The organism is Halapricum desulfuricans, assembly GCF_017094525.1.
Lineage (GTDB): Archaea > Halobacteriota > Halobacteria > Halobacteriales > Haloarculaceae > Halapricum > Halapricum desulfuricans.
The window spans coordinates 1,559,508-1,614,363 of sequence record NZ_CP064788.1; the positions used below are offsets into that span (position 1 = coordinate 1,559,508).

At 65.2% G+C, this 54,856-nt stretch carries 62 protein-coding genes and 1 tRNA gene (2 of these 63 only partly in view); 27 read left to right on the plus strand and 36 right to left on the minus strand.

What is annotated here, in order from left to right:
• The 7 genes from HSR122_RS08050 to HSR122_RS08080 form a co-directional block, all read left to right on the plus strand.
• A protein-coding gene (locus HSR122_RS08050) for an aminotransferase class V-fold PLP-dependent enzyme (RefSeq protein ID WP_229109069.1) crosses the window boundary here: on the plus strand, positions 1-68 show its end. 1,039 nt of this gene lie to the left of the window's left edge; the window shows 68 of its 1,107 coding nt (coding positions 1,040-1,107); the start codon falls outside the window, past its left edge; the stop codon is at positions 66-68.
• 80 nt (positions 69-148) lie between these two features.
• Entirely contained in the window at positions 149-340 is a 192-nt protein-coding gene (locus tag HSR122_RS08055; RefSeq protein ID WP_229109070.1) for a DUF7333 family protein, read from the plus strand.
• Between the two features lie 76 nt (positions 341-416).
• Positions 417-1,436, plus strand: coding sequence for a DHH family phosphoesterase (locus HSR122_RS08060; protein WP_229109071.1), 1,020 nt, complete (start codon positions 417-419; stop codon positions 1,434-1,436).
• Between the two features lie 94 nt (positions 1,437-1,530).
• On the plus strand, positions 1,531-3,930 hold the full coding sequence (locus HSR122_RS08065) for an ATP-dependent DNA helicase (RefSeq protein WP_229109072.1): 2,400 nt from the start codon (positions 1,531-1,533) through the stop codon (positions 3,928-3,930).
• 63 nt (positions 3,931-3,993) lie between these two features.
• Positions 3,994-6,321: a carbamoyltransferase HypF gene (gene hypF, locus HSR122_RS08070; protein ID WP_229109073.1), complete on the plus strand. Its 2,328-nt coding sequence runs from the start codon at positions 3,994-3,996 to the stop codon at positions 6,319-6,321.
• 126 nt (positions 6,322-6,447) lie between these two features.
• Entirely contained in the window at positions 6,448-6,915 is a 468-nt protein-coding gene (locus HSR122_RS08075) for a type IV pilin (protein ID WP_229109074.1), read from the plus strand.
• Positions 6,916-7,117: 202 nt separating this feature from the next.
• Entirely contained in the window at positions 7,118-7,591 is a 474-nt protein-coding gene (locus HSR122_RS08080; protein WP_229109075.1) for a type IV pilin, read from the plus strand.
• 51 nt (positions 7,592-7,642) lie between these two features.
• On the opposite strand, the gene purF is transcribed toward HSR122_RS08080, so the two are convergent.
• Genes purF through HSR122_RS08095 form a run of 3 tightly spaced genes read right to left on the minus strand, consistent with a single transcriptional unit; the run spans position 7,643 to position 9,441 of the window.
• Positions 7,643-9,079, minus strand: a complete 1,437-nt coding sequence (gene purF, locus HSR122_RS08085) for an amidophosphoribosyltransferase (RefSeq protein WP_229109076.1) — start codon at positions 9,077-9,079, stop codon at positions 7,643-7,645.
• A gap of 6 nt (positions 9,080-9,085) precedes the next feature.
• On the minus strand, positions 9,086-9,259 hold the full coding sequence (locus tag HSR122_RS08090) for a 50S ribosomal protein L37e (protein WP_229109077.1): 174 nt from the start codon (positions 9,257-9,259) through the stop codon (positions 9,086-9,088).
• Positions 9,256-9,441, minus strand: a complete 186-nt coding sequence (locus HSR122_RS08095) for an LSM domain-containing protein (protein WP_229109078.1) — start codon at positions 9,439-9,441, stop codon at positions 9,256-9,258. The genes HSR122_RS08090 and HSR122_RS08095 overlap by 4 nt, the downstream gene beginning before the upstream one ends.
• 209 nt (positions 9,442-9,650) lie before the next feature.
• On the opposite strand from HSR122_RS08095, the gene HSR122_RS08100 reads away from it, so the two are divergent.
• Positions 9,651-10,259 carry an undecaprenyl diphosphate synthase family protein gene (locus HSR122_RS08100; protein ID WP_229112196.1) on the plus strand — a complete coding sequence of 203 codons (609 nt, stop codon included), beginning with the start codon at positions 9,651-9,653 and terminating at the stop codon, positions 10,257-10,259.
• A 67-nt stretch (positions 10,260-10,326) separates the two neighbouring features.
• Positions 10,327-11,019 (plus strand): acyl-CoA synthetase family protein, encoded by a 693-nt coding sequence (locus HSR122_RS08105; protein WP_229109079.1) that lies wholly within the window; start codon positions 10,327-10,329, stop codon positions 11,017-11,019.
• On the opposite strand, the gene HSR122_RS08110 is transcribed toward HSR122_RS08105, so the two are convergent.
• From HSR122_RS08110 to HSR122_RS08120, 3 genes are all read right to left on the minus strand, one after another.
• The gene (locus HSR122_RS08110; RefSeq protein WP_229109080.1) at positions 11,016-11,759 is read right to left on the minus strand and encodes a hypothetical protein; all 744 of its coding nucleotides are present in this window, start codon (positions 11,757-11,759) and stop codon (positions 11,016-11,018) included. The genes HSR122_RS08105 and HSR122_RS08110 overlap by 4 nt on opposite strands.
• A 105-nt stretch (positions 11,760-11,864) precedes the next feature.
• Entirely contained in the window at positions 11,865-12,695 is an 831-nt protein-coding gene (locus HSR122_RS08115) for an aldo/keto reductase (RefSeq protein WP_394355520.1), read from the minus strand.
• A gap of 85 nt (positions 12,696-12,780) precedes the next feature.
• The gene (locus tag HSR122_RS08120; protein WP_229109081.1) at positions 12,781-14,151 is read right to left on the minus strand and encodes a geranylgeranyl reductase family protein; all 1,371 of its coding nucleotides are present in this window, start codon (positions 14,149-14,151) and stop codon (positions 12,781-12,783) included.
• A gap of 152 nt (positions 14,152-14,303) precedes the next feature.
• Between HSR122_RS08120 and HSR122_RS08125 the strand changes: the two genes are divergently transcribed.
• Positions 14,304-15,059 (plus strand): proteasome assembly chaperone family protein, encoded by a 756-nt coding sequence (locus HSR122_RS08125; RefSeq protein WP_229109082.1) that lies wholly within the window; start codon positions 14,304-14,306, stop codon positions 15,057-15,059.
• A 74-nt stretch (positions 15,060-15,133) separates the two neighbouring features.
• Here HSR122_RS08125 and argF read toward each other — a convergent pair whose 3' ends face one another.
• From argF to HSR122_RS08170, 9 genes are all read right to left on the minus strand, one after another.
• On the minus strand, positions 15,134-16,036 hold the full coding sequence (gene argF / locus HSR122_RS08130) for an ornithine carbamoyltransferase (RefSeq protein WP_229109083.1): 903 nt from the start codon (positions 16,034-16,036) through the stop codon (positions 15,134-15,136).
• Positions 16,033-17,151, minus strand: a complete 1,119-nt coding sequence (locus HSR122_RS08135) for a [LysW]-lysine hydrolase (protein ID WP_229109084.1) — start codon at positions 17,149-17,151, stop codon at positions 16,033-16,035. Before HSR122_RS08135 ends, argF begins: the two co-directional genes overlap by 4 nt.
• Positions 17,148-18,281: an aspartate aminotransferase family protein gene (locus tag HSR122_RS08140; protein WP_229109085.1), complete on the minus strand. Its 1,134-nt coding sequence runs from the start codon at positions 18,279-18,281 to the stop codon at positions 17,148-17,150. Before HSR122_RS08140 ends, HSR122_RS08135 begins: the two co-directional genes overlap by 4 nt.
• The gene (locus HSR122_RS08145) at positions 18,278-19,234 is read right to left on the minus strand and encodes an acetylglutamate/acetylaminoadipate kinase (RefSeq protein WP_229109086.1); all 957 of its coding nucleotides are present in this window, start codon (positions 19,232-19,234) and stop codon (positions 18,278-18,280) included. The genes HSR122_RS08140 and HSR122_RS08145 overlap by 4 nt, the downstream gene beginning before the upstream one ends.
• A gap of 13 nt (positions 19,235-19,247) precedes the next feature.
• Positions 19,248-20,285, minus strand: a complete 1,038-nt coding sequence (argC, locus tag HSR122_RS08150; RefSeq protein ID WP_229109087.1) for an N-acetyl-gamma-glutamyl-phosphate reductase — start codon at positions 20,283-20,285, stop codon at positions 19,248-19,250.
• Positions 20,282-21,187 (minus strand): lysine biosynthesis protein LysX, encoded by a 906-nt coding sequence (gene lysX, locus HSR122_RS08155; protein ID WP_229112198.1) that lies wholly within the window; start codon positions 21,185-21,187, stop codon positions 20,282-20,284. The genes argC and lysX overlap by 4 nt, the downstream gene beginning before the upstream one ends.
• Before the next feature lie 38 nt (positions 21,188-21,225).
• Entirely contained in the window at positions 21,226-21,390 is a 165-nt protein-coding gene (gene lysW, locus HSR122_RS08160) for a lysine biosynthesis protein LysW (protein ID WP_229109088.1), read from the minus strand.
• 177 nt (positions 21,391-21,567) lie between these two features.
• Complete coding sequence (gene argH / locus HSR122_RS08165; RefSeq protein ID WP_229109089.1) at positions 21,568-23,067, minus strand: argininosuccinate lyase; 1,500 nt, start codon at positions 23,065-23,067, stop codon at positions 21,568-21,570.
• Positions 23,068-24,288 (minus strand): argininosuccinate synthase, encoded by a 1,221-nt coding sequence (locus HSR122_RS08170; RefSeq protein ID WP_229109090.1) that lies wholly within the window; start codon positions 24,286-24,288, stop codon positions 23,068-23,070.
• A 394-nt stretch (positions 24,289-24,682) separates the two neighbouring features.
• Between HSR122_RS08170 and HSR122_RS08175 the strand changes: the two genes are divergently transcribed.
• Positions 24,683-25,033 (plus strand): VOC family protein, encoded by a 351-nt coding sequence (locus tag HSR122_RS08175; RefSeq protein ID WP_229109091.1) that lies wholly within the window; start codon positions 24,683-24,685, stop codon positions 25,031-25,033.
• Positions 25,034-25,074: 41 nt separating this feature from the next.
• Here HSR122_RS08175 and HSR122_RS08180 read toward each other — a convergent pair whose 3' ends face one another.
• A complete protein-coding gene (locus HSR122_RS08180; RefSeq protein ID WP_229109092.1) occupies positions 25,075-26,505 on the minus strand; it encodes a DUF4397 domain-containing protein in 1,431 nt (476 codons plus the stop codon).
• Between the two features lie 329 nt (positions 26,506-26,834).
• Here HSR122_RS08180 and HSR122_RS08185 point away from each other — a divergent pair, with 329 nt between their 5' ends.
• From HSR122_RS08185 to HSR122_RS08195, 3 genes are all read left to right on the plus strand, one after another.
• The gene (locus HSR122_RS08185) at positions 26,835-27,113 is read left to right on the plus strand and encodes an ArsR/SmtB family transcription factor (protein ID WP_229109093.1); all 279 of its coding nucleotides are present in this window, start codon (positions 26,835-26,837) and stop codon (positions 27,111-27,113) included.
• 89 nt (positions 27,114-27,202) lie between these two features.
• Positions 27,203-27,508 (plus strand): hypothetical protein, encoded by a 306-nt coding sequence (locus tag HSR122_RS08190; RefSeq protein ID WP_229109094.1) that lies wholly within the window; start codon positions 27,203-27,205, stop codon positions 27,506-27,508.
• 78 nt (positions 27,509-27,586) lie between these two features.
• Positions 27,587-28,312, plus strand: coding sequence for a ribosome assembly factor SBDS (locus HSR122_RS08195; RefSeq protein ID WP_229109095.1), 726 nt, complete (start codon positions 27,587-27,589; stop codon positions 28,310-28,312).
• A 183-nt stretch (positions 28,313-28,495) separates the two neighbouring features.
• On the opposite strand, the gene HSR122_RS08200 is transcribed toward HSR122_RS08195, so the two are convergent.
• From HSR122_RS08200 to HSR122_RS08210, 3 genes are all read right to left on the minus strand, one after another.
• Positions 28,496-28,810: an FUN14 domain-containing protein gene (locus tag HSR122_RS08200; RefSeq protein WP_229109096.1), complete on the minus strand. Its 315-nt coding sequence runs from the start codon at positions 28,808-28,810 to the stop codon at positions 28,496-28,498.
• A gap of 88 nt (positions 28,811-28,898) precedes the next feature.
• The gene (locus HSR122_RS08205) at positions 28,899-29,879 is read right to left on the minus strand and encodes a transcription initiation factor IIB (RefSeq protein ID WP_229112199.1); all 981 of its coding nucleotides are present in this window, start codon (positions 29,877-29,879) and stop codon (positions 28,899-28,901) included.
• Between the two features lie 164 nt (positions 29,880-30,043).
• Entirely contained in the window at positions 30,044-30,325 is a 282-nt protein-coding gene (locus HSR122_RS08210; RefSeq protein ID WP_229109097.1) for a DUF357 domain-containing protein, read from the minus strand.
• 87 nt (positions 30,326-30,412) lie between these two features.
• On the opposite strand from HSR122_RS08210, the gene HSR122_RS08215 reads away from it, so the two are divergent.
• The 3 genes from HSR122_RS08215 (at position 30,413) to HSR122_RS08225 (ending at position 35,116) form a co-directional block, all read left to right on the plus strand.
• Positions 30,413-32,239, plus strand: coding sequence for a DEAD/DEAH box helicase (locus tag HSR122_RS08215; RefSeq protein WP_229109098.1), 1,827 nt, complete (start codon positions 30,413-30,415; stop codon positions 32,237-32,239).
• A gap of 209 nt (positions 32,240-32,448) precedes the next feature.
• Positions 32,449-34,344 carry a molecular chaperone DnaK gene (gene dnaK / locus HSR122_RS08220; RefSeq protein WP_229109099.1) on the plus strand — a complete coding sequence of 632 codons (1,896 nt, stop codon included), beginning with the start codon at positions 32,449-32,451 and terminating at the stop codon, positions 34,342-34,344.
• 88 nt (positions 34,345-34,432) lie between these two features.
• Complete coding sequence (locus tag HSR122_RS08225; protein ID WP_229109100.1) at positions 34,433-35,116, plus strand: LysE family translocator; 684 nt, start codon at positions 34,433-34,435, stop codon at positions 35,114-35,116.
• Between the two features lie 36 nt (positions 35,117-35,152).
• Here the strand turns inward: HSR122_RS08225 and HSR122_RS08230 are convergent, their stop codons facing one another.
• On the minus strand, positions 35,153-35,869 hold the full coding sequence (locus tag HSR122_RS08230; protein WP_229109101.1) for an HD domain-containing protein: 717 nt from the start codon (positions 35,867-35,869) through the stop codon (positions 35,153-35,155).
• 158 nt (positions 35,870-36,027) lie between these two features.
• On the opposite strand from HSR122_RS08230, the gene HSR122_RS08235 reads away from it, so the two are divergent.
• From HSR122_RS08235 to HSR122_RS08245, 3 genes are all read left to right on the plus strand, one after another.
• Positions 36,028-36,780, plus strand: a complete 753-nt coding sequence (locus HSR122_RS08235; RefSeq protein ID WP_229109102.1) for a GNAT family N-acetyltransferase — start codon at positions 36,028-36,030, stop codon at positions 36,778-36,780.
• Positions 36,781-36,894: 114 nt separating this feature from the next.
• Positions 36,895-37,431 carry a cob(I)yrinic acid a,c-diamide adenosyltransferase gene (locus HSR122_RS08240; RefSeq protein WP_229109103.1) on the plus strand — a complete coding sequence of 179 codons (537 nt, stop codon included), beginning with the start codon at positions 36,895-36,897 and terminating at the stop codon, positions 37,429-37,431.
• A 210-nt stretch (positions 37,432-37,641) separates the two neighbouring features.
• Positions 37,642-38,202 carry a hypothetical protein gene (locus HSR122_RS08245; RefSeq protein ID WP_229109104.1) on the plus strand — a complete coding sequence of 187 codons (561 nt, stop codon included), beginning with the start codon at positions 37,642-37,644 and terminating at the stop codon, positions 38,200-38,202.
• A 34-nt stretch (positions 38,203-38,236) separates the two neighbouring features.
• Here HSR122_RS08245 and pyrI read toward each other — a convergent pair whose 3' ends face one another.
• Together pyrI and pyrB are read right to left on the minus strand one after the other, a co-directional pair.
• Positions 38,237-38,701, minus strand: a complete 465-nt coding sequence (gene pyrI / locus HSR122_RS08250; RefSeq protein ID WP_229109105.1) for an aspartate carbamoyltransferase regulatory subunit — start codon at positions 38,699-38,701, stop codon at positions 38,237-38,239.
• Positions 38,701-39,612, minus strand: a complete 912-nt coding sequence (gene pyrB, locus HSR122_RS08255) for an aspartate carbamoyltransferase (RefSeq protein WP_229109106.1) — start codon at positions 39,610-39,612, stop codon at positions 38,701-38,703. Before pyrB ends, pyrI begins: the two co-directional genes overlap by 1 nt.
• Before the next feature lie 178 nt (positions 39,613-39,790).
• Here pyrB and HSR122_RS08260 point away from each other — a divergent pair, with 178 nt between their 5' ends.
• The 3 genes from HSR122_RS08260 to HSR122_RS08270 all read left to right on the plus strand — a co-directional run bounded on the left by HSR122_RS08260 (position 39,791) and on the right by HSR122_RS08270 (position 42,637).
• Positions 39,791-40,933, plus strand: coding sequence for a CBS domain-containing protein (locus tag HSR122_RS08260; RefSeq protein WP_229109107.1), 1,143 nt, complete (start codon positions 39,791-39,793; stop codon positions 40,931-40,933).
• Between the two features lie 74 nt (positions 40,934-41,007).
• A complete protein-coding gene (locus HSR122_RS08265) occupies positions 41,008-41,163 on the plus strand; it encodes a preprotein translocase subunit Sec61beta (RefSeq protein WP_229109108.1) in 156 nt (51 codons plus the stop codon).
• A gap of 88 nt (positions 41,164-41,251) precedes the next feature.
• Positions 41,252-42,637 carry a DUF402 domain-containing protein gene (locus HSR122_RS08270; protein WP_229109109.1) on the plus strand — a complete coding sequence of 462 codons (1,386 nt, stop codon included), beginning with the start codon at positions 41,252-41,254 and terminating at the stop codon, positions 42,635-42,637.
• A 65-nt stretch (positions 42,638-42,702) separates the two neighbouring features.
• Here the strand turns inward: HSR122_RS08270 and HSR122_RS08275 are convergent, their stop codons facing one another.
• From HSR122_RS08275 to HSR122_RS08300, 6 genes are all read right to left on the minus strand, one after another.
• Positions 42,703-42,876, minus strand: coding sequence for a hypothetical protein (locus tag HSR122_RS08275; RefSeq protein ID WP_229109110.1), 174 nt, complete (start codon positions 42,874-42,876; stop codon positions 42,703-42,705).
• Positions 42,877-42,950: 74 nt separating this feature from the next.
• Positions 42,951-43,658, minus strand: a complete 708-nt coding sequence (locus HSR122_RS08280; RefSeq protein WP_229109111.1) for a TIGR00266 family protein — start codon at positions 43,656-43,658, stop codon at positions 42,951-42,953.
• A 38-nt stretch (positions 43,659-43,696) separates the two neighbouring features.
• On the minus strand, positions 43,697-44,539 hold the full coding sequence (locus tag HSR122_RS08285; RefSeq protein ID WP_229109112.1) for a universal stress protein: 843 nt from the start codon (positions 44,537-44,539) through the stop codon (positions 43,697-43,699).
• A 168-nt stretch (positions 44,540-44,707) separates the two neighbouring features.
• Positions 44,708-45,166 carry a YeeE/YedE family protein gene (locus HSR122_RS08290; protein ID WP_229109113.1) on the minus strand — a complete coding sequence of 153 codons (459 nt, stop codon included), beginning with the start codon at positions 45,164-45,166 and terminating at the stop codon, positions 44,708-44,710.
• Positions 45,163-45,657, minus strand: a complete 495-nt coding sequence (locus HSR122_RS08295; protein ID WP_229109114.1) for a YeeE/YedE family protein — start codon at positions 45,655-45,657, stop codon at positions 45,163-45,165. Before HSR122_RS08295 ends, HSR122_RS08290 begins: the two co-directional genes overlap by 4 nt.
• Complete coding sequence (locus HSR122_RS08300) at positions 45,647-45,784, minus strand: hypothetical protein (protein ID WP_229109115.1); 138 nt, start codon at positions 45,782-45,784, stop codon at positions 45,647-45,649. Before HSR122_RS08300 ends, HSR122_RS08295 begins: the two co-directional genes overlap by 11 nt.
• Positions 45,785-46,011: 227 nt before the next feature.
• On the opposite strand from HSR122_RS08300, the gene HSR122_RS08305 reads away from it, so the two are divergent.
• Positions 46,012-46,266, plus strand: a complete 255-nt coding sequence (locus HSR122_RS08305; protein ID WP_229109116.1) for a sulfurtransferase TusA family protein — start codon at positions 46,012-46,014, stop codon at positions 46,264-46,266.
• Between the two features lie 4 nt (positions 46,267-46,270).
• Entirely contained in the window at positions 46,271-46,840 is a 570-nt protein-coding gene (locus HSR122_RS08310; protein ID WP_229109117.1) for a DsrE/DsrF/DrsH-like family protein, read from the plus strand.
• A 74-nt stretch (positions 46,841-46,914) separates the two neighbouring features.
• Here HSR122_RS08310 and HSR122_RS08315 read toward each other — a convergent pair whose 3' ends face one another.
• Both HSR122_RS08315 and HSR122_RS08320 read right to left on the minus strand, forming a co-directional pair.
• Complete coding sequence (locus HSR122_RS08315) at positions 46,915-47,592, minus strand: metal-dependent transcriptional regulator (RefSeq protein WP_229109118.1); 678 nt, start codon at positions 47,590-47,592, stop codon at positions 46,915-46,917.
• A 49-nt stretch (positions 47,593-47,641) separates the two neighbouring features.
• Positions 47,642-47,893, minus strand: coding sequence for an MTH865 family protein (locus HSR122_RS08320; RefSeq protein ID WP_229109120.1), 252 nt, complete (start codon positions 47,891-47,893; stop codon positions 47,642-47,644).
• A gap of 319 nt (positions 47,894-48,212) precedes the next feature.
• Here HSR122_RS08320 and HSR122_RS08325 point away from each other — a divergent pair, with 319 nt between their 5' ends.
• Complete coding sequence (locus HSR122_RS08325) at positions 48,213-48,521, plus strand: ArsR/SmtB family transcription factor (RefSeq protein WP_229109122.1); 309 nt, start codon at positions 48,213-48,215, stop codon at positions 48,519-48,521.
• 189 nt (positions 48,522-48,710) lie between these two features.
• On the opposite strand, the gene HSR122_RS08330 is transcribed toward HSR122_RS08325, so the two are convergent.
• From HSR122_RS08330 to trpB, 3 genes are all read right to left on the minus strand, one after another.
• A tRNA-Arg gene (locus tag HSR122_RS08330) sits at positions 48,711-48,785 on the minus strand.
• A 153-nt stretch (positions 48,786-48,938) separates the two neighbouring features.
• Positions 48,939-50,036 carry a DUF373 family protein gene (locus HSR122_RS08335; protein WP_229109123.1) on the minus strand — a complete coding sequence of 366 codons (1,098 nt, stop codon included), beginning with the start codon at positions 50,034-50,036 and terminating at the stop codon, positions 48,939-48,941.
• Between the two features lie 53 nt (positions 50,037-50,089).
• Complete coding sequence (gene trpB, locus HSR122_RS08340) at positions 50,090-51,250, minus strand: tryptophan synthase subunit beta (protein WP_229109124.1); 1,161 nt, start codon at positions 51,248-51,250, stop codon at positions 50,090-50,092.
• A gap of 83 nt (positions 51,251-51,333) precedes the next feature.
• Here trpB and HSR122_RS08345 point away from each other — a divergent pair, with 83 nt between their 5' ends.
• On the plus strand, positions 51,334-51,882 hold the full coding sequence (locus tag HSR122_RS08345; RefSeq protein ID WP_229109126.1) for a type II toxin-antitoxin system RatA family toxin: 549 nt from the start codon (positions 51,334-51,336) through the stop codon (positions 51,880-51,882).
• On the opposite strand, the gene HSR122_RS08350 is transcribed toward HSR122_RS08345, so the two are convergent.
• The 3 genes from HSR122_RS08350 to hflX form a co-directional block, all read right to left on the minus strand.
• On the minus strand, positions 51,883-52,491 hold the full coding sequence (locus tag HSR122_RS08350) for a halocyanin domain-containing protein (protein ID WP_229109127.1): 609 nt from the start codon (positions 52,489-52,491) through the stop codon (positions 51,883-51,885).
• A 151-nt stretch (positions 52,492-52,642) separates the two neighbouring features.
• Entirely contained in the window at positions 52,643-53,707 is a 1,065-nt protein-coding gene (locus HSR122_RS08355) for a polyprenyl synthetase family protein (protein ID WP_229109128.1), read from the minus strand.
• Positions 53,708-53,773: 66 nt separating this feature from the next.
• Positions 53,774-54,856, minus strand: the 3' portion of a protein-coding gene (hflX, locus tag HSR122_RS08360; protein WP_229109133.1) for a GTPase HflX. The gene runs 234 nt beyond the window's last position; 1,083 of the gene's 1,317 nt are visible here — the last part of the coding sequence; its start codon lies beyond the right edge, outside the window — the gene reads right to left on this strand; its stop codon occupies positions 53,774-53,776.

Consider the following 54,856-nt stretch of genomic DNA (forward strand, 5'->3'; position numbering starts at 1 on the left):
CCGTCCGAGCGTCGGTCCACGCGTTCAACACGGCAGACGACATCGACGCCCTGCTCGAGGGGTTGTAGTCGCGCCCGGGAGCGCGATTCTTCGGAAACCATCACCGCCAACTCGCAGTTGAAGTTTCCCCGGCACACATCATCCGCTGATGGATTTCGATGCGCTCACAACGGCCGTCGCGTTCGTCGCACTGATCGCCGTCGGCGTCGGCGGTGCCTCGATGTCGCCGATGTCCCTCGAAACGACGCTGGTGATGGTACTGCCGTCGGCAGCCGTCTTCGGCGCGATCGTGCTGGTACTGGGTGTCAAGCACGGCGAGTACCGCGCCCGGAACGTATAGCCCGCCTCTCTGACGGAGCGAAGATTGAATCTCACCGATCCACACACCTAACTGGCTGGCACGAGTACACGTACGAATGAGCACGGCCGTCGAACTGCAGGAGTTGCTGACCGACGGCGAAGAGATCAACATCGTCTGTCACGACAATCCCGATCCGGACTGTCTGGCGAGCGCGCTCGCGCTGGGCCGGATCGCGGCCGACGCGGGCATCGACGAACGGCATATCCTTTACAGCGGCACCATCACTCACCAGCAGAACCGGGCCTTCGTGAACCTGCTCGATATCGATATCCAGTCGTTCGACCCGGCCGCTGTCGAGGACCGTCCGGCGGACTCGTTGCTCGCGTTCGTCGACCATTCGATACCCGGCGAGAACAATCAGGTCTCCCCGGGCACACCCGTCGATATCGTGATCGACCATCACCCCGCCGAGGAGGTCGAGGCTCGATTCGTCGATCGCCGCGAGGAACTCGGCGCGGCAGCGACGATCCTTGCGGAGTATGTCCGGGCGCTCGATATCGAAGTGGATTCGACGCTGGCGACGGCGCTCATGATCGCGATTCGGTCGGACACCATCGATTTCCTCCGTGGTGCGACCCGCGCGGAATACGAAGCGGCGGGATTCCTCCAGGAGGACGTCGACGAGGAGATGATCCGGCAGATATCGTCGCCGTCGGTCTCCGGAGCGACGCTCGACGCGATCTCGACAGCGATCGACAACCGCATGACTCGGGGTGCGATTCTCATCTCTCACGTCGGCCGAACGTCCGAGCGCGATTCGCTCCCGCAGGCCGTCGACTACCTCGCACGACTGGAGGGGGTCCAGACGGCGATTGTCTTCGGCATCGTCGAGGACACGATCCACGTCAGTGCTCGATCACCGGATCCACGGGTCCACGTCGGCAACCTGCTTCGAGACGCCTTCGAAGACGTCGGCAGTGGCGGCGGCCATCACGACGTGGCCGGCGGCCAGATCCCGCTCGGCATCTTCGCCGATTACACGACCGACGACGAGCAACTGCTCGACATCGTCGAACGCGTCATCACTGATCGTCTCTCCGTGGAACTGAACATCTCCGAGGACGAGGAGACGTAGCGACCGTCGCGACTTCGAGCGTTCGCTGTGGGGGCCAGCCACTCCACCGGATCCGTACGTTCAAGAGTAGCGACGCCCCAACCTGCACTACCTGATGGGCGACTCCGACTGGGAGCAGTATTTCGGCTTCGAGCAACCCTACGAGAGCCAGGCCGACGCCATCGAGTCGGCGATCGACGTCGGAGAGCGGCAGGGCTATCTCGCGATGGAAGGTCCCTGCGGGACCGGCAAGACGATGGCCGCGCTGACCGCTGCGGCGACGCTTCTCCGGGAGCGAGACCACTACGAGACTGTCGTCGTGGTCACGCCCGTCAAACAGCAACTGGAGCAGTTCGTCGCGGATCTCCGGACGCTCAACGCCGGTCTCGAGCAGCCCCTCGCCGGCATCTCGCTGGTCGGCAAACGGGACCTCTGTCCGTACGGCCGCGAGGACGTCTTCCCCCGGGACACGAGCGTTCACGACCGATGTGAGGACCTCCGCGAGCACACCGCCGAGCTAGTCGAGAGCGACGGCGACGGGGGGTACGAGCCGCCCGCGGCGGAGGGTGCCGTCGGCGGGAACCCCGACGAGATGTGGTGGGACCCCGAGGTGGCCAGCGACCTCGCGAAAGCCGCTCGTGTCGACGCGGCCGGCCAGCGCGCGCTCGACGGCGCGCTTTCGACGGCCGGCGCTACCTCGCCCTACCGGAAGAGTCAGCCGACTGCGCCGGAGTCGATCGGTGGTGACGATCCGCCGATCTACTGTCCGTTCGAGGCCGACTGGTACGCCCGCAACCGCGCCTCCCCGATCGATTTCACGGCGGGTGAGGAGTCGGTCCTGACCGTCGAGGAGTACCTCCCGGCGGCGACCGAACGGGGCACCTGCCCGCACCGCGCGATGAGCGTGCTGGCGAAACACGCCGAGGTCGTCATCGGCAACTACAACCACCTGTTCGATCCCGATTCGCGTGCGTTACTTGCGGAGATTCTCGACGAGCGAACGTTCGTGATCGTCGACGAGGCCCACCGTCTGGAGGAGCGCGTCCGCGACCTGCTCTCGGATCGGGTCGGCTACCAGACACTCGTGCAGGCCAGAAACGACTGCAACCAGTTGCTCCAGCGCGCCCGCCAGACGGCCGACCACCGCGCGCAGGTCGAGGCCAGGCTCACCAGCCACGAGGTCAATCTCGAGGCTGTCGAGCAGGCTCGCGAGTTCTATGACGACCTGCTGGGGTGGTTCGACGATCGGATCGAGCGCGCGCTCGACGAGGAGGCCGGCCGCGAGTGGCGTACCGACCCGGAGCACCTGCCGGAGCGGGACATCGAAGTCCCCCTTCGAGACCCCGAGACCGTCGAGACCGACGAGCTGACCGAGTGGGCCACCGGCGAGGGATATACCGGCTCGCTGTGGCGCAGCCTCCCCACGATCGGTGCGGCTGTCGAGGACACGATGGATCAGCTGGGAATCGCCCGCCAGCCGGTCGCCGCCGCGGTCGGGACGATCATGGCCCGGTGGTGGGAGCGCGACCACGCGACGAAGCTCCGGGAGATCGAACTCGAGCACAGTCCGACCGACGACCGGCGGATCGACGGATGGGAGCGTGCCTACACCGCCGGGCTCGTCCTCTTCGACTGCATGCCGGCTGAGGCACTTCGAGAGATCTTCGACGCGCTCGGCGGCGGGATGCTGATGAGCGCGACCCTCTCGCCGCTGTCGGTGTTCACGACCGTCACCGGACTCGAGGCGCTCTCGGAAGGCGACGCCGACGAGAGCGGTGGCCGGCCGGTCGAGACCAGGTCGTATCCGTTGCGATTCCCCAAAGAGAACCGGGCTAGCTGGATCGTCGACGCGAGTCCGTTCACTGCGCGCAACCGCGGCGAGCCGACACAGGAGCAGGCCGCGTGGACGGACACCCGCGACGAGTACGCGCAGGTCCTCCGGGCGGTCGCACGCAGTCCGGGCAACGTCCTGATCGCGATGCCCAACTACCGGGAGGCCGCCTGGGCCGGCACGTATCTCGATTCCGTCGTCGAGAAGCCCGTCCTCGTCGACGAGAGCACGAGCAACGACGAGACGGAGACGCTCAAGCAACGGTTTTTCGACGGCGACGGGAAAGTAATCGTCACGAGCACGCGCGGGACGCTGACCGAGGGGATCGATTACGACGGGGCGAAGCTCTCGACGGCCGCGGTCGTCGGCGTGCCGCTGGTCAATGTCGGCTCGCCACGCGTGCAGTCCGTCCGGCGGGCCTACGGCGACGCCTTCGGCGAGGACAACGCCTTCGAGTACGCGCTGACGGTTCCGGCGGTCAGACGCGCCCGGCAGGCGATCGGCCGGGTCATCCGCGGGGCCGACGAGGTCGGCGTCCGGATCCTGGCCGACCGCCGCTACGTCGACGGTGCACGACACAGCGTCAACGGCCACCTCTCGCCGGCAGAACGGGACGAGTTCGTCAGGATGACGCCTGACTTCCTCTCGGGGAAGATCGAGCGCTTCTGGTCGGATCGGGAGTGATGACTGCTGTAAAGCAAACAGGGGCGTCAGCGATTTCACGGGTGCGCCCCCAGTGTCGGAGTGATGAGCGATCGAGCGCGTGCGTCGGTGACCGTCACCGGCGTCGTCCAGGGCGTCGGCTTCCGGCCGTTCGTCTACCGGACGGCCGTCGGCAACGACCTCGGCGGCTGGGTGAAAAACACCGGCGACGCCGGCGTCGAGATCCGTCTCGAAGGCGGTCGCGAGGGGGTCGAGTCGTTTCTGGACCGACTGCACACCGACCCGCCGCCGCTGGCTCGCGTCGAGACCGTCGACGTGACGTGGGGCGAGCCGGTCGGCGAACGGGAGTTCGAGATCGTCGCCTCCAGCGACGGCGGCGGTGGCTCGGGGACGATCCCGCCGGACACGGCGATGTGCGACGCCTGTCTGGAAGACATGCGCGATCCGGACTCGCGCTATCACGGCTACTGGGCGACCTCGTGTGTCGACTGCGGGCCGCGCTACACCGTGATCCGATCGCTGCCCTACGATCGACCGACGACCTCGATGGACGCGTTCCCGATGTGCGAGGACTGCCGCGCGGAGTACGAGGAGCCGGCCGACCGACGATACCACGCCCAGACGATTGCCTGTCCGAACTGTGGCCCGTCGCTCGAACTGCTCGATGCGGACGGCAATCGACTGGCCGGCGACGAGAGGGCGATCGAGGCGGCCTGCGACCGACTGACCGAGGGCGACCTCGTCGCGATCAAGGGCATCGGCGGCGCGCATCTGGCCTGCGACGCGACCGATCCGGCCGTAGTCGAGCGACTGCGCGAGCGGACCGGCCGTCCGGAGAAACCCTTCGCCGTGATGGCTCCCGACATCGAGTCCGTCGAAGCGTTCGCGTCAGTCACGACGGCCGAGCGCGACGCCCTGACGGACACGCGCCGACCGATCGTCCTGCTCGAAGCAGACGGCGACCAGCCGTGGCTCGAGGCGGTCTCGCCGGGTCTGCACACCGTCGGCGTGATGTTGCCCTACGCTGGGCTGCACCACCTCCTGTTCGATCACGTCGAGGGGCCGCTAGTGATGACCAGCGCGAACATGCCGGGCGCGCCGATGGCGACGACGACCGAAGGGATCCTCGACGACCTCGGGGGTGTTGTCGAGGCCGCGCTGGTCCACGACCGGGAGATCGTCGCCCGCTGTGACGACAGCGTCGTCCGGTTCGCGGACGGCCAGCGCCGGTTCGTCCGCCGGTCGCGCGGCTGGGTTCCACAGCCGGTTCCGCGGTGGCCCGCCGTCGACTCTGCCGGTACCGATCTACCCGATTCCGGCAGCGCCGACCCGCCGGACGTGCTCGCGCTCGGCGCGGAGTTCGACGCGACGGTCGCGCTCACGCACGGCGAGCACGTGTATCCCTCGCAGTACATCGGGGACGTCGACAGCCCCGAGACGCTGTCGTACCTGACCGAGACGGTCGAGCACCTCCAAGAATTGCTCGGCATCGACCCCGACGTCGTCGCCTGTGACCGCCACCCGGACTTTCTGACGACCGAGCAGGCCGAGCGGTACGCCGATCGGGACGGTCTGGCGGGACCGATCGCGGTCCAGCACCACCACGCCCACGCCGCCTCGCTGCTGGCCGAACACGAACGCCAGCGGGCGATCATCGTCGCCGCCGACGGCACCGGATACGGACCTGACGGGACGATCTGGGGCGGGGAAGTGCTCGACGCGAGGCTCGACGACTACGATCGTGTCGGCGGACTGGCCCCGTTCCGACTCCCCGGCGGTAGCGCCGCAGTCGAGTCGCCGGCCCGGATCCTCGCCGACCTGCTCGACGATCCGGATCGGATCGATGACCTGCTCGTCGAGCGCGGCGTCGTCGATCGGCCCTCGGACGCCGCGACGATCCGCGCACAGGTCGACCGTGAGGTCAACAGCCCGGTGACGACCAGCACGGGGCGGGCGCTGGACGCGGTGAGCGCGCTGCTGGGCGTCTGCTCGGAGCGAACCTACGAGGGCGAACCGGCGATGAAACTGGAATCGGTGGCGGCCGGGGGTGACCCGATCGACATGCCCGTCCCGCGGACGACCGTCGAGGGGCGGCGGGCGGTGGACGTCGCCGCGCTCGTGCGACGACTCGACAAAATTCGGGACGACCACGCCCGGACGGACCTCGCCGCGACGGCACAGGCGGTCCTCGCTCGCGGGCTGGCAGACGTCGCGATCGAGGCGGCGACCGACCGCGGCGTCGACGCGGTGGGGTTCACCGGCGGTGTCGCCTACAACGATGCGATCTCCCGGGCGATCCATGAACGGGTCGCCGACGCGGGGCTGGCGTGGCTCGGCCACGAACGCCTGCCCCCGGGTGACGGCGGCATCGCGGTCGGACAGGTGGCCGTCGCGACGGCCCGACAGCGGTAGATTCTCAGATCTGTTAATTGGGGAGGTTCCTTTATATCCGGTGAAGATAATTTTCCGATAGAACACGCGAATCACGGACACGGTGGCAGGGTCGCGCCGCCGCGTCCGCGCGTGGACGAGCCAACCATGAAACTGAAGCAACTGTTCACGGACGACGACGCGGTGAGCCCGGTGATCGGCGTAATCTTGATGGTCGCGATCACGGTAATCCTCGCGGCCGTCATCGCGACGTTCGTGCTCGGACTCGGCGAATCGGTCAGTAGTACGGCCCCACAGGCGAACTTCCAGGAGGATTACCAGGCCAATGGTTCTCTGAGCGCCGACATTGAACTCAATAGTAGCACTGCCGACGGCGTCTTGACGATCACTCACACCGGCGGTGACGGCATCGCCGCGGAAAACCTCTACATGGCAAACGGATCAGAGCGTAAACGTTGGACTGCTAATGACACGTACGATGTAGAAGACGAGATCAGTGCAGGGAATTCGATCACGGCCCACGTGAACAACGATACTACTATTCGTGTTATCTGGTCGGACGACAGCGAGGGCACGTCCGCGGAACTGAGCAAGTGGACTGGTCCTAACGCATAGGCGCGCTTCGTCTTCGAAGCCGATTCGAGGCGAGCGATTTCGTGGTAGCACACTTCCGCAGTGTTTTCAGATCCGTTAACCGCAGACGGCTCTTTATATGTGCTGAAGCCAATGTACTGGTAGGGCGCGCATATAAGTGACGGCGAAATAGAAAATACGTGCATACTCTCGCCGTCGCATCCGCGCGCAAACACTCAAAACTATGAAACTCAAGCAACTGTTCACAGACGACGACGCGGTGAGCCCAGTGATCGGCGTGATCCTGATGGTCGCGATCACGGTAATCCTCGCGGCCGTCATCGCGACGTTCGTGCTCGGACTCGGAGAGTCGGTCAGTAGTACTGCTCCGCAAGCGAATTTCCAGGAAGACTACAGTGAGACAAACGACACAGATGACTTCAGCGTGGATCCAAATGAAAGTCTCAACACAGGCAATCTCACGGTCACTCACACTGGTGGCGATAAGATATCCGCTGATAATCTCTACATGACTGGTAGCAGTGAGGACACCCAAGACCGGAGGAGTTGGAGCAGCGCGATTAGTAATACACATGTTACTGCTGGAACATCCGTTAACTATGCTGTCAATACAGGCGATACCGTCCGCGTGATCTGGTCGGACGACAGCGAGGGCACGTCCGCAGAACTGAGCAAGTGGACCGGTCCTGACGCGTAGAGCGTCGACACTTCGCGTTCAATTTTCATCGAAAACAGAAAACACCGCCAGTTAGTCGTCCGCGAGCGACGACTGGATGACGGGCCGTTCGACCTCGCGGTCGGTCGCCTCGCCGTCGATGTCGTAGGGATACTCCCCGGTGACACAGCCCAGACAGAGGTCGTCACGCTCCGTCTCGAGCGTCGCCGCGATCGCGTCGATCGAGAGATACGAGAGGCTATCGGCCTTGATTTCCTCGCGGATCTCCTCGACAGACTTGTCGGCGGCGATGAGTTCCTCACGGGTGGCCATGTCGATCCCCATGTAACAGGGCGCGACGATCGGCGGCGCGCCGATCCGGACGTGCACCTCCTCGGCCCCGGCGTCGCGCATCAGTTCCACGAGCTGGGTCGAGGTCGTCCCGCGGACGATCGAATCGTCGATCAGCGTGACGCGCTTGCCCTCGACGGTGGTCTTGATCGGGTTGAGTTTCAGCCGGACCGCCCGCTCGCGCTCGTCCTGGGTGGGCATGATGAACGTTCGACCGACGTAGCGATTTTTCATCAGCCCCTCCGCGAAGTTGACGTCCGCCCCGGCGTCCTGGGCGGCCTCGGCGTACCCCGAGGCGAAGGCCCGACCGGAGTCGGGGACCGGCATGACGACGTCGGTGTCGATGCCCGTCTCCTCGTAGAGCCTGCGTCCGAGTTCGCGCCGCGCGTCGTAGACGAGCGTACCGTCGATGTTCGAGTCCGGACGCGCGAAGTAGACGTGCTCGAAGAAACAGTGAGCCGTCGAGTCGGAATCGACCAGCTGGTAGGTGTCGTAGCCCGTCCCGTCGGGGTGGAGCACGACTAGCTCGCCCGGTTCGACGTCGCGGATCGTCTCGCCGTCGAGCGTGTCGATCGCCGCCGATTCGGAGGCCAGCACGTAGCCGTCCTCGAGTTCGCCGATGACCAGCGGGCGGTTGCCCTTCGGATCGCGAACGCCGAGCACGGTGTCGTCGTGCATGATCGTCAGCGAGTACGAGCCGTGGATCCGCCCCATCGTTCGCCTGACGGCGCGAACGAGGTCTTCTTCGAGCAGGTTGCGCGCCAGATCGTGGGCGATGACCTCGGTGTCCCCGTCCGAGGTGAACGCGTGGCCGAGCGCGGCCAGTTCGTCGCGCACCTCGTCGGCGTTGACGAGGTTGCCGTTGTGACTCAGACCGAGCGATCCGGACTTGAACGACACCGAAAACGGTTGTGCACAGCTCTTGTCGAGCGCGCCGGACGTGGGATACCGGACGTGGCCGATCCCGTTCGCGCCGTTGAGCCGACCGAGATCGCCCTCGTCGAAGACGTCGCCAACCAGTCCCGTCTCGACGTGGCTGTGCTGCTGGAACCCGTCGTGCGTGACGATACCAGCGGCTTCCTGGCCACGGTGCTGGAGCGCGTACAGCGAGTAATACAGCGGCCGGGCGGCGTCACGATCCTGCAAGGAGATGCCGACAACGCCGCACTTCTCGTGCATCGTCCCTTATTCGCCGGCTTTACTCTGCCACTCGTAGTCCCGTCGCTTCGCCGACTTGCCGAAGCCACAGGACGCACAGACGCCTTTCTTGACGTGATAGGATTTGTTTCCACACCGTCGACACTTGACATGTGTGGTCTTGTTCTTTTTACCCTGGCTCGGAGTTCCTTTGCCAGTCATGGACTAATTGTGACGACGTTATCGCCGCGTATAATCGTTGTGTCTTCGCCGTCCTCGATGACGAGGTTCATGTGCTGGTCGTACCCGGCGAGTTCACCGGTGTAGACCTCGCCGTCTTTCAACTGTACCGTTACGGTCTCCTCGAGCGACGCTTCGAGCACGTCGAGCGGTCGTCCACTCATAGTCGTATGCGCAGACCTCGCAATCTTAAACGTGTCGGGTCGCCCGCGCTGACGCGTCGAGACTGATACTGCCGGCTGTAACAAACTGAAGGAATTCGCCACCCCGGGGTGGCGAATATCTTTACGAACTTACAGCCGGCAGTATGACATTCCGTCCGACCGGAGCGGCGATCCAAGCGCTTTATTCTCTCGATACGAAAGCCACGTCCGTGGGCCTGTACGACCGCTATCTCGCCACGCGCATCCGCTGGAGCGACGCGTCGCTCCCCGAATCGATCGCCGTCGTCCTCACTGAGCGGGACCTCCTCGAGAAGGGGGCTTACGAGACGCTTGAGCGGTGCTGGCGCTGGGCGTTCGAGTACGGGGCAGCGCACGTTCTGGTGTATGTCAGTGTGCTCGACGAGGAGGTCGTCCCGACGTTACAGCGCCAGTTCGGCGACGTGGACGCCCCCTGCCCCATCGCTGTCCGCGGCCCCGGCGACGACCGGCAGGCCGACGCGCCGATCCAAGTGAGCATCGGGCTGGGCGGCAAACACGAGTTCGCGACCGCAGTCCAGGGACTGGCCGAGGAGGTCGCGGACGGCGAACTCGATCCCGAAGACGTCGACGAATCGGAGATTGAGAAGCGACTGGTCTTCCCGACTGCCCCGGACCTGGTCGTCAAGACCGGTGCCGAACGGCTCTCGGATTTCATGATCTGGCAGTCGGTGTACTCCGAACTGTACTTCACCGACGTGAACTGGCGCGACTTCCGCAAGCGGGACTATCTGCGAGCGCTGCGGGACTACCAGGCTCGACAGCGTCGGTTCGGTCGGTGATCGACCCTCCACCGCGATAGTCGGGCGCATCCGGACGCTTTTGTCCCGGCCGGCCCCAGCGAGACGCATGGACGTACTCGGCGACCTCGTGAGCCCCGAACGCGGCGACGACCGGCTGTGGATTCACCGCCCGGGGCCGCGAAGCCGTTCCTGGAGCGGCGAGCAGTTCCGCGTCGACGCCTGGAAAGCCAGCAACCTCCTGCGACACTACGGAGTCCGAGAAGGAGCGACGGTCGGACTGCTCAACGGCGACGGGCCCCCGGATCCGCAGGCGCTGATCGCGCTGTTCGGCGCGTGGACGCTCGGGGGGACTGTCCGGCCGAATCCTGTGGACATGGACGGCGTCGACGTGGTCGTCGGGCCGACTGACGCTCTCGACGGCCGGGACCTGCCGCCCGGCTGCAAGGCGATGGGGTTCGGTCGCCCGCCCGACGATCCGACGGTCGCGCACTTCGAGGGCGAGCGCTGGAGCGAGAATCCAGTGCCGTTTCCCGCCGACGTTAAGCCGTCCGATCGAGCGCTGCGGACGGATGACGGCGAATACACACACGCGGAGCTGCTGGCGGACGGCGAGCAGGCAAGCGAGAAGTTCGGTCTCGGAGCGGACGACATCGTGGCGCTTCGCGCGTCCCTTTCGGACGCCGGGGCCGTCGTCGCCGGCGTGCTCGCGCCGCTGCTTTCGGGTGCGACGATCACGCTGGGCGACGAAGCGACGATAACAGTGACAGGGGACGACGGGACAGCCACTGTGTCACGCTAGTCGCGCGGGCGGACGTAGTTCGCCAGCGTCACGAGCGTCCCGAGGATCCAGCCGACGGGAACCGCGATCCCGAACCACATGGCGACGTAGGCGATGCCCTCCAGGTCGTAGTTGTTCCGGAGATACGCGTTGATATCACCGATAGTCAGGAGGTTGTCGAGCAGCCACTCCGCCAGCGACTCGCTCTGCGGGAAGACGACCGCAGCGAGTTGCTGAGAGTACAGCGCGGCCACGACAGGGGGGAGAAAGATCGCGGTGATCGCCAGCGGATAGGAGACGAGGACCGTCGACGCGCGACCGCCGACTCGACTGGTGACAACGGCGAGGGCGGCCGAGGCAGTTGCGACCGCGCCCGCGGCGACGACGGCGATGACGCCGGCCGTGGTCATCTCGAGCTGGAAGCGCGCAAGCGCGGACAGCGCGCCCCAGACCACGACGGAGACGACGACCACGCCGAGCACGCCGATCCGGGTGGCCGCCGAGTCGAGCTTGCTCGCCTGATAGCGCAGTACGTACCCGAAAAGCACCAGCGGATAGAGCAGACCGACGAGGGGTGCGCCGAGTCCGGCCCACAACCAGTAAGCGATCCGGCTCCCCGTCGTCTCGGGACGCCACTTGCCCAGAACCGTCTGTTCGGCGTCGAGCTGGCGCGGATAGATCAGTTCCATCCAGGTCTCGTGGAGGCGCTTGAGGTCGATCCGGATCGCCCCGGCGAGACCCGTCCGATTGGCGGCCGACATACGCACCGGTTCGATCGCCCGCTGGTTAATAGTTATCAGTTTCCGTCCGGCGGGACGTGAGCGCCTGCTTGAGGCGCGAATGTCGCCACCGGAGCACGAACGCCGTCACCAGGGTGCGAACCCGGGGTCGACCTTTCGGCGCGTCCGGTCGATGCTGTCGATCTGCCGGAGATCCGCCTCGTCCAGTTCCAGCGTCAGACTCTCCCAGTTGTCCTGGATGTGTGCCTCGCTGGTCGCTTTCGGGATCGCCGTAACGTCGTTTTCGCGCAGCCACGCCAGACTGACCTGCGCCTCGCTGACGCCGTGTTTCTCGGCGATTTCGGAGAGAACGTCGATTTCGAAGACATCACCGCGAGCAAGCGGCGAGTATGCGACGATCTCGATGTCGTGTTCGCGGCCGTATTCGCGCAACTCGCGCTGCTGGAGCATCGGGTGGGTCTCGACCTGATTGGCGAAGATCGGCGCGTCGAGATGCTCGCGCGCCTCGTCGATGTGACGCGGCTCGAAATTGCTCACGCCGATGTTCCGGATGGTCCCCTCCTCGTAGAGTTCGTCGAACGCCTCTAGCGTCGATCCGGGCTCGTAGGTACGCGACGGCCAGTGGACGTACAGCAGGTCGAGATAGTCGGTGCCGAGCCTGTCGAGGCTCTCCTGTGTCGTCTCGAGGACGTCCTCGTAATCGAGGTTCGAGATCCAGACCTTCGTCGCGAGGAAGATCTCGTCGCGGTCGACATCCGCGGCGGCGATCCCGTCGCCGACGGCGCCCTCGTTGCCGTAGGCCTGTGCGGTGTCGATGTGGCGATACCCCATCTCCAGGGCCGTCCGGACGCTATCGGCACACTGGTTTGGGTCCTCGTTCTCCCAGGTACCGAGACCGAGCATCGGCATTCCATGCGCACGCGGTACGCTCTCGGGTGTCAGTTCAGTAGATGTCATCGTTTCAAACGAGGGGTTCGGCGCTTTAAATCGTTCTGAAGCGTGCGGCGATCTATCATGAGAGGCGGCCGCATGTCGGGCGCGATCAGTACTTCGGCTCGGCCCCGACGCGGTCGTAGAACCGATCCATAAACTCGTCGCGCTCGCGCCGCCAGTGTTCGAACTCGGACGGTGTCGTGGGGAACTGATCGTAGATCGATTTGAGTTCGTCGGCCATCGCGTTGACCCGGTAGGCGTCGTACAGCGTCCCCCAGTGGCCGATCGTCGAGACGGCGAGTTCGAGTTTGCCGAGCAGTCCCATCGATGCCGTGCCCTCCTTGCCGAGGACGTCGATCAACTGCTGGGCCGGAAGCGACGCGATCACGTCGGTCAACTCGTCGATCGAGTGGGCGGTCCCGAAGACGTTGTACAGGTCCATCGCGGCGAAGCGCTTGCCGAAATCCGTCTGGATCCGGTGGTTGTACTTCCAGAGCGTCTCCTCGTCGGTCGTCTCCTCGACGACGGCGTCGGCTGCGACCTCGCCGGCCCAGTGACCGGCCGTTGCCGCGCCGGGGATGCCGCCGCCGGTCGTCGGGTTGACGTGCGCGGCGGCGTCCCCGGCCGCAAGATAGCCCGGCGCGACCGCAGAGTCGTACGGTCGCCGCGTCGGCAGTGCCGCCCCGAGCTTGTCCTCGACGGTCGCGCCCGCGAACTCGGGTCGCGTCCGGAGATCCTGACGGAGTGTCGCCACCAGTTGCATCGGCTCCTCGGTCATCTGAAAGCCCAGGCCGACGTTGATTTCGGTCCCCGTCCGGGGGAAATACCACAGGTATCCCAGCTGTTCGGTCGGCTTGAACACCAGCGCGTCATCGTACTCGACGGGTTCGTCCACCTGAAGGACCTCTCGGTAAGCCGAACAGAAGTGGGTGTGATCGACGTTCGTCTCGAAGGTCGCCTCCGAGAAGTCGGCCCTGTCCTGCAGTATCGACAGTGCCCCGGCCGCATCGACCGTCATCGGCGCCTCGTAACGGCGCTGTGTGTCGTTCCGTGCCGCGACGACCCCCTCGACGACACCGTCGCGCTGAATGACGTCCTGCACGACGGTGTCGTAGTGGATCGTCACGCCGGCACGGTCGGCCTCCTCTAGTAGGACCTCGCCGTAGCGCTTGCGATCAAGGATCGCACCCGACTGGTCGCCGAACGAGTATTCGATTCGCTCGCCGTCGGGTAGTTCGAACAGCGCCCGACGGACCGCGTCGTTGGTGACCGACTCCGCACGGAGGTGTTCCCGGTCGATCACGTCCGGGAACGTGCTCGCACCCTTGATCGCGTCGCCACAGGCGATGTGGCCGCCCTCGTCCTCGGGTTTCCGCTCCAGTAGTGCAACGTCCAGGCCCTCCCGGGCGGCGGTCGTGGCGGCGAACGCGCCGGCGGTACCGCCCCCGACGACTATCACGTCGAACTGTTGGCCACTCATCGCCGTCGCGTTCGACACGACGTACCAAAAGACTGTCGTGAACGTACGATCAGGTTATCGGAGTTTCCGTCTCTCGGCGACACCGCGTTTCGACCAGAGATGACTGTCAACATCCATTGGGTATTTTATATTTGCAGCGAGATAGGTATGGCATGGTCCCAGATCCGACGTTCGAGGTGAAAGCCACGGGAGAGTCCGGGAACGCGCTCGTCGTGGGCCTGTCACATTTCGGGATGGCAGGGCTCTCGGCCGTGGATTATCTCGTCAGACACACCAACGCGGAACAGATCGGGCACATTTTGCCGGACGAGTTCCCGGCGATTGCGCCCTTCCAGAACGGCGAGCCGCGCCACCACACCCGGCTCTATCACCTCGCGGACGCGGACATCACCGTCCTGGTTGGCGAGCTGTTCGTCCCCGTCTGGGCGGCTCACGAGTTCACCGAGACGATCATGGAGTGGGTCGGCGCCGAATCGATCGAGGAGATCGCGGTGCTACACGGCGTCCCCTACCCGCACGGCCCGGACGAACACGACGTGTTCCACGTTTCGACACCCGCCTATCGCACGCGCCGGCTTGCGGAGACCGAAATCCAGCCGCTCGGCGGGGGTCTCCTCGACGGCGTCGCGGGAGAGATCGTCACTCGCAGCCTCGACGACCGCGCACCCCCTGCCGGGGTGTACGTCACGCCGGCGCATCCGCCCGGTCCCGACCTCGACGCCGCGATCCTGTTGCTGGACGCGCTGCAGGATCTCTATGACATCTCGATCGACGAGGCAGAGCTGAAACAGCGCTCTGAAGAACTCAAGCAGTACTACACCGAACTCTCCGAACGGCTCCAGTCGATCAGCGAGGCTGAACAACCGTTCGGAAGCCGGGAGTATCCTGACGACCGCATGTTCATGTAACACCTCGTTTTCTCGTCGGGTCCGCTCGCTCCGCTCGCGAACCGCTCCTCCAAAAAGCTGAACCAAAAACCCGGTCAGGACTGCTCGGACAGCCACACCAGCAATCCTTTCTGGGCATGCAGTCGATTCTCCGCTTGCTCCCAGACGATCGCGTTGTCGCTCTCGATAACCTCGTCGGTCACCTCCTCGCCGCGGTGGGCCGGCAGACAGTGCATCAGCTTCCGGTCGCCGACGAGGTCGCTCGTCACCTGGAAGCCGTCGAAGGCCTGCAATTTCTCCTCGCGTTCGTCCTCCTCGCCCATACTGACGAACACGTCCGTGTAGACGAGGTCCGCGCCCGTGACGGCGACCTTGGGGTCATGGGTCGTCTCCGGGGCCGTTCCGAGTTCCGCGGCCCGGTCAAGCACTTTGTCGTCGATACCATAGCCTTCGGGCGTCGCGACGGTGAGATCGAGGCCGGCCATCGCAGCGCCGAGTACGAACGACTGGGCGACGTTGTTGCCGTCGCCGACCCACGCGACCCGCGCCTCCTCGAACCCGCCGAACCGCTCGCGGATCGTCAGCAGGTCCGCCAGCGTCTGACAGGGGTGGGCCTCGTCGGTCAGTCCGTTGACAAACGGAACGGTCGCGTACTCGGCGAGTTCCTCGGCGTCCTCGTGGTCGAACAGCCGCGCCATGATGACGTCGACGTACCGCGAGAGCGCTCGCGCGGTGTCTTTGACCGGTTCGCCGTGCCCGAGGTGGATGTCGTCCGGGCCGAGGAAGATCGCGTGACCGCCGAGTTGCGTCATCCCCGTCTCGAAGGAGACGCGAGTTCGGGTGCTCGGCTTCTCGAAGATCATCCCCAGCGTCTGGTTGTCGAACGGTTCGGCGTCGGTTCCGGCCTCGTGAGCGGCCTTCAGCTCGGCTGCGCGGTCGAGGACAGTCTCCAGTTCGTCGGGCGTGAGGTCGTCGATGTCGAGCAGGTTGCGTGTCATGGTTCGAGCAGGGTCTCGGTCACGTCCGCGAGGACGTCGATCGAGCGGTCGTACTCCTCGAGTGGGAGGTGTTCGTTCGGCGCGTGGTCCAGGTCCGAATCGCCGGGGCCGTAGGTGACCATCGGGCAGTCCCAGGCGTCGGCGTAGACGTTCATGTCGCTGGTCCCGGTCTTGCGAAGCAGGCGCGGATCGCCGTCTCGCCGGCGGATCGCGGCCCGGAACGCTCGGGCGGGTTCGGTCCGGGGGCTCACCATCACCGGTTCGACCTGGTCGTCCCAGTGGACGGTCCCGTTTTCGAGGTGGCCGTCGGCGATCTCGCGGATCTCCTCGGTCGTGTACTCCGGCGGGACGCGCAACTGCAGGCGCATCGTCGTCTCGACCGATAGTCCGTCCTTCGAGATCCCGCCGTCGATGCTGGTCGGCTTGGGCGTCACGCGCTCGAAGACGGGTACCCACTCGTCGTGGCCGAACTCCTCTTCGACGCGACGCCACCAGTTGACGGCGTCCTGGATCGCGTTGTCGTCCGGCCGCGAGGTGTGTCCGGATTCGCTGGTGGCGACGTAGTTGCCGCCCAGCAAGCCACGGTAGCCCAGCGCGATCCCCTCCCAGCCGGAGGGCTCGCCGTTGATCACCGTCTCGGGCACGCTGTCCCGGTTCTCGACCAGATGCTGGCCGCCCCGGGAGTCGACCTCCTCGCCGACGACGCCGACGAACGACGCGCCGGTCTCGACGGCGACGACGGCCATCGCTGCCAGCGGCCCCTTCGCGTCGACGCTGCCCCGGCCCCAGAGGACCTCGATCTCCTCGTCGGGATCCTCGCCAACGAGATCGCCGCCGTACCGCGCCTCCGAGCGGGGCATCTCCTCGACTCGCACGGGGATGTCGCCCGGCACGGTGTCGACGTGACTGGTCAGGAGAACGCCGTCGTCGGCGGGCGCGCGGACATTGCCGACGTCGTCGATCCAGACCTCCCGGTCGTGGCGTTCGAGGAAGTCGGCGAGCACTCCGGCCGCCGCCTCCTCGTCGGGCGTGACCGACGGCGTCTCGACGAGATCGACGAGCAACTCGCGGGCCTCGGTCGTCGAGAGTGTCGCGGTGGGGGCGGTCGTGCTCATGTGTCTGTCAGCAGGTCAGTGAGGGCCTCGATCACCCGATCGGCCTCCGATTCGGTGATCGTCAGCGGCGGGAGCAGCCGGATCACGGTCCGGCCCGCCGGCAGCGCCAGGATCCGGTGTTCGAGCGCCAGTTGCTTCAGGTAGCGGTTCGCGCCGCGTTTGACCTCGACGCCGATCATCAGCCCCTCGCCGCGCACGTCACGCACGTCCTCGCCGAGCGCGGCCTCGAGTTCCGCCCTGAGATACGCGCCGACCTCACCAGCGTGGGCGGGGACCGCCTCTTCGACCATCGTCGAAACCGTCGCGCCCGCGGCGGCGGAGATGACCGGCCCGCCCGAGAACGTCGAGGCGTGGCTGCCGTAGTTCTCCGCGACCCAGTCGCGCACGAGCGTCGCGCCGACCGGGAAGCCGTTGCCCAGCCCCTTCGCCGAAGTGAGCATGTCGGGCACGACGCCGATCTGTTCGGCGGCCCACAGCGTCCCGGTCCGGCCCATGCCGGTCTGGACCTCGTCGAAGACGAGTGCTGCTCCGGCCTCCCTGGTCATCTCGCGGGCGTCCTGCAGAAACTCCTTTGTCGCGGGGTTGATCCCGCCCTCGCCCTGAACCGGCTCGACGATGAACGCCGCAGTGTCCTCGTCGACGGCCTCTTCGAGCGCCTCGCTGTCGTTGTAGGGAACGAACTCCACGTCACCGATCAGCGGCTCGTAGGGCTTCTTGTACTTGTCCTTCCAGGTCGTCGCCAGCGCGCCCATCGTCCGACCGTGAAAGCCCTGCATCGTGGCGACGATCTTGGAGTTCCCAGTGGCACTCCGGGCGAACTTGAGCGCCGCTTCGTTGGCTTCGGTCCCGGAGTTACACAGCCAGGTGTTGTCGATATCGCCCGGCGCGGTCTCGGCGAGCAGTTCGTACAGCGCCGTGCGCTGGGCGTTCGGGTACGAGGCCTGCACGTAGGTGATCTTCTCGAACTGCTCGGTGACCGCATCGCGTACTGCCGGGTGGCCGTGTCCCAGCGGGACGCAGGCGTACGAGGCCCCCATGTCCAGATACTCGGTTCCCGAATCATCGTAGACGTACGCTCCATCACCACGTTCGATCTGAATCGGCTTTTCGTTGAAGACGAATCCGCTCATGGTTCCTCCTGTTGGTCTGCTGTGGCAAGTGCACTCGCATGCACGTGTGTTCCGGCCCCGTCGAGTGCCGACGTGATCGGCGCTTCGGCGTTGGCGTCGGCGATCACGGCCTCGGGCGTGCCGCCCTCTAAGGCCTCCTTGACGGCCATGACCTTCCGGCCCATGAAGCCCTCGGCCGCGTCTTCCAGTGTCGCCCAGCCGTCGGGCGTCTCGACGCGCCCGATCAGCGTCTCGGGATCGTCCGGGTCCTCGTAGACGCCTTCGACATCGGTCAGCAACACGAGCGTCGCCTCGAGCGCGCCAGCGATGGCCGCGGCCGAGCGGTCGGCGTCGGTGTTGACGGCGATGATCTCACCGTCATCGCTGTCTCGCGGCTCGTCGCCGCTCGACGCTTCGGAGGCGCGTGACGCCTCCCTACCCGCCATGGGTGGTCCGGCCACGGGGGTGTAGCCATCGTCGAGTAGCGATTCCAGCAGCTCGGCGTTGACCTGCTCGATCGTCCCCGAGTGATCGCCGCGCCTGATCTTCTTCTTGCCGTCTTCGAGGACGCGCACGGCGGACTTTCGCGGGCCGTACAGCAACTTTCCGTCGACGCCGTTCAGCCCGACCGCGTCGACGCCCTGACTCTGCAGGCCGGCGACGAGTCGCGTGTTGAGGTGGCCGAAGACCATCTCGAAGACCTCCATCGTCTCCGCGTCGGTGAACCGACCGACGACGCCGGACGGCGTCTCGACGTACTCGGGCTCGATCCCCATGCGTTCGAGCGTCTCATCGACTTTCGTCGACCCGCCGTGGACGACGACGACGTCTTCTCGCGGGCCGTGCCCGCTCGAACGGCCCGAGGCGCTCTGCGCCTCGCTGTCTTCACCCGCTTCGGACAGCGTCGCCACGTCGGCCAGCGCTCCCTCCGGATCGACCGCGCGGGCACCGCCGACCTTGACGACGACGGTCACTGCGACCACCTCGTCATGGTGCCCCCACGGGATGGAGTCCCTGGAACTGCAGGCCCGCAGTCTCATCGATGCCGAGTGCGATATTGGCGGCGTGGACGGCCTGGCCGGCCGAGCCTTTCATCATGTTGTCGATGGCCGAGAAGACCACCAGCCGCTCGTTGCCGGGATCGAGTTCGAAGCCGACCTCGGCCCTGTTGGTCCCCGCGACGGCCTTGGGCTCGGGGTAGCGGTAGACGCCACCGCCGCCGGCGACCAGTTCCACGAAGGGTTCGTCCTCGTAGGAGCCGCGGTAGGCCCCCCAGAGATCGCCCTTCGAGACCGGCTCGTCCGGGAAGACGTGCGCGGTCGCGCTCGCGCCGCGGATCATGTCGACGGAGTGGGCCGTAAAGGAGACGCCCGCGCCGAGGAACTGCTCGATCTCGGCCTCGTGGCGGTGGCCCGTCGGCGCATAGGGACGGACGACGCCGCTGCGCTCGGGATGAGAGGAGGCCGGGCCGCCACCGGCACCGCCCTCAGAAGAGCCGACCTTCACGTCGACGACGATCCGCTCGTCGCCGGCGAGCACGCCGTGCTCGAACAGCGGCAGCAAGCCGAGGATCGTCGCGGTAGCGTTACAGCCCCCGGAAGCGATCAGGTCCGCCCCCTCGAGGTTCTCGCGGTTGAGCTCCGGCAGGGCGTACTCGCTCGTCTCCAGCAGTTCTGGCCGGCTGTGGCCGTCGTACCACTCGTCGTACTGGGCTTCGCTGTCGAGGCGGAAGTCCGCCGAGAGGTCGACCACGGTGTCGGCCGCGTCCCGGAAGTCGTCGATGCGCTCCATCGAGACGCCGTGTGGCGTCGCCGCGAACAGCACGTCGACCGATTCGAGGTCCTCCGGGTCGGAGAATCGCAGATCCAGCCCCCGGAGATTGGGATGGGAGTGGCCGATCGTCTTGTTTTCCTTCGAGCGACTCGTCGCCTGTTCGATCTCGAACTCCGAGTGGCCGGCGAGCAGGCGGAGCAGCTCGCCGCCGGTGAAGCCGGTGCCGCCGACGACGCTTGCCGTGTAAGTCACTGCGAGTTCACCTCGGCTTTCGTCTCCAGCCAGTCGACGACCGCCGCGGGCACGTCCACGTCGACGACGTCGTTCAGCGCCTTGAACTCGACCGTGTGGTTGACCTCGTGGACGGTGTAGCCATCGGCTCGCGGCTCATCGCCGCTCGCGTCCCGGACGTCGCTGCGCGACGCCCCCGTCTCCATCAGATCGATACCCAGCAACCCACCACCGACGGCTTCGCTCGCGCGTTCGACGAGGTCGAGCGCCTCCTCGTCGAGTTCGAACTCGGCCGTCTCGGCACCCTTCGCGGCGTTTGTCAGCCAGTGATCCGACGAACGGACCATCGCCGCCACCGGTTCGCCGTCGGTCGCGAGCACGCGGATGTCCCGACCGGGCTTGTCGACGAACTCCTGGACGTAGAAGATCTTGTGTTCGTAGTGCCCGAGCGTCTCCTTGTGCTCGAGGACCGCTTCGGCGGCGTCGCGGGTGTCGAGTTTCGCCATCAGTCGCCCCCACGAGCCGACGACGGGCTTGAGCACGCACGGATAGCCGAAGTCCTCGATGACCTCCAGGGCGGCGTCCTTGGTGAACGCGACCTCCGTCTCGGGCGTCGGGACGCCCGCCGCCTCCAGCGCGAGGCTGTTCTTCACCTTGTCAGCGCAGACCTCGGCCGTCTCGGGCGCGTTGACGATCGGGACGTCGTAGGCCTGAGCGAACTTGCTCGCATAGAGGCTCCGCGAGGTCGCGAGACAGCGATCGACCAGCAGATCCACGTCCTCGAAATCCTCGGGCGGATCCGACAGCGAGAACCGCTGCTTGCGGACGTCGATCTTCGTGACCTCGTGGTCGCGCTCGCGCAGCTCGTTCAACAGGAGCTTCTCGTCGCGACGGATGCGCGAGTACAGCAGGCCGACGTTCATGCTTTCACCGTCCCGGCCGATTGCCCCGCGGTCACGACTCATTCACCCCAGTCCTCTTGCAGTTCGGGCGCGGTATCGAGTTCGACGGGATCGGCCCCGACGACCTCGAGTTCCGTGCCGCAGGTCGAGCAATCGACGATCTCCCCGACTTCGAGGCTCTCGTGCAGGGTCAACTCGGCCCCGCACTCGACGCAGGTTGTCATAGTACCACTCACTCACGCATCCATCTACTTAAACCCACCGAACTTATCAAAATAGAATACTAATCAAAGTACCGACTAACGGCTATAGAAGCGTTGAAAACGCAAATAATCTGAAACTGTATACGTGATATGATATATTAGCCCCCGCACGGGGGTCGTCGGATTCGCGGTCGTATCTCAGACATAGCGATCGACCTCCGAATCGAGGCGTGCGGTCGCCGCCGCGAGGGCGTCCTGGCGGTCTCGCAGCGCGTGTTCGTCGCTCTCGATGCGATCGGTCGCTCCGTCGAGTTGTTCGGTGAGGGCTTCGGGTGCCGGACCGCCGCGGGAATCGCGCATCTGGACGGACGCGGCCGGGTCGAGCGCGCGTTCGACGGCCTCGCGGTCGACGTACGCCGAGAGCGACTCGCCCAGCACCTCCTCGGCAACGGCGTCGAGCGTCGCGTAGTCAGGCGCGTTTTCGTCGTGTTGCAGGGTTTCCGCGGCGCGCGCGACCACCTCGTGGGCGGTCCGGAACGGGACGCCGCTCATGGCGAGCAGATCCGCGACGCCGGTCGCCGTCGAAAAGCCCTCGCCGGCGGCCTCGGCAAGCGTCTCAGTCGGCCACTCGGCGGTCGTCACTGCGCCTGCGGCGACCTCGACGCTCTCGGTGACGCTATCGATTGCGTCCCACGCGTGCCGTCCCGCCCGCTGGAGGTCGCGGTTGTACGCCCGCGGCTGGCCTTTCAGGTTCGTGAGCAGGCCGTTCAGCCCCGCCGTCGCGTCGCCGGCGCGGCCCCGGACGAGTTCCAGCGTGTCGGGGTTCTTCTTCTGGGGCATGATCGAGGAGGTCGAGGCGTACTCGTCGGCCAGCTCGACGTGGCCCTTGCTGGCCATGACGATCACGTCCTCGGCGAGTCCGGACAGCGTCGTCGCCAGGTTCGACAGCGCTGCGGTGACCTCGACGAGGAAATCTCGAGTCGCCGAGGCGTCCATCGAGTTCTCCGCGACCCCCTCGAACCCGAGCAGTTCGGCCGTCCGCTCGCGGTCCACCGCAAAGGGCGTCCCCGCGAACGCGGCCGAGCCCAAGGGGTTGCGGTTGAGCCGGTCGTAGGCGTCGAGCAGGCGGCCCGTGTCGCGGGCCAGCGCCTGCTCGTAGGAGGCGATCCAGTGGCCGACGGTCGTCGGCTGGGCCGGCTGGAGGTGCGTGTAGCCGGGCATGACCACCCCGCGGTGGTCGGCGGCCATCTCGGCGAACTCTCGGCGCGCCTCGACGACGGTCGCGATCGTCTCCAGCAGGTCCTCGCGCAACCGGTAGCGAACGCAGGCTGCCACCTCGTCGTTGCGCGAGCGGGCGGTGTGCATCTTGCCGCCGTCCTCGCCGACGCGCTCGATGACGGCTGATTCGATCGCCTCGTGGACGTCTTCGCCCGCCGGGAGCGCATCGTGACCCTCGGCCTCGATCTCGTCCAGTGCCGCGAGTATCTCGCCGGCGATCTCGGCTTCGATGATCTCCTGCTCGGCGAGCATCACGACGTGGGCGCGATCGACCGCCAGATCCGCCTCGAAGATGCGTTCGTCCGCCTCAAGCGAGGAGAGGAGCCCGCGGGCGGGGCCGCCGCTGAAGCGGTCCCGGCGGACGACGGTCTCGCCCGCTCCCGCGTGCGTGTCGTCGCTGTCAGGTCCCTCGTCGCTCATCTACGTCTCCCCGTCGCTCTCGAGTTTCGCCGTGACTTTCTTCGCAAGGCGGCTCTGGAAGCCGTGGTACTTGGCGACCCCGGTGGCGTCCTGCTGGGTGATCCCGCCCGAGACGTCCTCCTCGTCGAAGCTGGCCGCCGACTCGGAATAGACGGCGTACTCGCTCTCCCGAGAGACCGCACGGCAGTGCCCGCCTTCGAGTTTGACCGTCACCGTGCCGGTGACCCGCTTCTGGGTCTCGTCGATGAACCCTTCCAGCGCGTCGACCAGTGGCGCGTCGATGAGCCCCTCGTAGGCCTTCTGGGACCACTGCTGGTCGATCTGGGTTTTGAACTGACGCTCTTCTTGTGTGAGCACGAGTCCCTCGAGCGCCTCGTGGGCGCTCAGCAGGACCGTCGCCGCGGGGTGTTCGTAGTTCTCGCGGACTTTGAGCCCGAGCATGCGGTCTTCCATCATGTCCGTGCGGCCGACGCCGTGGGCACCCGCCCGCTCGTTGAGTCGCTCGATCAACTCGACCGAGCCCAGCCGGTCGCCGTCGAGTGCGACCGGGATGCCGTCCTCGAACTCGATCTCGACGAGTTCGGCTGCCTTCCCCGAGGGGTTGTCGGTCCACTTGTAGATGTCGTCCTCGGGGATCGTCGCGGGATCTTCCAGTTCCGAGCCCTCGATCGAGCGGCTCCAGAGGTTGGTGTCGACGGAGTAGCGGCCGCCGTCGCCGCCCTCGACGGGCAGCCCCTTCTCCTTGGCGTACTCGTTCTCCCACTCTCGTGTGAGTCCGAGCTCGCGGACGGGCGCGATGACCGCCAGATCGGTGTCGCGCCAGACCGCCTCGAAGCGCAACTGGTCGTTGCCCTTGCCCGTACAGCCGTGGGCCAGCGCGTTCGCACCCTGCTCGATGGCGACGTCGCGGATCGCCTTGGCGATGACCGGCCGGGCCAGCGCGGTCCCCAGCGGGTAGCCCTGATAGTCCGCGTTGGCCTGGACGGCGCGCAGACACAGATCCGCGAACTCCTCGCGCGCGTCGACGACGTACTGGTCGACACCCAGCGCTTCGGCGGTCTCCTCGGCCTCCTCGAACTCGTAGTCGGGCTGACCGACGTCGACGGTGACGCCGATCACCTCGTCGAAGCCGTACTCCTCTTTCAGTAGCGATACGCCGACCGTGGTGTCGAGCCCGCCCGAGAAGGCGAGCGCGACGGTCCCTGAATGTTCACCTGGCATTGTTGTCGTGTCGGGAGCAGTTTTCCCGCCCGGAACCCGACAGTGGGCGGTATCGAGCGTGTCAATCGTTTCCGTCGTGGGAAGGAATAGTAGCAGGGCCTAACGGCCCCGTCGTCGTCGGATGTCGTCGCCATCCGACCGCCCGCCGGACGGAGTCCGGCCCCGTCGTCGGACCGTCGTGAAAACGGAAGCGGACCCCTTACTGGCGACCTCGCGTACGCCGAGCGTCGCGGTCCGCGTCATGTACCCGTTGGTATTCCCAGAGGCATACTAATACTTTCCGGGACACGACTGCCATGAGTTTCTGTAACGTGGGTAGTCCTGTCATGTTCTTCGGACTCGCGCGACTGCGGCCGTCGGGAGCCTTTTGCCATCGGCGGCCGTCCGCTCGCCCATGTCAGGCATTGTCTTCTTCGGGACGGCCGATCTCGAGGGGATCATTGAGTTCTACGAACAGCGACTCGGATTCGAGCGGTGGCTGGAACAGCCCGAATGCACGATTCTGGAGTACGGGAACCTGCTGGTCGGGTTCTGCGAACGCGAACAGGCTGAGACAGACGGCGTCGTGACGGTTGTCGAGGAGACGCGGGCGGCCGTCGACGACCGCTACGACGAACTGACCGACGTGGCCGACGAACCGCCGAGCGAGAACGAACCGTATCGCATCTACAATTTCTTCGGGACCGATCCCGACGGCAGGGCCTTCGAAGTGCAGACGTTCCTGCACGACGACTATCGGGCGTGAACTGACCGAGACCGCGATCGAGTGAGTGGACGTCCGCGAGATCAGCTGTCCTGTGTGACGAGCAGATCGAAGGGCACGTCGGCCGGGTCGTCGTCGGGGGTCAGATAGCCCGCGGCGAAGGCCGTGTAGACCGCCTCGCCGTCGAGACTGACGTCGAACTCGGCGACCACGTCGCCGTCGTTGGTTTCGGTGTCCCCGCGGATTTCGACGGTGTAGTCGCCGGCCGCGACCTCGACGTATCCCGATTCACCGTACGGGACGCCGTCGAAGAGCACGGTGTCACCGCCGCCGGCGGTGACGTCGACTGCGGGCGCGTCCGGTGACGCGTGGACGACCCGGAGCCGCGACTGGTCACCTTCGACCGCGCTGTTGTCGTCTTCCAGCACCAGCGGCTCGAAGGGCTGATCCGCCTCGTCGCCGAGTTCGCCGATCGCCGCGACCGTGTAATCGGTGTCCGCGGCGACCGTCACGGGGCCGGAGAACACGGACGTGTCCGGGTCGCCGGCGGCCGTGATCTCGATGTCGTGTTCCGCGGCCGGCACAGTCAGGTAATCGCTCACGGCACCGAAGGGAACGTCCTCCAGCACGGCGTCACCGTTCACGTAGACGTCGACGTTCGGAGCGTTAGGCGACATGTGTGCGACTCGAAGACGCCCCTCAGACTCGGGTTCCGATGCGGGGCCGCGGCCGTCGACAGTCGTCACGAGCAGGTCGAACGGGGTGTCTGCGGGCTCGTCGTCTGGCGTCAGATAGCCAGCCGCGAAGGCCGAATAGGTAGTGCCGCCCTCCAGCGTGAGTTCGTAACTCGCGACGACATCGCCGTCGTCGTCCTCGGTGTCCCCGCGGATCTCGACCGTGTACGTGCCCGCGTCGACTTCGACGGTCCCGGACTGGCCGTACTCGACGCCGTCGAACAGGGTGACTGCGCCCTCGTTGGCGGTAATGTCGACGGCCGGTGCGTCCGGCGAGGTATGGACGGCCTGCAGACGGGCCGTTTCGTCGTCGAGGTCGCTGTTGTCGTCTTCCAGCACTAGCGGCTCGAACGCCTGATCGGCGTCGTCGCTGACCTCTCCGATCGCCGCGACCGTGTAGTCGGTTTCGGGATCGAGCGTGACCGTGCCCGAAAAGACAGCAGTGTCGGGCTCACCTGCAGGCGTAATCTCGACGTCGTGGTCGCCGGCCGACACCGAGAGATACTCGCTCACGGCACCGAACGCAACGTCTTCCAGTACCGCGCTGCCGTCGACGTAGACGTCGACGTTCGGGGCGTCGGGCGACATGTGCGCGACTCTGAGCTGAGCCGGCTCCGTCTCTGTCTCCGTCTCGGTGTCCGTCTCAGTGTCCGTGTCGGTGTCGGGCTCGGTCGTCCCGTTTCCGTTCCCGTCCCCATCAGCACAGCCGGCCAGCGCGATGGTCGAACTCGCTCCGATCCCTACCAGCAGTTTGCGCCGCGTCGTTAGCTTGTCTGTCATGGACACCTGTGTCTGACAATGAAAGACGGTTAACAGTTTCCGAAAGTCAGACTCAAATTCGCCGCGAAAGTGCCGAAGTTCGCCCGCAAATCCCTTCACAGTCCAATCCTATTTTGAGAGAGAATTGCGTCTGATCTACCAAAACCCCTATTTCGCTGGTTTGGATAGGTCAAAGCGATGTGTTCGTTCGCGCGGCCACGCCCGCTCATGCCAAGCGCTTCCGACAGCTGCTACCGTCGAGTCTCTCGCGCGGACGGCCGCCGATCGCCCACTAGAGGAAGTTGTCCGACCGATGGGTTATTTTGTGCCGAAAGCGAATCAAAGGGTGTATGGAGGCGGTTCTATGGCAAACGCTAGCGGGAACGCGCGGCGGCCCCAACCGGGCGCGCATTCTGCGTGCGCTCGACGACCGACCGCGCAACGCCAACCGCCTCGCGGAGGAGCTCGATCTCGCGTACAACACCGTCAGACATCACCTCGACGTGCTGGAAGACAACGACATCGTCACGAGCACCGATGCGAGTTACGGCATGGTGTACCTCCCGAGCGGGCAGGCGCGCCAGCACTGGGACACCGTCGAGGAAATTACCTCACAGGTAGAACAATGACGCTGTCGAGGAGATCGCCTCGCAGGTAGAACGATGAACTGCAGAGAGACCACGACCGTCGTCGCATCACACTCGACCGGAGGAAGCAGATGACTGTGCCGCTGGAACTCGTCCCGGACACGCTCACGATCGCGCGTCTGGCAGCAGCGGCCAACGTCGTCCTCCTCGCGGCGCTGATCGTCATCTGGGGGCGTCTGTACCGCGAGATCCGCTCAACGTTCACGCTCGGGTCGATCGTCTTCGCCGTCTTCCTGCTCGCGGAGAACGTCATCGCACTGTGGTACTACTTCAATCCGACGCCCGGCCTGCCGCCGTTCGCCGTCGAGGTCATGATGGTCCTGCAGGTGCTCGAAGCGCTGGCGATCGCGACCCTGCTGTATATCACCTGGCAGTGACGGTTTGCGTCGGAAACCCGTCCGCCGGCAATGCGCGTTCGGAAACACCTTTTACCCGTCCCCAAGTAGCACCGATATATGATATCCCTTGACGAAGCAGTCACGGCTCGCCTCGAGAGTCACGGCGAGCGCTTCGAGGTGCTGGTCGATCCGGACGCCGCGCTGGCGATCAAACGCGGGGAGTTCGACGGCGAACTCGAGGACGTCATCGCCGCGGAGGACGTCTTCGAGAACGCCTCCCGTGGGGACCGTCCGCCCGAAAACGCGCTGGAGGAGGTGTTCGGGACGACCGATCCGCTGGAGATCATCCCGGAGGTGATCGAGCGCGGGGAGATCCAGATCACGGCCGAACAGCGCAAGGAGATGCAAGAACAGAAGCGCAGGCAGTTGATCCAGCGGATCACGCGCAACGCGGTCAACCCGCAGATGGACGACGCCCCCCATCCACCCGAGCGTATCGAATCCGCGCTGGAGGAGACCGACTTCCGGGTCGACCCGATGGAGCCGGTCGAAAACCAGGTCGACGAGGCGCTCGACGCGCTGCGGCCGGTGATCCCGATCCGGTTTGACGAGGTGACCATCGCCGTCCAGTTACCGCCGGACTACGCCGGCAGTGGACAGGCAAAGATCCGAGAGTTCGGCGAACTCCAGCGCGAGGAGTGGCAGAACGACGGCTCCTGGGTCGGCGTCGTCCAGTTCCCGGCCGGCCTGCAGAACGACTTCTACGACCTGGTCAACGAGGTCTCCAGCGGCAACGCCGAAACGCGGATGATCCAGGACGAAGACGAGATCAACCGCCGATAGTCGTCCGTCGCCGACGTACGGCCGTTCCGTCCGGTCGGATCGGCTGGTCGGCAATGACAGGCATCACGAAGAAAGCCCGTGGCTTCATACGGTCGGTTGTAACGATTTACCAGTACGATCGCATAGCGGTGCGATCGATCCGGAACAGACGTACAACCGACCGTATCAGTCGTGTGGAGGACGTCAAGCTTTCTTGAATCCCAGTGCGAACCCGCCGACGAACCCGGCTCCAACGCCCGCCGTCGAGACGAACGTCGTCACCCAGTCCTGAGCCTGTGCCGTGCCGGTCTCCTGGGCCTTCGCCAGCCCGGCCGTCAACTTGTCCCACCTGACGGAAATGATCCCTCTGGATTCGAGGAACTTGAACAACACGAGTTCCGCACCGATGATGACGGCGATCACTTTCGCAATTTTTTTCGCTGCGAATCCGATCAAGAATCCGAGCGCGCCGCTACCACCGATTTCCAGCCCGAGTTGCGTGGGATCGAGCGCGACCATACGGGAACAGTTTCGGCCACCGATAATGATTCTTGTGTCCGGCAATGACGCCTGACAGCGAAACGACAAACAGACGAGATAGGTGCGATCAGGCGGGGACGTTCCGAGCGCCTTCGGCGTCCAGCAACTCCTTGTACCGGTTGCGGATCGTGACCTCGGAGATGTCGGCGACCTCGCTGACGTCGCTCTGGGTGACTCGCTCGTTGCTGAGCAGCGCCGCGGCGTAGATGGCTGCTGCCGCGATCCCGACCGGGCTCTTCCCGCTGAGGACGCCGTCGGCTCGGGCCGCCTCGATCAGTCGCCGGGCGGTCCGCTCGACCTCGTCGGAGAGATCGAGGTCGGAGACGAACCGGGGCACGTAACTTTCGGGCTCGGCGGGCTTGATCTCGAGGTCCAGTTCGCGCACGATGTAGCGGTAGGTCCGGGTTAGTTCCGTCTTGTCGACCCGGGAGACGGTCGTCATCTCGTCGAGCGACCGGGGGACGCTCGCCTGCCGGGCGGCGGCGTACAGTGCGGCCGTCGCGACACCCTCGATCGAGCGACCGGGCAACAGGTCCTCCTGCAGCGCCCGGCGGTAGATGACGCTAGCGGTCTCGCGGACGTTCTCGGGCAGGCCCAGCGCCGAGGCCATGCGATCGATCTCGCCGAGGGCCTGCTTGAGGTTGCGTTCCTTGGAGTCGCGGGTCCGGAACCGCTCGTTCCAGGTGCGAAGCCGTTGCATCTTCTCGCGCTGGCTCGAGGAGAGGGACTTCCCGTAGGCGTCCTTGTTCTGCCAGCCGATGTTCGTCGACAGTCCCTTGTCGTGCATCATCGTCGTCGTCGGCGCGCCGACGCGGGACTTGCGATCCTTCTCGCCGGCGTTGAACGCCCGCCACTCCGGCCCGTGATCGATCTCGTTCTCTTCGACGACCAGCCCGCAGTGTTGACAGACCGTCTCGCCGCGCTCCTCGTCGGTCACCAGCGGACCGCCACACTCCGGACAGACCTCCTGCTCGTCGCTCTGTTCCGTCGCTCGCTCGCCGGTTCGCTCGTACTCGCTGTTGGTGGTTCGTGTCGTTGTCTCGCTCATGATGATTGTCGAAAGGGCGAGTTCGCGTCGTTCGGGGACCATCGCCCTCTTGACTCATAGTTAGTGCGAAAGAGATATAAATGTTTCGCTTTGCCTTATATACTCCCGATCTCTAGTATTTATTCCCAACGGTTTCTTGACGTGGGAACGAGACACGCGGATATTCAAACAGTAAAAAGGTGATCCTCAGTCGGGACCTCGAACAGGCCGAGTCGCGCGCCGGCGTCGAGCCAGGCGTGCCCGTAGGAGAAGGCGGCCAGCGCGTTGACCAGGTCGTCCTGCTCGCGGAAGTGTCGGCCGTCTTCACGGTACGACCGGGCCATCTCCAGATACTCGGCGGCCGCAGTTTCGAGTGGCGTGCCCTCGGGCGGCGCGACGGTCGCCTCCGCGAGTGCTTCGCTGAGCAGTTCCTCGTACCGGTCGGTCTTCTCGACGATGTCCGCCATACTGTTCCAAGTCGTCCCGACTCCCTGAGCGTGACGATCCAGTTGCGTCCCGCAAGCCGTTTGTAGCCGACTCGACTAGGACGGGTAGTGACAGCCGACGACACTTCCGAGCCAAACGAGGCGTTCTACGACGCGCTCGAGGCGATCGGACAGCCGGTCGTGACGGCGACCCGTTACGCCCAGCAGCGCGACCTCGACCACGGCGAGGCGACCGACGACCTCGACGCGCTGGTCGCGGACGGCCTCCTGGTGCGACAGGACGTCTCCGCGGATCCGGTAGTTTACTATCCCGAGGAATGGTCACGGCTGACCGACCGCGAGCGGATCGTCGTCTTCCCCGATCGCCGCCAGGTGGTCGTCGATCAGCCCCGACAGTTCACGCGCGCCCAGCTCTCACAGTTCGCTCGCCTGATCGACACGACCGGCTCGGAGAGCTACCTCTACGAGATCCAGCCGGCCGACGTCTGGCAGGCCCCGTACGACGACATCGAGAGCCTGTTCGGGACCGTGCGTGACGTGCTCCCCGAGCGCGAACCCGACCTCGAGTCGTGGATCGAGAGCCAGTGGGAGCGAGCGCACCAGTTCACGCTCCGGACCCACGAGGACGGCTACGTCGTCCTCGAGGCCGCAAGCGCGGACCTGATGGGCAACGTCGCCAGACAGAAACTCGAAGCGGGTCAGCTGCGGGCCGAGCTGTCCGAGACCGAGAGCTGGGTCGCAGCGGAGGCCGTCGCGGAGGTCAAGCGCACGCTCTACGAGGCCGGCTATCCCGTCGTCGATCGCCGCGACCTCGAGACCGGCGAGCCGCTCCCGGTCGATCTTACTCCCGAGTTGCGGCCCTACCAGCACGAGTGGGTTCAGTCGTTTCTCGAACGTCGATCCGGCGTGCTCGTCGGGCCGCCGGGCAGCGGCAAGACCGTCGCGGCGATGGGTATTCTCTCGCGTATCGAGGGCGAGACGCTGATTCTGGTGCCCGGCCGGGAGCTGGCGACCCAGTGGCGCGAGGAATTGCTCGCTCAGACGACACTCACCGACGATCAGATCGGCGAGTACCACGGCGGCCGGAAGGAGGTCCGGCCGGTGACGATCGCGACCTACCAGACTGCCGGGATGGACCGCCACCGCCACGTCTTCGATGACCGCGAGTGGGGACTGATCGTCTACGACGAGGTCCATCATATTCCGAGCGACGTGTTCAGCCGTAGCACCGACCTCCAGAGTCGTCACCGCCTCGGTCTGTCAGCGACCCCGCTACGGGAAGACGACCGCGAGGAGGAAATCTTTACGCTGATCGGCCCGCCGATCGGGACCGACTGGGACGCGCTGTTCGACGCCGGATTCGTCGCCGAGCCGACCGTCGAGATCCGGTACGTGCCCTGGGCCGACGAGACCGCGCGCAACGAGTACGTCAGCGCCCAGGGTCACGAACGCCGCCAGCTGGCCGCGACGAACCCGGCCAAAATCGAGGAGGCGCGTCAGCTACTCCGCCAGCACGAGGGTCAGCAGGCGCTGGTCTTCGTCGACTACCTCGATCAGGGCCGGGAACTGGCGGCGGCACTCGAGGTCCCCTTCGTCAGCGGCGAGACCCGCCACGCGCGCCGATCGGAACTGTTCGAAGCGTTCCGGTCCGGACAGCGGGACACGCTGGTCGTTTCCCGGATCGGTGACGAGGGGATTGACCTGCCGAACGCGGAAGTCGCGGTCGTCGCCTCGGGGCTCGGCGGATCGCGCCGACAGAGTTCTCAGCGCGCCGGCCGGACGATGCGTCCCGAGGGGCGGGCGAAGATGTACGTGCTCGCGACGCGTGGCTCGCGCGAGGAGGACTTCGCCCGCCAGCGGATCCGCCACCTCGCCGAGAAGGGCGTCACGGTAACCGAAACGTCGGCCCAGGCTATCGGGAGCGACGCGTCGTGACATCGTCAATGTCGATGCGCGGTCGCCACCCCGCCGATTCGCGTCGACGATCCCGACGGACGACAATCACTATGAAAGCGGTTCATTTATTTGCATCGGAAGCGCGCACTCGCTCGTCCTGAGACGGCCGCTCTCGGTCGATCGGGCCGGGTTCGGTCTCGTCTCGTCTAGCAACTTTTAACCGGATCAGACGGGTAGGTATCGTCAACATGGCAAGCAACAAGATCCTCGGAATCGACCTGGGGACGACCAACTCCGCGTTCGCGGTGATGGAAGGGGCCGATCCGGAGATTATCGTCAACAGCGAAGGCGAGCGGACGACGCCGTCGGTCGTCGCGTTCGACGACGGGGAGCAGCTGGTTGGCAAACCCGCGAAGAACCAGGCCGTCAAGAACCCCGAGCAGACCGTCCAGTCGATCAAGCGCCACATGGGCGAGGACGACTACACGGTCGAACTCGACGGCGAGGAGTACACGCCCGAGCAGGTCTCGGCGATGATCCTCCAGAAGATCAAACGTGACGCCGAAGAGTACCTCGGCGACGAGGTCGAGAAGGCCGTCATCACGGTTCCGGCGTACTTCAACGACCGCCAGCGTCAGGCGACCAAAGACGCCGGCGAGATCGCCGGCTTCGAGGTCGAGCGCATCGTCAACGAGCCGACCGCCGCGTCGATGGCCTACGGGCTCGACGACGAGTCCGACCAGACGGTGCTCGTCTACGACCTCGGGGGCGGGACCTTCGACGTCTCGATTCTGGATCTCGGCGGCGGCGTCTACGAGGTCGTCGCGACCAACGGGGACAACGACCTCGGCGGCGACGACTGGGATCAGGCCATCATCGACTGGCTGGCCGAGGAGTTCGAGAACGAGCACGGCATCGATCTGACCGAGGACCGCCAGGCCCTTCAGCGGCTGAAAGACGCCGCCGAGGAAGCCAAGATCGAACTCTCCTCGCGGAAGGAAGCCGATATCAACCTGCCCTTTATCACGGCGACCGACGACGGCCCGGTCCACCTTGAGGAGTCAATCACGCGGGCGAAATTCGAGAGCCTGACCGAAGACCTGATCGAGCGGACGGTCGAGCCGACCGAGCAGGCGCTTGAAGACGCCGGGTACGACAAGAGTGACATCGACGAGGTCCTGCTGGTCGGCGGCTCGACGCGGATGCCACAGGTCCAGGAGCAAGTCGAGGAACTGACCGGCCAGGAGCCCAAGAAGAACGTCAACCCCGACGAGGCCGTCGCGCTGGGCGCGGCCATCCAGGGCGGCGTCCTCAGCGGCGACGTCGACGATATCGTCCTGCTGGACGTGACGCCGCTCTCGCTGGGCGTCGAGGTCAAGGGCGGGCTGTTCGAGCGACTCATCGAGAAGAACACGACGATCCCGACTGAGGAGTCAAAGATCTTCACGACCGCCGCGGCCAACCAGACGCAGGTCCAGATCCGTGTCTTCCAGGGCGAACGCGAGATCGCCGAGGAGAACGAACTGCTCGGCGAGTTCACGCTCGCGGGGATCCCGCCGGCACCCGCCGGGACCCCGCAGATCGAGGTGACGTTCTCCATCGACGAGAACGGGATCGTCAACGTCTCCGCCGAGGACAAGGGTTCGGGCAACAAGGAAGACATCACTATCGAGGGCGGTGCCGGCCTGAGCGACGAGGAGATCGAGCAGATGCAGGAAGAGGCCGAACAGCACGCCGAAGAAGACGAACAGCGCCGCCAGCGCATCGAGGCCCGCAACGAGGCCGAGGCGGCCGTCCGGCGTGCTGAGACCCTGCTCGATGAGAACGAGGAGAACGTCGACGACGACCTCCGGGAGACCATCGAGGCGAAAATCGAGGACGTCGAGGAGACGCTGGAGGACGAGGACGCCGACAAAGACGACTACGAGGACGTCACCGAGGCACTGACCGAGGAACTCCAGGAGATCGGCAAGCAGATGTACCAGGAGCAGGCCCAGCAGGCCGCCGGCGCTGGTCCGGGCGGCGCTGCAGGTGCCGGTCCCGGCGGCGCCGCAGGACCCGGCGCTGGCGCTGGCGGTGCGGCCGGCCAGGACGAGGAGTACGTCGACGCCGACTTCGAGGACGTCGACGAAGACAAAGACTAGGCGGCCTGTCGACGCCCGCGGCTTTTCGACGTCGTCGCAGGCGATCGGTCTCGTCGGATTTTTCAACAGCAGCGTCTAACGACTGGCGATGAGTCTCTTCGAGACTGTCGCGACCGTCGGCGCGGGCGTCGTCTTCGGACTCGCACTGGCCGCGCCGCCGGGGCCGATGAACGCGGTCATCGCCGAGGAGAGCGTCGTTCGGGGCTGGCAAGCGGGGTTCACCGCCGGCCTCGGCGCGATGGTCGCCGACGCGTGTTTTCTCGTGTTGTCGCTGCTCGGGGCCGTGACTGTCGTCCAGCGATCGCCCACGCTGCAGGGCGTCATGGTCGGGATCGGTGGCCTCCTGCTGTGGTATTTCGCCTACGACGCCGTCCGTGACCTCTCGGTGACGTTTCAAGGGGACGGAGCGGCGTCGAACGGGCGCGGCTTTCTGAAAGCGTTCACGCTCGCGATAACCAACCCCTACCAGATCGTCTTCTGGCTCACCGTCGGGGTCGGACTGCTCGATCCGGGCCGGATCGACGTGCTCGCGACAGCGCTGTCACCGGAGTCACCGCTGGCCGGACGTCTGATCGTTCGGACCGGGACGCCGCTTTTGATCGCCGGGCTGTTCGCCGGGATCGTCGCCTGGATCGTCGCGTTCCCGGCGGCGCTGGTCGCCGGCCGCGAGCGCGTCGATCGCTTCGCCCCGGCTGTGGCAGCGCTCAGCGCGATCGCGTTCGCGGTTTTCGGCGTCCTGTTCGTCCTCGACGCGATACAAACGCTGCTGTGATCGCCCGACGGCAGGCCGTCACGACCGGAGGTCGCGTCACCGGTTCGCCGATTCGGGCTCGTCGGTCTCGAACGCACCCACCTCGTCCATGTTCGCGACCTCGTCTTCGAGCCACTCCTTGAGCCACTTCACCCGCTTGAGTCGCCGGTGGGCGACGCTCTCGGCGGCGTCGCTCCGGATGCGATCGCGGGCGTCACGCCCACGTTCGAGCACCCGGCCGACCATTTCGGCGGCGTCCATATGCGTCCGGGATTCGTATCCCATCCGCAACAACAGCAGCGTCGCGCCGTTGGCGCCGACTTTGTCCAGAATGTCGGCCTCGATGAGACACTGCGTCTCCAGGGGCAAATCGGTCAACTCGCCCTGATAGGAGTGATCGCGCACCGCGTCGACGACCTGCTCGACGAACGACTGTGGGTAGTCGCCGTGAGTCGTCAGGTACTCCTTGGCGATTTTCGCGCCGACCTCCGCGTGGCGGTCCTGCTCGGCCTCGAGCTTGGCGACGTCGTGAAACAGCGCTGCCACGCGCGTCACATCGACGTCGGCGCCTTCCCGGCGCGCGATCTCCTCGGCGAGTTCGACGACGTTCATGATGTGGTTGAACCGATACGTCGCCGAGTGCCAGGGGTACCATCGCATGCGCCCTCCTTCCTCTTCGCTCTCGACGCTTGCCGTGAGGTAGTCCCGGACGAACTGCTTCATCGCCTCGAATTCGGCGTCCGTGACCGGCGACTCCTTAATCTCGACACCCACAGAACCACCTCCCGACGGGACGTTCGTTGTTCATGTTACGTACAAAAAGGTCTGTTTGACTCTTTAGCGTTACGACACTCTTATTTGGTTCTACGGCGCGAGCGCAAAAGTCGCGCGAGCGCCCGTCTTTTTAACGATCGAAAGCAAACGTCTTCGGCATGAACGTCCGTCCAGCCACGCCCGCGGACCGGCCGGCGATCCGGGATATCGCTCGGCGGTCGCTGCAGACATCGTACTCGCTGAGCCCGCAGGCGATCACCAGCGCGATCGAGGAGTGGTACACCGAAGACAACCTGTGTGACCGACTGAACGACGAGGACCGGCTCCTGCTCGTTGCCGAGCGCGACGGTCAGGTCGTCAGCTTCTCGGAGAGTACCCTCGAAGACGCGGTCGTCTTCGACGACACCGACTCCCAGCAGAAAGCGATGTTGCTGTGGTTGCACGTCGACCCGTCCTATCGTGGCGAGGGGATCGGCACGGACCTGTTCGAGGCGACCCGCGAGCGCCTTCGCGAACGCGGCGCGAGCACGATCCAGGGCCGGGTCCTCGCGGAGAACAGCGAGGGTAACGGCTTTTTCGAGCGGTTGGGATTCCAGCGAGTCGGTCGCCGCGACGTCGAGATCGCCAGCCGGACGCACGTCGAGAACATCTACGTCGAGGAGCCGTCGGGGCTTACCGCCTGTGAAACGTCGGCCGGGGAGACCGTCTACGTCGACCGCGACGACGCCGAACGGGGATCGCTTGGTCCGTTCTATCCCGTCTACGCCGACCAGACCCGGGGCGAACGCTACGGCTACTACTGCGGGAGTTGCGAACAGCTCGCGAACGCGATGGACGCGATGGGCCGCATCGAGTGTGACGACTGCGGCAACAGTCGCAAGCCCACTCGCTGGGACGCGGCGTACATGTGATCGCCGGGCGTCCGGCGCTGTCGCGGGCCCTTCTCCAGACAGATCCTCGGCCGTCGAGACGGTCGCGCTCGTCACGTCCGAACGGTTATGCTCGTCACGTCCGAACGGCGGGATATGAAGATCTATACCGGCCGTGGTGACGACGGACTGACAGACCTGCGGGACATGTCGCAGGTGTCGAAAGCGAGTCCCCGGATCGAAGCCTACGGGACCGTCGACGAGGTCAACGCGCTCGTCGGGGTCGTGCGACCCCTCGAGTACGAGGACGTCGAGGACTGTCTGCGCGAGGTGCAAAACCAGTTGCACGTCGTGCAGGCCGACTTCGCGACGCCCGAACCCGCCGAGGACGACCCGGTCGTGACCGAATCGCACGTCGAAGCGGTCGAAGAGTGGATCGACGAGTTCGACGCGGAACTTGACCCCCTCGAGCAGTTCGTGCTCCCCAGCGGATCCGAGCCAGGCGCGAAACTCCACCACGCCCGGGCGGTCTGTCGGCGCGCCGAGCGTCGCGCGGTCGAACTCGCCGGGACGCAACCCGAGATCAACGAACGGGCGATCGTCTATCTCAACCGACTGTCGGACCTGCTGTTCACGCTCGCGCGTGTCGTCAACAAGCGCGAGGGGAACCGCGAGGAACACCCGACGTACTGACGTTGTCGTGTCTGTCCGCTTTGCATCGGTCGCGTGATACTGGTGGCGATACCCTTTCGAAATGATCCGGTACGACGGTGTGCCGGATATCTGTACGAACGTATAGCCATCAGTATGATGTGATGGAGTCGTACTGCCCGCTGTTCTCCCGAGTCTCGTCGCAGAAACACCTTTATATTAGGATATCGTAATATACTAATGGGAGGCGCCATGGCACCATCCAACACGCCCGACTTCGACTCGGAGGTCGTCTATCAGGGTCAGATAGCGGGCACGCGGCAGTGCGGGGAACCGGATACGACCGTCGCCGTCACGGAGCGTGGCGTCCACGCGCGGCCGATCAAGGAGGGGGGACTCGAGTTCTCGCTTCCCTACGAGACGATCACGGGATTGCAGTGTCACGGAGCGTTGAATCGGTCGATCACGATCGAGACCGCTGAGGCGTCCTATGAGATCCCGACGACGATGCTAGAGGAACGACGCTTCAGAGAGGCTATCGTCGACCACGGGAATCTCACGAACCCCTGTACGCGGCTGCCGTTCGATCGACTGGGGGTGTGTCCGTGTGCGGTCGGCTCCTCGCTCGGCTGTTTGCTCGTCGTGGCCGGGATCGGCCTCGTCCTGACGGTCTTCGGCGCGCTGCTCGGAGCCGGGTTCATCGCCGCCGGAGTCACGTTACTCGCGCTCGCGTACCTGTCACGAAAGGTCGCGGCGTGGCGGGGATCGAACCGCTGGGAGCGCACGAACGGCCCGGGAGAGTCAGCAGTCTGATTCTTCCGGCCCGATTCGACGGTATCGACTGCCGTCACCCGGCGAGGATGTGTGCCGCCAGGTCCTCGCGGATGATCGTATCGCAGTAGACACATCGTACGCCCTCGTCGAGGACCTCGAATCGGGACTCGATCGGTTCGTTTTCGGTGGTGATGCAGTGCTGGTTGGGACATTCGAGCACACCGACGACCGTCTCCGGGCGGCTCACGCGGTGTTTCTCGACGACATCGTAGTCGCGGATGATGTTGATCGTCGCGGCGGGCGCGATCAGCGAGAGGACATCGACTTCCGCCTCGCTGAGCTCACGGCCCTCAATCTTGACGATGTCTTTGGTCCCCAGGCGGTCGCTGGGCACGTTCATGACGATGCTGAGCGGTTCGCCGTCGGTCCCGTCGATGCCGAGGATCGCGAGGACGTTCAGCGCCTGTCCACCGGCGATGTGGTCGATGACGGTCCCGTTGTGGATCTTGCTGACGCGGAGTTTCTGGTTGTCGCTCATTATTGTCCCTCCAGCAGGAGATCGAGTAACGCCATCCGGACCGGGACACCGTTGTGTGCCTGCTCGAAGAAGGTCGCGTACTCGGTGTCGTCGACGTCGTGGTCGATCTCGTCGACCCGCGGGAGCGGGTGCATGACGGTCAGGTCGTCGCTCGCGGCCTCGAGTGTCCCGGCGTCGATCTGGTACTCGCCGGCGACCTCGCGGTACTCGTTTTCGTCCGGGAACCGTTCCTCCTGGATTCGCGTGACGTACAGCACGTCGAGCGACGACAGGACCTCCTCAAGGGCGGTGTGTTCCCGGATGGTGGCACCTTCCTCGTGGAGGTCGTACCGGACCGATCGCGGGAGCTGCAGGCTCTCGGGACTGATGAAGTGCTGGTGGACGTCGAAGTTCGTCAGCGCATGCGCGAGCGAGTGGACCGTCCGGCCGTACTTCAGATCCCCCATGATCCCGATCGTCAGATCGTCCAGCCCCGCGTTCTCCCGGATCGTGTACAGGTCCAGCAGGGTCTGCGTCGGGTGCTGGCCGGCCCCGTCGCCGCCGTTGAGCAGCGGGACGTCGACGAACTCCGAAGCCATCTGTGCCGATCCCTCGCTGGGATGGCGCATGACCAGTGCGTCGGCATACCCCTCGACGACCCGCACCGTGTCGGCGAGGCTCTCGCCTTTCTTGACGCTGGAATACTCCACCGGCCCCATGTCGACGATATCGCCGCCGAGTCGCTTGATCGCCGCAGTGAAACTCATCTTCGTCCGCGTGCTCGGTTCGAAAAAGAGCAGGCCGAGCAGCTTCCCGGCGTGGCGATCCGCATAGGCCTCCGGATCGGCCGCGATCTCGGCAGCGTGGTCCAGCACCTCCTCGATGTCCGCTCTGGAGAGCTGTTTCGCGCTGATGATGTGCTCGTGACGCATCGAGCGTATCCCCGACGCCGACGCTCTTGAGAGTGACGATTGTTCGGGTCGTGGTTGTCAGCCGACCACGGAATCACAGTTCGAAGGGGCTGGATCGGCATCGCGTCGCGTGGATGATGGCCGATTGAGACGTTGGGTTAACTTTGATTACCCTTGGCAACCTATCTCTAGGTGTACGATGGATATTGCTGATATTGCTACCAGCGAATACGTCGCAGTCGACGCCGACGAACGCCTCGGAAAAGTCCGTTCGATCTTCGAGCGGGACAATCCCAAGGGGATCATCGTTACTAACGACGGCGACTACGAGGGCGTTATCACCCAGAAACAGCTGGTACAGTCGCACGTCGAGGACCAGACCAAAGCGAGCGCGATGACCCAGCACGCCCCGAAGATCGAGCGGACGGCCGACGTCCGCGAGACCGCCCGCGTCCTCGTCGAGGGCGGGATCAAGGTCGCGCCGGTGTTCGAGGCCGGAAGTCTGTGGGGCGTCGTGACCGACGACGCGATCCTCGAGGCCGTCCTTGAGAACCTCGACGCGCTGACCGTCGAGCAGATCTACACCGACAGCGTCACCTCGATTGACGAAGACGCGCAGGTCGGACAGGCGATCAACAAGCTCCGGGAGAACGGCATCTCCCGGCTGCCGGTCATCGACGAGGACGGCCGCCTCTCCGGGATGGTCACCCGCCACGACATCGTCGACGTCGTCGTCCGGGACATGGACAAATCGACGGTCGGCGAGCGTGCGGGCGACGTCGACCGCATGCTTGATCTCCCGATCTACGACGTGATGAACAGTCCCGTCGAGACGACGACGCTTGAGGCATCCGTCAAAGACGCCGTCGAGACGATGTTCGAGTACGACTACGCGGGACTTGTCGTCACGCCCGAGGAGGACGAGTCGCTGGTGGCTGGCATCATCACCAAAACTGACGTCCTCCGTGCGCTGACGTTCACCGAACAGAACCACATGGACGTCCAAATCACTAACATCAACCTCCTCGATACGATCTCCCGCGAGGACATCCGGATCGGCATCGAGGACGTCGCCGACAAGTACCAGGACATGCAGGTCCATCACGCGCACGTCAGGTTCCACGAACACAAGGAGAAACTCCGCGGGACGCCGCTGATCCAGTGTCAGATCCGGCTCCGGACCAACAAGGGACAGCTGGCCGGGTCCGGTGAGGGGTACGGCGCACAGACCGCCTTCAACGTCGCCCTCGATAAGCTCCAGCGGAACGTCCTCGAACAGAAGGGCATCGAGAGCGACGAGGAGTACCGCGGACAGGTCCTCCGGAAACTGGGCGAGTTGTAACCGGATCGGGCTCCGACCTCTCGATCGCGTCCGAGGTCGAAACACTTACCAACTCGAACAACGGAACAGCGGGTATGAGCTCCAGCGACAGCGGCGGACTGATGTCCAGTGCCGGCCTCGTCCGGTACTTCGACGCCGAGGACCGAAACGCGATCACGATGGACCCCCGTTCGGTGGTCGCGTTCGGCGCGATGTTCGGCGTGCTTGTGCTCGTTCTGAACGCCCTGTGATCGCAACCGCAGCGTTTTCAACGACGGGTGGCGAACGACCCGTCGATGAATCGGACTCGGAGTGGCGGTTCTACGAGACCATCGACCAATGAGTGACACGACTCGCCTGAAGGTCCGGGGGATCTACACCACTGCACTGACTCGCCTGTTCGCGACGAGCGACGGGTTCGAGGTCGTCCAGCCCTCGCCGCCCATCGACGATCGGTTCGATCGGGCGTTCGATCTCGCGCCGGCGGCAGCGACGCTGTTCACGAGCGACGACCGACAGGGCGTCGGCGTCGTCGGGCCGGCCGCTCCCGACGTGCGTGAGCGACTGGCGGCGGTCGGCGTTGATACGCTCACGTGGCGCGACCCGGCGGCCCGCGGTTCGGTCTGGGACGCGACGATCACCGAGACGAACAGCGGCGGGGCGATCGTCGACCTCGACGAGCGGTCGGCCTTTCTGCCGTTCTCGAACGTCGACGACCGCGTCGAGACGGGCAACACCGTCCGAGTGCAGGTGACAGAACCCCGGCCCCCCTGGGACGACGGCCGGCCGGTCGTTGACTCGACCGTGCGCGTCCAGCGCCCGCTGGTCACGCTCGTCCGAGACGGCGCGGACGGCGGGCACGGCGGTCCGGAGCTCGCGGATCTGCTCCCGACCGAGCCACCGGGCGGTTGGCGCGCGACGTGGAGTCACGCGGCCGACGACGCCGGACTCGACGCGCTCGGCGACGCGCTGGAAACCGCCGTCGAACGCGCCGAGGAACTCGACGACGCCCTCGATGAAACTGAAATGGGGGGGACACCCCGGACCGTCTGTGAGGGACAACCGACAGCCTGGGCGTGGTTCGGGCGCGAGTCGCGCTTCGAACTGGATGATCTCCGAGCGTCGGTGACGACGACGATGCCCGGCCACCACCGGATCAAGGCCGGCGACGAGCGCGCGAGCGCCGCCGTCGACTTCGCCGAGGCCGTCGGTGCCAGCGACGGCGGGTTCCCCTTCGAGGCCGTCTCTCGGCAGTTCGGCCCCACAGAGGGGGACACGGTCGCCATCGACCACGGCAAGCCCGCGGGTCACTGTATCCGGCTGGGCCGGGGTGAGGTGACAGAGTACGACCCCTCGGGGACGGTGTGGGTCGAACGCGAGATGTCCCCCGGCGGGACCTACGACGGACTCGGGATCGAGCGACGGGCCGGCGACGTCGCCCGGACGAAGTTCACCGAGGGCAAGTGGTGGTATCCGACGATCTACGAGAGTGAGGACGGCGAGACGCGCGGCACCTACGTCAACGTCTGCACGCCGGTCGAGATCTTCCCCGGGAGCGTCAGGTACGTCGATCTGCACGTCGACGTCCTCAAACACGCCGACGGCACGGTCGAACGGGTCGACGACGACGAACTCGACGCGGCCGTCGAAGCGGGCGACGTCTCCGAGCAACTGGCGGCGAAGACGCGCTCGATCGCCAGTGCCGTCGAGAACGCGCTATCGTGACACCGCTGACGACGGCTCGAAGCAGCGCTGCGGCGCTATTTTACGGACCTAGACGTGCCCCATGGCTACTCGTTCCGGTTCACCGGGGTCACGTCCTCCCACGACGACTCTCCGAAGAACGACTGGAGTGCCATGAGGACGCCGACGTACGTGCCGATCGCCACGAGCACGATCGAAACGACGACGGCGAGTACCAACTCTCCCAGTGGATTGATGCCGTACAGCTGGAGGGCGAGCATGCCCTCTGGTTCAGGGTCGCGATTGAAAAATCGCTCGCCTATACCGTCTACGGGTCGGCTGGCTCCCTCTCGTGCTAGAAGTCGATACTGAATCCGCCGTCACGACCCCCGCCGTCGCCGCTCGGCAGGTTCGGGACGAGCCACGAGAGGAACGCGTCCGGACTGCGGGTCTGCAACCAGACGGTCCCCGGGCCGGAAAACTCACAGACGAGTCCCTCGCCGCTGAACAGCGTCGACTTCAGCCCGCCGACCTTCCGGACCGAGAAGTCCGTGGACCCCTCGAACGCGACGATGTGGCCCGTATCGACGGTGTAGGACTCGTCGGGATCGAGTTCGCGTGACTCGATCGCGCCGTAACTGGAGAGAAACGCCGGACCGGACCCGTCCAGTTCGAGCAGGAACAGCCCTTCCCCGCCGAAGAAGGTCTTGCCGCCGCCGAACTCGGTATCGATGTCGACGTCGGGGTGGGCGGCGACGAACGACCCCGACTGCACGTACAGCGACTCGTGATCCAGCCGGTAGTGGACCATGTCACCCGGCAAGGGCGGCGCGAGCGTCACGTGGCCCGGTCGGCCGGCGGTGAAGGTGTTCATGAAGAACGATTCGCCGCCGAACGCCTTTCGCTTGATCGAGTCCAGGACTCCGCCGCTCGCGCTGGTCTCGATCTCGATGCCGTCGGTGTGGCTGACCATCGCTCCGGCCTCGGCCTGCAGCTGTTCTCCCTGGTTCAATTCGGCCGTCAGGAGCGCGTAGGACGGTCGATGTTCGATATCGTACTCCATACCGCCCTATCTCACAACGCGCCTATAACTCTTGTCCGCTAGCGCGCCGGCGGGACGAGCAGGACGTTGCTGTCCGCCCTGGCCGTGACGTCTTCGGAGGTGCTCCCCAGCAGGAGTCGACGGAGGCGGCTGCGTCCCCGGCCGCCGAGGAGGATCGTCGTCGGATCGATCTCGTTTTCGGCGGCCAGGATCTCCTCGACGGCTTCCCCTTCGCGGATCATCGTCGTCGTCTCGATCCCCTTCTCATCCAGGGACTCGGCCATCGATTCGAGGCGCTCCTCGGCGTCTTCGATCTTCTCGTCGCCGGCACGGCGCTCCGGCGGGGCGACGTGCAACAGCGTCGCCTCGTGGGTCGCCGTTCTCGTCCGCTTGAACTGTTCGAAGGCTCGTTCGGCGTTCTCCGAGAAGTCGGTTGCATACAGCATCCGCTGGAAGAGGTGCTTGTTCGCGACCGCCGGCGATCCGTCGCGCCTGACGATCCGCTGCACCAGCAGCGGGCTGACCGTCGTCCGGGCGAGGTTTTTGACCGTGCCCCCGATGAATCGTTGCTTGAGCGGGCTCTGACCCCGGGAACCCGCGATGATGAGATCGGCGTGCACCTGCTCCGCGAGTCCGTTGATCCGCCGATGTGGCGTCCCACGGACGACGTGGGTGTTGACTGTGAACCCCTCCGATTCGAGCTGTGTCTTCTGGCGCTCGAGGCCTTTCTTCGTTCGACTCCCGATGTCGCTGCCGGGCATCCCCGTCGTGACGTTGGGGCTGGTCACCGTGATGAGGTCGATCTCCTTGATCCCGTATCGGCCGAGACACTTCAGACACACCCGCGAGTCGATCGCCGTGTCGATCGCCGATGACAGGTCCGTCGCGTATACTGCGCGCATACCTGCCGTACTATCCCGACGCTAATAGTATTGTTGGTAGATTCCAATATTACACAATTCTACTGGCAGCCGCTACGAACGACGAGGGGTTCCCGCGTCGTCACAGCGATTGTCGTCGGGGCCAACCGCACGAATCCGTGCGATCGCACCAGTCAAGCGCTACCGCGGTCAGTCGGCGGGCGAGACGGTCGCGTCGGTCCGCTGGCGGTAGGAGCGCCAGTAGCCCTGGGCGTAGGCACCGATGAACATCCCGCCGATCGCGACCAGGATGGGGTAGTTACCGATCCCGACGCTCGCGTAGGCGGCGCCGGGGCAGATCCCCGAGAGGCCCCAGCCGACGCCGAAGACCGACCCGCCGATGACGACGTTACGGTCGAAGGACTTGAGCCGCCTGGTGAAGGTATCACCCGTGAGAGGCGCTCGATCGAACAGCCGCGGGACGACGGCGAAGGAGACCGCCGTGACGACCGCGCCGCCGCCCATCACGAACAGCAGGCCGAAGTCCTCGAACTGCAGGAAATCGAGCACGACCTCCGGGCGGGCCATCTGACTCAGCCCGAGCCCGAAGCCGAAGATCAGCCCGCCGAGGAGGACGACGCCGTAAAACGCCGGCGAACGGTCGCTCATGGGCTCACCCCCAGTGCGGCGACCAGCTGTGCGGTGCCGATCGCGAACGCCAGGAACGTCGCGACGTTCACGAAGGAGGTGTTCGACCCCGAGCCGACGCCACAGACGCCGTGTCCCGACGTACAGCCCTTGCCGACGCGAGTCCCGACGCCGACCAGAACCCCGCCGACGAACAGCCGCCACAACTGGACGTCAGTCGTCCAGCCGCCGGCCCCGAGCGTCAGCGCGTAGGCGGCCGCGCCGGCGACGATCCCGACGGTGAAGACGACCCGCCAGTCGCGCGAGGTCAGGTACTTCGGCGTATTAAATCGCGAGACCGACGAGACGTACGACCACGTCGACTCGAGGAACGTGCTCGCGCCCGCGATGATGCCCGTGGCCGCGTAGATCACTGTGACGCCGAGCCCGATCAACAGCCCGCCGGCGGCGTAGTGTGCGATACCGTTGGGAAACAGCGTTTCGACCGTGATCTGGAGTGGTTCAATCGTCATTTGCGTCGCCCGTGTCCGCGTCCGTTTCGGCACTGCTGTCCGCGGGCTCGTCCAGGAACCGCTCGAGCCCCGGCGGACCGACGATGCTGACGCCACCGTCCTCGTCGATCACGAATGGCTTGATCATAGTCACCCGTTTGTACCCTTCCGTCCTACTAAAGCGTTTGGATAGTAATGTATATTTGTGGCAATATTATGTGCTGAACTGTGCGCAGGCCGTGGATTCCTGTTTACTTAAAGCACCCAAACTATCTGGTTTTGAGTTGAATACAGTCACCCGAACTTGTGCAGTTTTCACCAATCAATACTCTTTTGTACCCGGCCACAATATTGCAGAGTACGCCCAAGATAACCATGACACAGGAGTTCACCACGACCGAGACGCTCGACGTGCGAGGCGAGAACTGTCCGATGCCGGTCGTCAAGACCAGGCAGGCCGTCGACGACCTCGACAGCGGCGAGGTGCTCGAGGTGCTGGCGACCGACCCGGGCAGCGAGAGCGACCTCGGCGGCTGGGCCGACTCGACAGACGGTGTCGCGCTGCTGGAGCAGGACCAGACCGAGATGGACGGCGAGACCGTCTACACTCACTACGTGCGCACCGAGTGATACGATGAGCACGGACAGTCAGTCCGCTGACGACGGAGCACCACCGTCGCGTGAGGCGCTACAGGAGCGCATCGAACAGCTCGAAGCACAGATAGCCGACCTCGAGAGCGACGACAGCAAGCAGATGTCGATCATCGCGACGAAGGGATCGCTGGACATGGCTTACCCACCGTTGATTCTGGCGAGCACGGCCGCGGCGTTCGGCTGGGAGGTGACGGTCTTTCACACGTTCTGGGGGTTGGATATCCTCCACGAAGACCGTTCCAAGGACCTGAAAGTCAGCGCCGTCGGCAACCCCAGCATGCCGATGCCCAACGCGATCGGTGCGTTCCCCGGCGGCGACCGGCTCGCGACGTGGTACATGAACCGCGAGATCGAGGACAACGGAACGGCGACGATCGAGGAACTGATCGACACGAGCCTCGAGATGGGCGTCGAGCTACAGGCGTGTCAGATGACCGCCGACCTGTTCGGCTACGACACCGCCGAGTTCTACGACGGCGTCACGACCGACGTCGGTGCCGCGACGGCGCTGCAGGATATGGCCGACGCTGACATCCAGTTGCTGGTGTGACCGTTGTACCGATTTACCGATGCGACCGCACGACGGCGTGCGGACGATCCGGAACTGACGTACAACGGGCACTATCAGTCGTTGGTAGCTGACGTGGCCCCGGTCACTCTGATCGTCGCGGCCACGTGTTCCGGCAGCGAGACCCGCGTCTCGCTCTCGAGTTCGACCTCGATCAATCCGATCGGCGGGGTGTCGACGACAGCCAGCGTCGTGCCGGGCTCGATCCCGACCTCGGAGAGGTATTCGAGTTCGTCCGGGTCGCGGTCCCGGACGCGGGTCACCTCGACCGTGTCACCCTCGCCACATTCGCTGAGGGCCGTCCCGCTGCATTCCTCGAGCGGCTCCAGCGCGTCGCTGGGGATCGGATCGCCGTGGGGATCGACGTCGGGATCGTCAAGCTGTGCGGCGACGCGGCGCTCGAACTCCTCGGAGATGTGGTGTTCGAGCCGGTCGGCCTCCTCGTGGACCGCCGCCCAGTCGAAGCCGAGCTTGTCGGTGAGATACGTCTCCAGCAGGCGGTGATGGCGGATCACCTCGGTCGCGATCGTCTCGCCCTCGTCGGTGAGCCGGACGCCCTTGTACTTCTCGCGCTCGACCAGCCCGCGTTCCTCGAGTTTCTCCATCATGCTCGTGGCCGTCGGCGGGGTCACGTCCATGCTCTCGGCGATCGTCGATGTCGACACCGGCCCCGTCGTCTCGCGCTGGTGTTCGTGGATCGCCTTGAGGTAATCCTCCATCTCGGGGCTGAGCATCTACTCGAATCTCGGGCGACCGGCAAAATAAACCTGGCTCTCCGGGCGGCTACAGCAGGTCCTGGTCGTCGAGTTGGGCCATCACGTCGTCGACGAACGACTCTACGTCGTCGTAGGGAAAATTCCCGCTGCCGAGTTTCGTGTTCAACTCCATCGCCGTCATCGAGAACTCGCCCGACTCGAAGGTCGTCCCCGGTCCGTCCGGCAGTGCCGGTACCAGGTCCATTGGACTTGCAATCGGGTAGTCCGCGCCCTCGAAGGCGTCGATGAACTGTTCGCGCAAGTCGTCAGTATCTACCATGGCGTGTGGTAACTTAGAAATCAGCCCGCAAAAACCATTTGGGTTCCGGAAGGCCGAATAAAGGGCGATGTAACGGTACAACCGCCGTGACCAATTGCCCCGGTGCGTATCGCTCGGGCGCATTCCGAGTGGCTGCCGGCGCTCAGACGCGTGACGCGACGAATTGTTCGTCGTCCTCGGAAGCGGATCGAACTCTCGGCTCCGACGACAGCGAAAACCGAACGGATCGGACGGTCTTCCCGTCCGGGATCGACCACGCCGAAACATTCCGGTGTAGCGGAGCGAACAATATTTATCCGGGACAGGCTTTCACGTTCGTATGCCCGAACTCGAAGACGAGCGCTTCTACGAGGCACACGCGGATTTCTGCAGCGTCTGCGCCAACGCGAATCGACTGAAGATACTCGATCTGCTGAAGAACGGCGAGCAGTATTCCGTCTCCGATATCGAGCGCCACACCGGAATCTCCCAGTCGACGGTTTCCCAGCACCTCAAACTCATGCGCGATCGAGGCATCGTTACCCGCGAACGCGACGGTGTGAACAACTACTACGCTGTCGCCGACGACCGCATCGTCGAGGGCGTCGAGACGATTCGCGAAGTCGTCAAAGAACAGGTCGAAAACTGATACTGCCGACTGTGAGTTCGTAAAGCTATTCGCCACCTCGGGCTAGCGGATTCCATCAGTTTGTTGCAGCCGGCAGTACGACGCTCGCGAGTCAGACAGCGATTCCGGATCACATTCGGCTGACACAACCGCCGGATCGCGGGGCCAGCGTGCTTGTTCAGCACGCCTCGTGTTCACTCGGCGGCTTCACGGGCACGGTGGGATTCGAACCCACGACCGTCGGATTAGAAGTCCGACGCTCTATCCGGACTGAGCTACGTGCCCTCAGTCATTGATTGCACTCTCATTTTAAAAACAGTAGTGATTGCCGATTGAGCCACATGTCATAGTGACCGTTGTACCGATTTACCGGTGCGACCGCACCGTGCGGTCGATCCGGAAAGGACGTACAACGGCCACTATCAGCTGCTACGTCTCTCACGTGGGATCGGTTCGCTTGCCGAACCGCGATTCGGCGACCGCGAACGCGAGCGTGCTTGTCAACCCGAGTAGCGTCCCGCCGGTGAGTATCAGTGCCAGATACGACAGGGTGGCGTAATCGTACTCCAGGAAGTACACCGAGACGGCGTGCAAGATTGCCGCGATCGAGACGATGTAAAACGGCGCGTTGAGATAGCGCCACTCGAACGTCCCCGAGAGGTATTCGTCGGTGACACGCCCGAGACTGCTGGTCACGCCGGCGGCGGCGAACCACTGGATCGCACCCGCGATGACTGCTGCGACGACCTCGATAACGCCGAGCGGATCGCCGTCGGCCTGCACGGTCTGGAGCGTCTGATACCCGCTGGCGCTTCCGATCAACAGGAGCACGCCCGCGACGAGATACGTCACCAGCGTCACGCGGCCGGCGTACAGTCCCGAGAGGAGGCGATCGACGACGCCGTCGAGACGCTCCCCGAGTCCGAACCCACGCGAGAGCAGATACAGCCCGAGCAGTCCTGAGACGAGTCCGAACACGTCCCCCTGCATCCCCAGCAAATCCGCTAGCACTGCGAGCGGATAGATCAACAGCACGATCCCCAGCGGAACCAGGATCGTCCCGCGAGTCTCGGGGTCGTCAAGCACCTGCTTGATGGTGTAGTACATCGACTCCAGATCCTGTGCCTGTCTGACGACGACCCGCCGGACGCCGTCGATCTCGACCCGCGATCGGATCACTGGCACGACGCTCTCGTCCTGTGCGCCGTCGGTGACCAGCAGCACGCGAACGTCCTCGCCCGTGGAAAGCCGCGCCAGCACCTCGTCGAGTTCCTCGCCAACCGCGCGGTTGGCCGCGACGTCGCTGCCCTCGAGCCCGGTGACTGCCGCGATCTCGATGCTCTCGTCCTCTTCGGCGCTGAGATCGTCGTAGATGTGCAACCCCTCGAAGAGGACGTTGAGGTCGCTGTCCTCGGGGTCCGCGGTGGCGAACTCGACGGCTGCGTCCTCGACGGCGTCGCGGCCGACGACCGGCGTCTCGATGCCGGTCTTGCGGCCCACGTCGTCGTCGAGGTCGATGCACAGCACCAGCAGCATCAGGCGTCGATAGGCGATCCCACCATATGGGTTTTCGGCATCGCGACGCCGTGCTAGCCGAGATCGAAGTGCTCGGCGGCGGTCTCCATGTCCTTGTCACCCCGGCCGCTGAGGTTGACGACGATCGTCTCGTGGTCGGTCTCTTCGAGGACTCGCCTGGCCATCGCGAGGCCGTGGCTGGTCTCCAGTGCGGGGATGATCCCCTCTTCCTCGCTGAGCGTCCGGAACGCTTCCAGCGCCTCGTCGTCGGTAATGGCGCGGTACTGAGCGCGACCCGTCTCGCGGAACATCGCGTGCTCGGGACCGACGCCCGGGTAGTCGAGACCGGCCGACACGGAGTGTACTTCGGTGTCGTCGTCGATGACCCGAGTCTTCATCCCGTGGATCACGTCGTCGGTCCCCTCGTCCAGCGGGGCGGCGTGGCGCTTCGAGCCCGCCCCTTCGCCGCCGCCCTCGCCGCCGTAGAAGGCGACGTCGTCGTCACGGAACGCGTGGAAGAGCCCGATCGCGTTCGAGCCACCACCGACGCAGGCGACCGCGGCGTCGGGCAGGCGTCCGATCTGTTCGAGGCTCTGCTCGCGCGCCTCCTTCCCGATGACCGACTGGAACTCCCTGACCATCCGCGGGAACGGGTCGGGTCCGACGACGCTGCCGACCAGATAATGCGTGTCCTCGATGTGCTGTGCGAAGTCCTCCAGCGCCGCGTCGACCGCGTCGGCGAGTCCCTCCCCGCCACGGGTGACCTCCGTGACGGTCGCGCCCATCAGTCGCATGCGGAAGACGTTCATCCGCTGGCGCTGGATGTCCTTGCGGCCCATATAGATCTCGGTGTCCATGTCGAACAGGGCGCCGGCCATCGCCGTCGCGGTGCCGTGCTGGCCGGCCCCGGTCTCGGCGATCAGCCGTTCCTTGCCGGCCTCTCTGGCCAGCAGCGCCTGTCCGACGGCGTTGTTGATCTTGTGTGCCCCGCCGTGCAGCAGGTCCTCGCGTTTCAGGTAGATCTCGCCGCCCCACCGCTCGGAGAGGTTCTCGGCGTGATACAGCGGTGTCGGCCGTCCGGCGTACTGTCGCAGGATCGTCCGGAACTCCTCCTGAAACGCCTCGCTTTGCACGATCTCGTCGAACGCCGCCGCGAGATGTTCCAGCGGTTCCTCCAGCATTTCGGGAACGTGTCTGCCCCCGTAACCCTCGAAATTACCGGTGTCTTCTGACATCGCCTGAACAATCGAGACTGATGCCCATAACTGTGGCTCTTGGAGGGGCGAGTCCTTTTGTTTCCCGAAGCCGCAGCGACGGTGTGGACACGATCGAAGTCAGCACCGTCGTCTACCGATCGAAAGCCGACGTCTACGGATTTCTCGTGGACTTCCCGCGGTACGCGTCTCTCTCGAAGTATCTCCGGGACGTCCGACAGGACGGGGACGGTTCAGCCGGAACGAACTACCGACTGCGATTCGCCTGGTGGAAACTCTCCTATACGGCCCACTCGACAGTCACCGGTCTCGACCCGCCGGACCGGATCGACTGGCGACTCACGAAGGATCTCGACGCTCGCGGCGCCTGGGTGCTTGAATCTGCACGTCCGCCGGACGATCGGGACGCCGCGACGCGAATCCGGTTTCTCGCACACTACGATCCTCATTCCGCCGGCAAGGGGACGATCGATCTCCCCCGGTTCGTCTCACTGAACTGGGTTATCGAGAAGGCCAGGCCGCTCGTTCGCAAGGAGGCCGAACGGATCGTCGAACGCCTCGTGACCGAACTCGAAGGCGAGTCCAGGCAAGCCGAACTCGAGATACGGACGGGCACAGACCACCAGGGTTCGGGGCCGTTGGAGTCCTCGTAGTCAGGTATCGAGGTCGTCGTAGTCACCGCCGTACTTCATGAAGAAGTACGCCAGACCGAGCGTCGAGACCATCGCGACGCCCGAGGCGACGCCGAGCGCCTTCGCATCGCCCGACACCGACGGTCCGGTCTCGCCGCCGACCTCGACGGTTGGGATGTCATCGCCGACGGCGACGGCGCCGAGCATGCCGAGGTTCTCGTGTGGGCTGCAGTAGTAGGTGACGACGGCGGACTCCGCGAAGGTCTGCTCGTAGGTGTAGCCTTCCTCGCCGACGGGATCGCCGGAGGTGAACTCAACGCTCTCGCCGACGACGTTGTGGTCGCCGCCCGCCCCGGTCCACTCCCAGACGATGGTCGTCCCGGGATCGACCCACACGGCCGCGGGATCGAACGCGTAGCCGTCGCTGCCGGCCCCGACGGCGATCGTGACCTCCTCCTGGCCCCGGAGGTCGGTCGTCGATCCGCCGAACCCGTTCGCGCTGTCCAGATACCCGCCGTAATCCGGCTGCTCGGCGGCCTGGGCGGTCGCCGACCCGCTGGCCGCGAGCGCGCCCGCCCCGCCGGCTGTCGCTCGCAGAAAGCCCCGTCGAGACGTCGCTGGTTCGGTCATAGCCGTCGCTTTCAGGTGGCGACTACTGAAGATAGCGGAACCAGCGGTTCTTGCTTGTAGGGATTCGCGTCGAACTCCTAGATTTCACTTGGGACATCGAATCCACTGGTTCGATCGGAGTCGCGCGTGCTCCGATCGGCGACGCTCATCCCTACTGTTCGCGTTCGATGACGAACCGCGTGAACGCGGCCAGCCGCTCGGCGATCTCGCGATCGAGCTGTTCCCGGGGGAGACTTTCTCTGGCCTGTCGGGCGAGGTCCTCGGCACGCTCGCGCGCGTACTCGATGCTGCCCGCCGACTGGTAGATCTCGATCGCCTCCATGATCTCCCCGTCGGTGTTGTCCTCGGCCCAGAGGATTTCCTCGAGACGGGCCACCTCGTCCGGGGGCGCGTGCTCGGCGGCGTGGATCGCCATCAGCGTCTTCTTGCCCTCGCGGATGTCGTTGCCGAACTCCTTGCCGAACTCGCCGGCCTGATCGAGCGTGTGCTCGATGTCGAGGATGTCGTCGCCGATCTGGAACGCGATGCTCATCCGTTCGGCGTACTCGGCGACGCGTCGTTCGGTTTCTTCGGACTGGCCGGTGATGATGGCGGGCAGGCGGGCGACGATCCGGCCGATACAGCCGGTCTTGCACGCGCCCATCTCGCAGTATTCGGCCTCGGTGGCCTGGATTTCCCGCTTGTTGTGCCACCAGATGTCCATCCCCTGGCCGAGATGTGTCCGGTTCAGTTCGTACATGAGCATCTCGTAGACGTCAAGGCGTGTCTCGGCGTCGAGATCCCCCGAGTTCCGGGTGACGATCTTCAGCGGCAGGAAGTACATCGCGTTGCCCGCGTTCAGCGCGACGTCGACGCCGTATTCGAGGTGCAGGGCGGGTTCGCCGCGGCGCTTGCTCGCCCCGTCTTCGACGTCGTCGACGATGATCGTCCCATTGTGCAGGATCTCGGGAATGATCGCGTAGCGAAGGTACTCCGTCGGATCCGCGCCAAATCCCTCGAACAACTGCACCGCAAGGACGGCGCGCCACCGCTTGCCGCCGCGATCGAGCAGGTCCCAGATCGGGTCCGAAAGCGCGCCCTGAATCGCCTCCGGATCGTACGAGTAGGTCGGCGCGCCGAAAAAGTCCGTCAGATACTGCTCGTCGATCTCCCGGGGAAGGACCTCAGCGATCGCCTCATCGATGACTGGCTGCCAGTCAGCAAGTACGTCCCGCATACCCCGTTCCTCGCTCCGGTATTACTAAAAGTCTACCTCATCGGCACGGATCGGATAGCGGCTTGCTCACGGTTCGAGTGTCGCTTCGAGCTGGCTGGCCTTCGCGCGCGCCTGCTCGACGGTCTCGGGGCGCCCCTCGAACGCGATCACGATCTGGTCGCCGTACTCGACGTCCTCAACGTGGGCGTGGTCGTGGATCCAGGACACCAGGCTCATCGCGTCGTCGGTCATCGGGAGGACGAGCCGCTCGCGCCGCAACGCCGGTAGCGCCTCGTCGATGCGCGCCCGGAGCGTGTCGACGTTGCGCCCCTCGCTGGCGCTGACAGCTACCGGATTCGGCGCGAGTGCCGACAGTGCCTCGCGCTTGCGTTGCAGTTCGTCGTCGTCGACGGCGTCGATCTTGTTCAGGACGGTGAGGATCGGGGCCTCGTTGCGCTCGTAGAGCGTGTCGTGGCTCGTGACCAACTTCTCGCGGATCTCCTCGACTGGTTCGCTCACGTCGACAACGAGCAACACGAGGTCGGCCCGATAGACCGAATCCAGCGTCGACTTGAACGACTCGACCAGCCAGTGGGGGAGATCGGAGATGAACCCGACGGTGTCGGTCACGAGCGCCTCCCGGCGATCGAGTTCGGCCTTGCGGGTCGTCGTCCCGAGCGTCGTGAACAGTCGATCCTCACTCTCGGCGGTCGAATCGAGGTCCGGGTGGAGGTCCTCGTTGTCGTCGACGTCCAGATCGTCCGCGAGCCGTCGCAACAGCGTCGATTTGCCGGCGTTAGTGTAGCCAGCCAGCGCCACCAGATCGAACCCCGACTCGCGGCGCTGTTCGCGGCGGTGTTGCTCGGTCTCCTCGATAGATTCCAGTTCCTCGCGGATGTTGGCGATCTGGTTTTTGATGTCCTGTTCGCGGCTCTCGTCGTATTCCCCCAGCCCCATGAACCCGGGACGTTCGTCGCGCTTGGCGAGGCTGGCCTTGGCCTCCGCCCGCGGGAGTTCGTAGCGCAACTCCGCGAGTTCGACCTGCAGTTGTGCTTTGCGGGTCTGGGCCCGCTGACCGAAAATCTCCAGAATGAGCCGGAATCGATCCAGAATCCGGACGCCATCCGGCAACTGGTTGCCGAGGTTGTACGTCTGGTAGGGACCGAGCTG

Coding starts and splice junctions, on each gene's coding strand:
- HSR122_RS08055 (WP_229109070.1), top strand. CDS start 149: ATGGATTTCGATGCGCTCACAACGGCCGTCGCGTTCGTCGCACTGATC.
- HSR122_RS08060 (WP_229109071.1), top strand. CDS start 417: ATGAGCACGGCCGTCGAACTGCAGGAGTTGCTGACCGACGGCGAAGAG.
- HSR122_RS08065 (WP_229109072.1), top strand. CDS start 1,531: ATGGGCGACTCCGACTGGGAGCAGTATTTCGGCTTCGAGCAACCCTAC.
- hypF (WP_229109073.1), top strand. CDS start 3,994: ATGAGCGATCGAGCGCGTGCGTCGGTGACCGTCACCGGCGTCGTCCAG.
- HSR122_RS08075 (WP_229109074.1), top strand. CDS start 6,448: ATGAAACTGAAGCAACTGTTCACGGACGACGACGCGGTGAGCCCGGTG.
- HSR122_RS08080 (WP_229109075.1), top strand. CDS start 7,118: ATGAAACTCAAGCAACTGTTCACAGACGACGACGCGGTGAGCCCAGTG.
- purF (WP_229109076.1), bottom strand. CDS start 9,079: ATGCACGAGAAGTGCGGCGTTGTCGGCATCTCCTTGCAGGATCGTGAC.
- HSR122_RS08090 (WP_229109077.1), bottom strand. CDS start 9,259: ATGACTGGCAAAGGAACTCCGAGCCAGGGTAAAAAGAACAAGACCACA.
- HSR122_RS08095 (WP_229109078.1), bottom strand. CDS start 9,441: ATGAGTGGACGACCGCTCGACGTGCTCGAAGCGTCGCTCGAGGAGACC.
- HSR122_RS08105 (WP_229109079.1), top strand. CDS start 10,327: ATGGACGTACTCGGCGACCTCGTGAGCCCCGAACGCGGCGACGACCGG.
- HSR122_RS08110 (WP_229109080.1), bottom strand. CDS start 11,759: ATGTCGGCCGCCAATCGGACGGGTCTCGCCGGGGCGATCCGGATCGAC.
- HSR122_RS08115 (WP_394355520.1), bottom strand. CDS start 12,695: ATGACATCTACTGAACTGACACCCGAGAGCGTACCGCGTGCGCATGGA.
- HSR122_RS08120 (WP_229109081.1), bottom strand. CDS start 14,151: ATGAGTGGCCAACAGTTCGACGTGATAGTCGTCGGGGGCGGTACCGCC.
- HSR122_RS08125 (WP_229109082.1), top strand. CDS start 14,304: ATGGTCCCAGATCCGACGTTCGAGGTGAAAGCCACGGGAGAGTCCGGG.
- argF (WP_229109083.1), bottom strand. CDS start 16,036: ATGACACGCAACCTGCTCGACATCGACGACCTCACGCCCGACGAACTG.
- HSR122_RS08135 (WP_229109084.1), bottom strand. CDS start 17,151: ATGAGCACGACCGCCCCCACCGCGACACTCTCGACGACCGAGGCCCGC.
- HSR122_RS08140 (WP_229109085.1), bottom strand. CDS start 18,281: ATGAGCGGATTCGTCTTCAACGAAAAGCCGATTCAGATCGAACGTGGT.
- lysX (WP_229112198.1), bottom strand. CDS start 21,187: ATGAACGTCGGCCTGCTGTACTCGCGCATCCGTCGCGACGAGAAGCTC.
- lysW (WP_229109088.1), bottom strand. CDS start 21,390: ATGACAACCTGCGTCGAGTGCGGGGCCGAGTTGACCCTGCACGAGAGC.
- argH (WP_229109089.1), bottom strand. CDS start 23,067: ATGAGCGACGAGGGACCTGACAGCGACGACACGCACGCGGGAGCGGGC.
- HSR122_RS08170 (WP_229109090.1), bottom strand. CDS start 24,288: ATGCCAGGTGAACATTCAGGGACCGTCGCGCTCGCCTTCTCGGGCGGG.
- HSR122_RS08175 (WP_229109091.1), top strand. CDS start 24,683: ATGTCAGGCATTGTCTTCTTCGGGACGGCCGATCTCGAGGGGATCATT.
- HSR122_RS08180 (WP_229109092.1), bottom strand. CDS start 26,505: ATGACAGACAAGCTAACGACGCGGCGCAAACTGCTGGTAGGGATCGGA.
- HSR122_RS08185 (WP_229109093.1), top strand. CDS start 26,835: ATGGAGGCGGTTCTATGGCAAACGCTAGCGGGAACGCGCGGCGGCCCC.
- HSR122_RS08190 (WP_229109094.1), top strand. CDS start 27,203: ATGACTGTGCCGCTGGAACTCGTCCCGGACACGCTCACGATCGCGCGT.
- HSR122_RS08195 (WP_229109095.1), top strand. CDS start 27,587: ATGATATCCCTTGACGAAGCAGTCACGGCTCGCCTCGAGAGTCACGGC.
- HSR122_RS08200 (WP_229109096.1), bottom strand. CDS start 28,810: ATGGTCGCGCTCGATCCCACGCAACTCGGGCTGGAAATCGGTGGTAGC.
- HSR122_RS08205 (WP_229112199.1), bottom strand. CDS start 29,879: ATGAGCGAGACAACGACACGAACCACCAACAGCGAGTACGAGCGAACC.
- HSR122_RS08210 (WP_229109097.1), bottom strand. CDS start 30,325: ATGGCGGACATCGTCGAGAAGACCGACCGGTACGAGGAACTGCTCAGC.
- dnaK (WP_229109099.1), top strand. CDS start 32,449: ATGGCAAGCAACAAGATCCTCGGAATCGACCTGGGGACGACCAACTCC.
- HSR122_RS08225 (WP_229109100.1), top strand. CDS start 34,433: ATGAGTCTCTTCGAGACTGTCGCGACCGTCGGCGCGGGCGTCGTCTTC.
- HSR122_RS08235 (WP_229109102.1), top strand. CDS start 36,028: ATGAACGTCCGTCCAGCCACGCCCGCGGACCGGCCGGCGATCCGGGAT.
- HSR122_RS08240 (WP_229109103.1), top strand. CDS start 36,895: ATGAAGATCTATACCGGCCGTGGTGACGACGGACTGACAGACCTGCGG.
- HSR122_RS08245 (WP_229109104.1), top strand. CDS start 37,642: ATGGCACCATCCAACACGCCCGACTTCGACTCGGAGGTCGTCTATCAG.
- pyrI (WP_229109105.1), bottom strand. CDS start 38,701: ATGAGCGACAACCAGAAACTCCGCGTCAGCAAGATCCACAACGGGACC.
- pyrB (WP_229109106.1), bottom strand. CDS start 39,612: ATGCGTCACGAGCACATCATCAGCGCGAAACAGCTCTCCAGAGCGGAC.
- HSR122_RS08260 (WP_229109107.1), top strand. CDS start 39,791: ATGGATATTGCTGATATTGCTACCAGCGAATACGTCGCAGTCGACGCC.
- HSR122_RS08265 (WP_229109108.1), top strand. CDS start 41,008: ATGAGCTCCAGCGACAGCGGCGGACTGATGTCCAGTGCCGGCCTCGTC.
- HSR122_RS08270 (WP_229109109.1), top strand. CDS start 41,252: ATGAGTGACACGACTCGCCTGAAGGTCCGGGGGATCTACACCACTGCA.
- HSR122_RS08275 (WP_229109110.1), bottom strand. CDS start 42,876: ATGCTCGCCCTCCAGCTGTACGGCATCAATCCACTGGGAGAGTTGGTA.
- HSR122_RS08280 (WP_229109111.1), bottom strand. CDS start 43,658: ATGGAGTACGATATCGAACATCGACCGTCCTACGCGCTCCTGACGGCC.
- HSR122_RS08285 (WP_229109112.1), bottom strand. CDS start 44,539: ATGCGCGCAGTATACGCGACGGACCTGTCATCGGCGATCGACACGGCG.
- HSR122_RS08290 (WP_229109113.1), bottom strand. CDS start 45,166: ATGAGCGACCGTTCGCCGGCGTTTTACGGCGTCGTCCTCCTCGGCGGG.
- HSR122_RS08295 (WP_229109114.1), bottom strand. CDS start 45,657: ATGACGATTGAACCACTCCAGATCACGGTCGAAACGCTGTTTCCCAAC.
- HSR122_RS08300 (WP_229109115.1), bottom strand. CDS start 45,784: ATGATCAAGCCATTCGTGATCGACGAGGACGGTGGCGTCAGCATCGTC.
- HSR122_RS08305 (WP_229109116.1), top strand. CDS start 46,012: ATGACACAGGAGTTCACCACGACCGAGACGCTCGACGTGCGAGGCGAG.
- HSR122_RS08310 (WP_229109117.1), top strand. CDS start 46,271: ATGAGCACGGACAGTCAGTCCGCTGACGACGGAGCACCACCGTCGCGT.
- HSR122_RS08315 (WP_229109118.1), bottom strand. CDS start 47,592: ATGCTCAGCCCCGAGATGGAGGATTACCTCAAGGCGATCCACGAACAC.
- HSR122_RS08320 (WP_229109120.1), bottom strand. CDS start 47,893: ATGGTAGATACTGACGACTTGCGCGAACAGTTCATCGACGCCTTCGAG.
- HSR122_RS08325 (WP_229109122.1), top strand. CDS start 48,213: ATGCCCGAACTCGAAGACGAGCGCTTCTACGAGGCACACGCGGATTTC.
- HSR122_RS08335 (WP_229109123.1), bottom strand. CDS start 50,036: ATGCTGCTGGTGCTGTGCATCGACCTCGACGACGACGTGGGCCGCAAG.
- trpB (WP_229109124.1), bottom strand. CDS start 51,250: ATGTCAGAAGACACCGGTAATTTCGAGGGTTACGGGGGCAGACACGTT.
- HSR122_RS08350 (WP_229109127.1), bottom strand. CDS start 52,491: ATGACCGAACCAGCGACGTCTCGACGGGGCTTTCTGCGAGCGACAGCC.
- HSR122_RS08355 (WP_229109128.1), bottom strand. CDS start 53,707: ATGCGGGACGTACTTGCTGACTGGCAGCCAGTCATCGATGAGGCGATC.